The sequence below is a fragment of the Xanthobacter sp. genome, assembly GCF_041911315.1.
Lineage (GTDB): Bacteria > Pseudomonadota > Alphaproteobacteria > Rhizobiales > Xanthobacteraceae > Xanthobacter > Xanthobacter aminoxidans.
Map to the genome: position 1 here is coordinate 1 of NZ_JAYRPE010000053.1, position 53849 is coordinate 53849.

Here is a 53849-nt window from a genome sequence, read left to right on the forward strand (position 1 = left end):
CCCACCGATGAAATCGTTGCGCTCGGCGGTCTCGTCACGCTCCTCGAGCTCGATCGGCGGCGCATCGGGAATGTTGAAGCGCATGCCTGCGCCGCGACGGTCGGTGGCCGGGATCTGCAGCTTGATGAGCCGCTCGATGGACTTGAGATACGCCCTCTCCTCGTGATCGCAGAAGGAGATGGCGATGCCCTCGCGGCCGGCGCGCGCGGTGCGGCCGATGCGGTGCACGTAGCTCTCGGGCACGTTGGGCAGGTCGTAGTTGATGACGTGGCTGACGCCCGTCACGTCGATGCCGCGGGCGGCGATGTCGGTGGCGATCAGGGTGCGGATCTTGCCTTCGCGGAAGGCGAGGAGCACGCGGTCGCGCTGGTTCTGCGACTTGTTGCCGTGGATCGCCTCGGCGGCGATGCCGCACTTGGCGAGCACGCGCACCACCTTGTCCGCGCCATGCTTGGTGCGGGCGAAGACGAGGGCGCGGTCGATATCCTCGGTGGACAGCACCTCGGCGAGGAGCTGGCCCTTGTTGGGCTTGTCCACGTGGATGACGCGCTGCTCCACCCGGTCGGCGGTCTTGGCCACCGGGGTGACGGCGACGCGCACCGGATCATGCAGCATGCCGCCCGCCAGCTCGGCGATGGCCGGCGGCATGGTGGCGGAGAAGAACAGCGAGTGCCGCTTGTGCGGCAGCCGGCGCACGATGGCGCGGATGGCATGGACGAAGCCCATGTCCAGCATCTGGTCGGCCTCGTCGAGGACGAGCACCTCGACCTGATCCAGCTTCACCGCGTGGTTTTCCACGAGGTCCATGAGCCGGCCGGGGGTGGCCACGAGCACGTCAACGCCGCGGGCAAGGGCCCGGATCTGCCGGCCCATCGGCACGCCGCCGATGGCGAGCGTGACCGAGATGTTGGCGTGGCGGCCGAACTTCTCGAAATTGTCCACGATCTGGCCGGACAATTCGCGGGTCGGCGAGAGCACCAGCGCACGGACGGACTTGGGGTCCGGACGGCGGGGATGGCGCACGAGGCGGTCGAGGATGGGAAGGGCGAAGGCAGCGGTCTTGCCGGTGCCGGTCTGGGCGATGCCGATCAGGTCGCGGCCGTTGAGGACCTGCGGGATGGCTTCAGCCTGGATGGGGGTGGGAGTGACGTGATTCGCTTCGGTAAGGGCGCGAACGATGGGCTCGGCAAGGCCGAGGCTCGAAAAAGAGGTCAAGCTCTGACTTTCATATGCGAGCGGCACCGGCGCAGCCTTTTGGGCGCGGCGCGGCTCGCGGGATTTCGACATCCCGCGTGGCCAGGGGTGTCCAGGGCAAAAGATGATATCGGGCAAAGCCGCTTGCGATGCCTCACCGACGAAACGCCATGTCACGGCGTCGTCCAGATCGAAGCTCCAGCGGTCTCCGCTACGCGGCCCGAGCGCGCTAAGGGGAGGAAAGCAACTGCCTCCATCGGCGCGATGCACCGCATATGGACGAGACCCGTGACGATTTCAAGGCGAATGGTTGGGCAGGCGCAGCTTTGTCGGCTGCCGGATGCGCCCCGTGGCGCCATTTCGCCCGAATGTGCGTCCAGAAGGTAAGGAACCAGCAGGCGCCGCGGGAGTAGAATGCGGCGGGGCCGTAGGCCCGGGAGCCGCGACACCGATCCTTGCGGCAGGAGAAGACATGTTCGATCTGTCCGCCATTGTCGCCACCACCACCGCCTTCGTCGAGCAGCACCATTATCTCGCGCCGGCCGTGGTGTTCGGGCTCGCCTTCGGGGAATCGCTGGCGCTGATCTCCTTCTTCATTCCCGCCACCGTTCTGCTGCTCGCCATCGGCGCGCTGATCGAGGCGGCGGGGCTGCACTTCTTCCCCATCTGGCTCGCCGCCGCCGCAGGCGCGGCGCTGGGCGACGCGGTCTCCTACTGGTTCGGCTTCCACTACAAGGAGCGTGCGAAGGACTTCTGGCCGCTCTCGCGCCGGCCGGACCTCGTGGCCCGCGCCGAGGACTTCTTCCAGCGCTTCGGCATTTGGGGCGTCGCCATCGGCCGCTTCTTCGGCCCCCTGCGCGCCGTGGTGCCGCTGATCGCGGGCGTGCTGGCCATGCGCCAGACCCACTTCCAGGTGGCCAACGTCGCGAGCGCCGGCCTGTGGGCCTTCGCCATGCTCGCACCCGGCGCCGCCGCGCTGAAGCTGATGGGCTTCTGAGCGCGCCACGGCCTGTGCGCGGCTTCATGCCGCACTGCAGCAAAGACGATCCCACGCCAGCGCCTTGGCGGTATCCTGAACCGCTTTCGGCCCGTAGGTGCCCCTTCGGAAGGGGCGGGCCTATTGTCTCGCAGCGGCATCCTGTATATCGATGGACATATCACAGGCCCATTGCCGAGGTGCCATTGCCATGTCCGGATTTCCCGCCTCCTTTCTTGCCTCCCGCCGCCTGATCGTTGGTCTCGTCCTCTCGGCGTTTGCCGTCGCGCCACTGCCCGCGGCCGCGCAGGAGACCGTGACCGTGTTCGCCGCCGCGAGCCTCACCAACGCGATGCAGGACATCGCCAAGGCCTATGAGGCCAAGGGCAGCAAGGACGCCATCAAGTTCTCCTTCGCCGCCTCCTCGGCGCTGGCCAAGCAGATGGAGGCCGGCGCGCCCGCCAACATCTTCGCCTCCGCCGACCTGAAGTGGATGGACTATACCGACGGCAAGGGCCTGACCCTGCCCGCCACCCGCGTGAAGCTGCTCGGCAACGAGCTGGTGCTGGTCGCCCCCGCCGACAAGGCAAAGCCGGTGACCATCTCCAAGAGCCTCGATGTGGACGCCCTCCTCGGCCCCAACGGCCGGATCGCCACCGGCCTCACCGACAGCGTGCCGGTGGGCGTCTACACCAAGCAGGCATTCACCAATCTCGGCCTGTGGGACAAGATCGCCCCCCGCATCGTCGGTGCTGAGAGCGTGCGCGCGGCGCTGGCGCTGGTGGAGCGCGGCGAGGTGCCCTACGGCGTCGTCTATGCCACCGACGCCGCCATCGCCAAGAATGTGAAGGTGGTCGCGACCTTCCCGGCCGACAGCTATCCGCCCGTCGATTACCCCTTCGCCCTCGTGAAGGGCCAGGACACCCCCGCCGCCAAGGCCTTCTTCGCCTTCATCCAGAGCCCCGAGGCCAAGGCCATCTTCAAGAAGTACGGCTTCTCGGTGAACTGATCCGCCCGGCGCGGGGCAGCATGCAGCGGAACGGGAATTGCTTATTGGGGGCAAAAGACCGAGCCTGATCTGGAGCGAGGCGAGGCCTTTTCGCAGGCGGATTTGTTCGAGATGTTGCTCACTCCCGAAGAATGGACGGCCGTGCGGCTGAGCCTGGAGGTGGCCTTCTGGGCCACCCTCTGCAGCCTGCCGCCGGCCATTCTCATTGGCTGGGTGCTCGCCCGGTTCGAATTTCCCGGCAAGGGCATCTTCGACGGCATCGTCCATTTGCCCCTCGTGCTGCCCAAGGTGGTGGTGGGCTATCTGCTGCTCATCACCCTCGGCAATCGCGGCTATCTCGGCCAGTATCTCCACGAGTGGTTCGGCATCTCGCTGATCTTCTCCACGGCCGGCGCCACGGTGGCGGCGGCGGTGGTGAGCTTCCCGCTCACGGTCAACGCCATCCGCCTCGCCATCGGCGGCATCGACAAGGGCATCGAGACCGCGGCGCGGACCCTGGGCGCCAGCAGGCTCGATGCCTTCTTCACCGTGACCTTGCCGCTGATGATGCCCGGCGTGCTCTCCGGCTGCCTCATCTCGCTGGCCTCGGCGCTGGGCGAGTTCGGCGCCACCATCACCTTCGTCTCCAATGTGGAAGGCCAGACGCGGACCATCCCGCTCGCCATCTACAGCGCCACCCACATGCCCGACGGCGACGCCATGGCCCTGCGCCTCACGGTGGTCTCGGTGGTCCTCGCCCTCGGCTCCCTCATGCTGGCGGAGATGGCGGACAAGCGCATCCGCGTGGCGCTGGGCCAGATATGATCGAGATCGACGTTTCCCTCGCCCGCTCCACCGGCTTTCACCTGAAGGCGGATCTCCGGGCACCCGAGAGGGGCGTGACGGCCCTGTTCGGCCGCTCCGGCTGCGGCAAGACCACGATCATCCAGATGGTCGCCGGCTCGCTGACGCCGGACAGCGGGCACATCCGCGTCGGCGACACGGTGTTCTACGACAGGCAGGCAGGCATCAACCTGCCCATGGAGCAGCGCGCGGTCGGCTACGTGTTCCAGGACGCGCGGCTGTTCCCGCACATGACCATCGAGAACAACCTGCGCTACGGCGAGCGCCGCACCCGGCGGCCGCGCACCATCCAGTTCGATGCCGTGGTGGAGATGCTGGGCGTCGGCCACCTGCTGAAGCGCCGGCCGCACACCCTGTCCGGCGGCGAGAAGCAGCGCATCGCCATCGGCCGCGCGCTCCTGTCCCAGCCCCGCCTCCTGCTGATGGACGAGCCCCTCGCCTCGCTGGACGAGATGCGCAAGGGCGAGATCCTGCCTTATCTGGAGCGGCTTCGGGACGAGCTGAACCTGCCCATCCTCTATGTCAGCCACTCCATCGAGGAGGTGCTGCGCCTCGCGGACGCGGTGGCGGCGCTTTCGGACGGCAAGGTCATCGCCTGCGGCCCCCTCGCCGACGTGCTGTCGCGGCCCGAGCTGCTGCCGGTGATCGGCCGCTTCGACATCGGCACCATCCTCGACTGCACGGTGACGGCGCACGACCCGGACCTCGGCCTCTCCACCGTCTCGTTCGCCGATGGTGAATTGCGGGTGCCGCTGGTGGGCCGGCCGGTGGGGGCACCGGCGCGGGCGCGCATCCGCTCGCGCGACGTGTCCCTGTCCCTGTCGCGGCCCATGGACGTGTCGGTGACGAACCGGATTTCCGGCACCATTTCCGCCATCACCCGGGCGGAAGGCCCGTTCTCCGAAGTGGAACTGGCGCTGTCCGCCGGCCGCCTCAGCTCGCTGGTGACGCAGGAAAGCGTGCTGCGCCTGGGCCTTGAGCCCGGCATGCAGGTTTGGGCGATGATCAAGGCGGTGACAGTGGACAGCCGGCCAATGGGCTTCCACTCACCGGGCGCGGAGATCGTCAGCCCGCCTGCTTCACGGCCGGCCCGGCCAGCTGCGAATCCGCCTCAGGATCCCCCGGCTCTGCGTCTGATTTCGGGTGGTAATCCGCCGCAAGGGCGGACGTGAGCTCGTCCAGCGCCCCGCTGGTGGCCTTCGCCGCCTGCCGCTCCATGGCGCGATAGAGCGCGATCACCCGCTCGCCGAAGGCCGTGACCTCGGTGCCGGCGCCCCGCCGCCCGGGGAAGGTGACGATCACGCGCTGCTCGAACATGCGGTCCAGTTCGTCCACCAGCAGCCAGGCGCGGCGATAGCTCATGCCGATGGCCTTGGCGGCGGCCAGAATCGAGTGATGCTCGCGGATCGCCTCCAGCAGCTTGATCTTGCCCGGCCCGAGGCGCCGGCCGTCGGCGAAGTCCACGCGCAGGAACAGGCGGGTGCCGTCCCGGCCCTGTCCGGCCTTGGTGCGGCTGTCCTTGCTGCTCGTTCCGCCGCTCATGTGCTTCTCCTCGGATGCCGCCCGGCGTTCCGCCTGCGCCGCGTGTCCCGGAGCCCGGAACATCGCGCGTCAGCATACCGGAAGGCGGAGACCGCGGAAACGCCGGCGGGCACCGGAAAGCGCGTCGAGCACTCAGGCGCGGGAAACGTGGCCGCCGGCCGAGCGGCCGGCGCTCTGCCGGCGCGGAGCCGAAGCGAGGCGGCCGTTGACGATGGCCGACAGGCCGAGAATGACCGCCACCGTCGCCACATAGGCGATCACCTGCATGCCCGTGGGCTCGGCGCGGTAGCCGATGAGCGTGCGCAGCACACGGCCCAGCGCGCTGTCGTCCGCCAGCAGCCAGCTCGAATTCCACACCGGCTCCGCCAGCGACTGGATGAAGCCGGCATCCTGCAGGATGCCCACCACCTGCGCGGCAAGGCCGGCGGCGAGAAGCGTGATGAGGACGGACGTCACCTTGAACAGATGCTTGAGCGGGATCGCCACGAGGCCGCGATAGAGCAGCAGCGAGAGGGCAGCACCCGCCGCCAGACCGCCAAGACCGCCGAGCACGATCGCACCGGGCGAATCGGCGCCCGTGCTGGCGATGCCATAGAGGAAGAGCACGATCTCCACGCCCTCGCGCAGCACGGCCATGCCGACGACGATGGCCAGCGCGGCGAGCGGCTTGCGCCCCTCCTTCACGTCGCGGCCGACCTCCCGCATCTCCATGACCATGTGCTTGCCGTGGCTCGCCATCCAGACGACCGTCCACACCAGCATGACCACCGCGACGGAAAGGATGGCGGCATTCAGGATGTCCTGCCCGGAGCCGTCGAAGGTGGAGGCGATGGTATCGGCGAAGAGGGCGAGGACCGCAGAGCCGGCGATGCCGCCGAGAATGCCGAGGCTGATCCACAGGCCGCGATGGCGGATGCCCTCGGAGGCGGCGAGCACCACGCCGGTGACGATGCCGGCCTCGAGGACTTCACGAAAAACGATCAGAAGCGCGGCAATCATCGCGGCCTGTCCTTTTTGTCCCCGACGGCCGCTGCCGGCACGCACGAGCGGGCATAAACGCTGCCCTGATGGCCTTCGCCCTTCGGGAGAGATCGCCGTCGGAACGAAAACCAATTGAATATGACGAAACCTTATCACCCGCCGGCAGGCCCTGTCACCGCAGCGGCAGAGGTTTGGAATTGTTCAAATGAAAAGCTGCGCGCCTGCTCGGCGGCCATTGAGACTATAGTTCAAGGGCGCCGGCATCCGGCCCGCGAACCCGCCGTGTCCAGCGTTTGCAGCCGGGCGCGACGAAACGGCCCGACGAGGCACGGATACAGAGTGACGTAACGTCTTCTACTAAGGGGTGCGTCGCTTTGACTTGGGAGAGACAAGTCGAGGCCCCGCACTCTGGACATGGAACAATTCCATTATTGTCTCAAGCGCTTGCCCGCCATCGGCCCGGCTCATACTCTCCGCCGCGATGGGGCAATGGCCCCGGTTCCGGTTTTCGAATTTCAAGGAGAGAAGGTCGATGCGCGCGCATTTTCTCGGCGCCGTCATCGCGTCAGTCGCAGCCTTCGCGAGCCCCGTGCTCGCGGATGCGCCGAAGCCGCGTGATGTGATTGTCCACTACGCCGACCTCGCCGAGGTGATGTACGGCTCGTCCGCCGCCACGGCCAAGGACATGCAGAAGGCCATCGACGCCTTCCTCGCCGCCCCCAGCGCCGACAGCCTGGGCAAGGCACGCGATGCGTGGAAGGCGGCCCGCGTCTACTACCAGCAGACCGAGGCCTTCCGCTTCGGCAACAAGATCATCGACGAATGGGAAGGCAATGTGAACGCCTGGCCGCTCGACGAAGGCCTGATCGACTACGTGGACAAGAAGAGCTACGGCGAGAAGTCCGACGAGAACCCGCTCTACACCGCCAACGTGATCGCCTCGAAGTCCATCCGCATCGGCAAGAAGACGGTGGACGTCACCAAGATCACGCCCAAGCTGCTGCACGAGCTGAATTCGGCCGGCGGCGTCGAGGCGAACGTGGGCTCCGGCTGGCACGCCATCGAATTCCTGCTGTGGGGCCAGAACCTCCACAATGCGACGCCCAGCCAGGGCCAGCGCCCCTACACCGACTATGACCTGAAGAACTGCACCAACGGCAATTGCGACCGTCGCGGCGAGTATCTCAAGGTCGCCACCCAGACGCTGGTCGCCGATCTCGACGAGATGACCGGCCTGTGGGGCGCCAAGGGCAAGGCCCGCGCCGCGCTCATCAAGAAGAACGACAAGGCCGGCCTTGCCACCATCTTCACCGGCCTCGGCTCTCTCTCCTACGGCGAGCTTGCCGGCGAGCGCATGAAGCTCGGCCTCATCCTCCATGATCCGGAGGAGGCGCACGACTGCTTCTCCAACAACACCCAGAACGCGCACTATTACGACGAAGTGGGCATCCGCGACGTCTATTACGGCACCTTCGTGAAGCCGGACGGCTCCAAGGTCACCGGCCCCTCGGTCGCCGACCTCATCCGCGCCGCCGACCCGAAGATCGCCGACGAGATCGACGCCAAGTCCGACGCTGCCCTCGCGGCCCTCAAGGCCCTGAAGGACGTGGCGGATTCCGGCGAGATCACCTACGACAAGATGCTGGAAGAGGGGAATACCAAGGGCGCCAAGCTGATCCAGGACGGCGTGGACGCCCTCGTGGCCCAGGCCCACGCCATCGAGCGCGGCGTCTCGGCCCTCAAGCTCCAGATCAAGATGGAAGGCTCCAAGAGCCTGGACGACCCGAAGAACGTGAAGAAGAAGTGAGACCATGACGATGGGACGGACGCGATGATCTCGCGTCGGGCGCTGCTGGCCGGCGCAGCGGCTGCGGGGGCGGTGGGGTTCGCCCCCTCCGCCCTCGGCCGCGTGCCGGCCTCCGTGGACACCCTGCCTAAGAGCGCGCCGGTGCGCCGGCTCGCCCTCTCGGCGGCGGAAATGGAAATGCCGCTGCTCGGGCCGGGCAAGCCGGTGACGAAGGGCTTCTGCGCCTACAACGGCACGCCCTTCCTCACCCTGCGCGCGCCGGTGGGCACGCGGCTGATGGTGGATTTCGAGAACCGCCTGCCGGACCTTACCACCGTCCACTGGCACGGCGTGCGCGTGCCCTATCTCTCGGATGGCGTCTCGCCCATCACCCAGGCGCCGATCCCGGCGGGCAGCACCTTCACCTACAATGTGCCGCTGCCCGATCCGGGCTTCTATTTCTTCCATCCCCATTGCGACGAAACCGGCCAGGTGGGCCGTGGCCTCGTCGGCCTGCTCGTGGTGGACGATCCGGCCGAGGCGAAGCTCGGCTTCGATGCCGAGCACTTCATCGTGGTGAAGGACTGGCGGCTCGACGAAAAGGACGGCCGCTGGCTGGAGATGTTCACCGACGAGGGGGCCTCCACCGCCGGCACCTTCGGCACGGTGCGCGCCACCAACGGCTCCATCGTGCCGCCCCGCGTCGAGGCGCCGGCCTATGGCGACGTGCGGCTCAGGGTGATCGTCGCAGATTCCACCCGCACCATCGATTTCGGCTGCGAGACGGAAGACGCGGCCATCATCGCCATCGACGGTCAGGCGCTGACACCCCTCCCCTTCTCCAAGCTGCCGAACGAGATCTGGCGCATGGGCCCGGCCATGCGCATCGACGTGCATGTGCGCATGCCCGGCCCCGGCGAGGAGGTGAAGGTCTACGACTACCGCACCGCCGAACCCTATCTGCTCACCACGCTGGTCGGCGTGGACGCTCCCGGGAGCAAGCCGGGCCGCAAGAAGACCGCCTTCCGCCCCAAGGCGCTGCCCCCCGCCAAGGTGCCGCTGCCGGACGTGAAGCGCGCCAGCCGCATCGACTATCTCGTGCAGACCGCCGCCGGCCCCATCGTGAGCGGCGATCCCCTGCCGCCGGACGATCCGCTGGCCAAGGCGCTGATTGCCTCGGCCTGCGTCGGCAGCAAGACCTTCTGGGCCATCAACCGCAATTCCTGGGGCGCCGGCGCGGACCTGCGCCTGCCGCCGCCGCTGGCGACGCTGAAGGACGGGGCGAGCTACATCGTCTCCATCACCAACGTCACCAAGCACGTCCACCCCATGCATCTGCACGGGCATGTTTTCCGCGTGCTGTCCTCCTCCAAGAAGAAGGACATCCCGCCCTATCTCGCCGATACGGTCATGACCGAGCCCAACGAGACGGTGGAGATCGCCTTCCGCGCCACCAGCGGCGACTGGGTGTTCCACTGCCACATCCTGGAGCACATGGATTCCGGTCTCATGGGCTGGATCAGGGTGGTGTGAGGATGCGCGTGCGTCTTCTCCTCGCGTTGCTCGCTGCCCTCTCCGCGACGCCCGCTGCCGCCGAGACCTTGGACAAGCTGGACCTCGCGATTGGCAAGGCCCTGTTCAAGCGCCCCTGGGTGCCTGCCCCAGCCTCGACCCGGGGCGATGACGGACTCGGCCCCCTGTTCGACGCCCGCTCCTGTGCCACCTGCCATCCCGCCGACCGCCGCGCCCCCGCGCGTCTGGAGAACGGCACGGCGGAGCGCGGCTTCGTGCTGATGATCGGACGGCCGGATGGCAGCGGCGATCCCGTCTACGGCCGCCGGTTCCAGATCGATGCGGTGCCCGGCATTCCAAGCGAGGGGATGATCGGCGTCACCGACACCCCGCTGCCGGACGGCCGCATCGCCCGCAAACCGCACCCCGAGGCGCTGGGCTATGGCCCGCTCGATCCCGCGAGCGGCCTGTCTCTCCGCGTCGGGCCGGACCTCAAGGGCCGCGGGGCGCTCGCCGCCGTGCCTGATGCCGCCATCCTCGAGGTGGAGCGGGAGCAGGCGAAGGGCAAAGACGGCGTGAAGGGCATGGCGCGGCGTGTGACGCAGGCCGACGGCAGCACCGCCATTGGCCGCTTCGGCTGGAAGGCCTCGCAGCCGACCCTCGCCGGCCAGTCGGCGGAGGCCTTCTTCCTCGATCTCGGCCTCTCCAACCGCTTCCATCCCGAGCCTTGGGGCGATTGCACGCCCACCCAGACCGCCTGCCGGCAGGCCCTCCACGGCAATGCCAATGCCACCTCCGGGGATGCGGACGACGAACTGGAAATCGGCTCGGCGGTCCTCGACAGGGTGGTGGCCTATGTGGCGTCCCTGCCGCAGCCCGAGCCCGAAGACCTGCCCAAGGCCGAGGGCAAGCGCGGCGCGGCGCTGTTCGCCTCCACCGGCTGCGCCCAGTGCCATCGGCCGTCTTTGCCCACTGCCGACGGCGAAGCGCGCATGTACACCGATCTTCTGCTGCACGAGATGGGGCCGGACCTCGGCGACACCATGCCGGAGCCCGGTGTGGGCGCCTCGCAATGGCGCACTGCGCCCCTCGCCGGCCTCTCCGATGCGCTCGCCGCCAACACCGGCCTGCTGCACGATGGCCGCGCGCGCACGTTGGAGGAGGCGATTGCCTGGCACGGCGGCGAGGCGGCCACCGCACAGCGGCGCTTCGGCGCGCTTCCGCCCAAGGACAGGGCGGCGCTGGTGCGGTACGTTTCTTCCCTGTGATTTTTGCCGGCCGCAGCCGGTGTGGGCCTGATATTGCGGATCGACGTCATGATTGAAGCCACGCGCCGTTCTTCCTTCCGCCTTGCTGGCGCGGCCCTCGCCGCCATGCTCGCTTTTGGGACAGGCCCCGCCGTTGCGGCCGATCCGAAGCTCGATCCCGTGCCGCTCATCGAGGGCTGGCTCTTGCCGCGCTACGATGCGCTGGTTGCTGCCACCGCCGCGCAGGCGAAGGCCTGGGCCGCCTTCTGCCCCGCCCCCTCGGCGGCCGGCGTGGCGCCGCTCAAGGAGGCCTATGGCAAGGCGGCGGATGCGTGGAACGCGGTGGAGTTCGTCACCTTCGGCCCCATCACCCTGTCGCTCCGGGCCGACCGCATCTCCTTCTTCCCGGACCGGCGCAACGGCATCAGCCGCGGGCTGTCCGAGATCATCGCCGACAGCGATCCCGCCCGCCTCGCGCCCGAGCGCTTCATGCAGTCGAGCGCGGCGGTGCAGGGCCTGCCGGCGCTGGAGCGGCTGCTCTATGAGGAGGGCGCCGCCGAGGCGCTGGTCGCAGGCCCCGAGGCGGCACGGCGCTGCGCGCTCGGCACCGCCATCGCCAACAATCTCGCCACCATCACCGGCGAAATCCGCACCGCGTGGGGCGACAAATCCACCGGCGCGCTGGGCGCCATCGTCTCCGGCAAGGGCGACCCGGCCCTGTTCCCGGATGTGGGCGCCCTGCCCGGCATGATCCTCACCGACCTGTCCGGCGCCTACCAGCGCGTGACCGACACCAAGCTGCTGCCCGTGCTCGGCGCCGGCCCTGCCGATGCGAAGCCGACGGTCGCCGACAACTGGCGCTCCGGCCGCTCCGGCCGCGTCGCCGCGAACATGATCCACAGCGCCGATGCCCTCCTCGTCGCCGTGGGCACGCAGATGCCGAGCCGGCCGCAATTCGTGGTCAACAAAGCCGCCACCGCCGCTGATGCCGCCGCCGACAAGCTGCCTGCCGACATCGGCGCCGCAGCCGCCACCGCATCGGGTGCGCAGGGCATCCACGCGACCATCAAGACCTTCAAGGCGGCGCAGCTCGCCGTCTACAAACCCATCGCGTCCTATTTCGGCATCTCGCTGGGCTTCAACGCCCTCGATGGCGACTGAGGCCATGGCGACGGACATGCGCGGCCGCCTCGACCATCCCCCGCTCATTGGCCGGCGCGGCCTGCTGCTCGGCGGCGCCGCGCTCCTCGCAGCCTCCACCTTGCCGGGCGGCCTGCGCGCCGCCGAACTGGATGAAGGCTGGCTGGCGACGGCGGGCGTGGGCGAGGGGTTCGCCGCAGTCGGCCTCGACACCAGCTTCGCGGCCACACCGGAGGCCCCCTCCGACGCCCGGCTGCATGGCATCGAGGCGAGCCCCGTCGGGCCGCTCGCGGTGGCGGTGGGGCGGCGGCCGGGGCGCATCGCTTTGGTGTTCGACCGCCGCAAGGGTGGCGTGGTCGCGCGCTTCGGGCCGGGCGAAGGCCGCGTCTTTTCCGGCCATGGCCGCTTCACGGCGGACGGCCGGCTGCTCCTGACCAACGAGATCGAGCATCCCGCGGACGGCGTTCGCGCCATGGGCCGGGGCGTGGTGGCGGTGCGGGCGGTGGACGGCGGCTTTGCCATCCGCGACGAATGGCCGAGCGGCGGCGACGGCCCGCATGATCTCATGCGCTCGGGCGCTGCCCTGGTCATCGCCAATGGCGGCATCGAGCCCAACACGCCGGAGGCGCGCGACGCCGAGGTGACGGGCTCCGGCGTCACCCTCGTCGATCCCACAACCGGCGCCGTGCGCGGCGAAGGCAAGCTCTCCGCCGACCTCGCCAGCCTGTCGCTCCGCCACCTCGCCCGCGACGGCAATGGCAGCACCGTGGTGGCGGCGCAGGACCTCTTGAAGGACGGGGAGGCCCGCCCCCTCCTCTTCCGCATCGCCGCCGATGGCGCGCTCACCCCCTTCGACGCGCCGGACGAGGCGTGGCGGGCGCTGCGGGGATATGTGGGCTCGGTGGCCTATGACCCCTCCGGCCGCTTCGTCGCCTGCGCAACCCCGCGCGGCAATCAGGTCGCCGTCTGGCAGGCGGACGGCCGCTATATCGGCGCGGTGCCCCTCACCGATGGCTGCGGCCTCGCGGCCGGTGCGGAGGCAGGCACCTTCGTCGCCGCGTCCGGCTATGGGGAAGTGATCGCGGTGAAGGCCGCGCCCGAGGGCGTCGCCATCACCGCGCGGCGCACCGGCGGGCCGCGCTACGACAACCACATGGTGCGGATCGGCTGATTTTCACCGGTGGTTTTCACCTGGGCTCACGCAACCTTCCCGGTTTTGCGCCATTATCCCCGGCGAGCCCATGGCGGGCAGCGGGAGAATGGCGATGAACTGGGTCGTGCTTGTCGGCAGCGTTCGCAAGGGGTCCCTCAATGCCGCGCTCGCCCGCGCACTGGCCGGCATCGCGCCGGAGGGGACGACGCTCACGATTCTGCCCTCCGTCGCGGAATTCCCCATCTATGACGGGGACATCGAGGCGGAAGGCTTTCCCGCCCAGGTGACGGCCATGGGGGAGACGGTGGCGGCGGCGGATGCGCTGGTGATCGTCACGCCGGAATACAATTACTCGGTTCCGGGCGGCCTCAAGAATGCGATCGACTGGCTCTCGCGCCTGAAGCCGCAGCCGCTCGCCGGCAAGCCCACCCTCATCATGTCGGCCTCGCCCAGCACCATGGGGGGCGGGCGCGCGCAATATCACCTGCGGCAGGTGCTGGTGGCGCTCAACGCCCACGTCATGAACGTACCGGAGGTGATGGTCGCCCAGGCCCACACCAAGATCGCCGACGGCATCGTCACTGACCAGGGCACGCTGGACTTCGTGAAGAAGCAGCTTTCCGCCTTCGCGACCTTCGTGAAGAAGGCGCAGGCGGGGGATGCCGCGGGCTGAGGCCCGCTCAGCCCTCCGCGTATTCCGCGTAGGACATGGGCGTCTCGTAGACCCGCACGGACGCGAGCGTGGGCAGGAGCGGCTTCATCCGCGTCCAGATCCACGCCGCGATGATCTCGGCGGTGGGGTTCTCCAGTCCTTCGACGTCGTTGAGGCAATAATGGTCCAGCTGCTTCAGCAGCGGGCCGAAGGCGTTCTCCACGTCGAAGAAGTCCACCACGAAGCCGGTCACGGGGTCCACCGGCCCCTCCAGCGCGAGGTCCACGCGATAGGAATGGCCGTGCACGCGCCGGCAGCGGTGGGTTTCCGGCACGTTGGGCAGAAAGTGCGCGGCCTCGAAGGTGAAGCCCTGGGTGATCCGCACGCGGCCGGGCAGCGCCGCCGGGGTGTCAGGGGTGGTCATGGAATTCCGATCATCTTGTGGGTCTGGACGGACAGGCGCCAGCGCGGATTGGCGAGGCAATAGGCCACCGCCGCATCGGTGTTCGCGCGGCGATCCGGCCCGTCCATGGGCTGGAGGAAGAAATTGGCGAAGGGGAGGCCCGCAACCTCGGCGGGATCGAGCCCGGCCTGCGGGAAGACGAGCTTCAGCTCGTGCCCCGCGCGCTGCTTCAGCTCGGTGCCGGCCTTGGGGCTGACGCAGATCCAGTCGAGCCCCTCAGGCGCGGCAACCGTTCCGTTGGTCTCGACGGCGATCTCGAAGCCCCGCGCATGCACCGCCGCGATGGCGGCAGGATCGAGCTGAAGCAATGGCTCCCCACCGGTGAAGACGACGAAGCGGCGCTCGGCGCCGGCGTGGCCCCACACGGCAGCGATGGCGTCGGCCAGGGCTGCGGCATCGGCGAAGCGGCCCCCGCCCTCGCCATCCATGCCGACGAAATCCGTGTCGCAGAAACGGCATTGGGCTGAGGCGCGATCCTCCTCCCGCCCGGACCACAGGTTGCACCCCGCGAACCGGCAGAAGACGGCAGCACGCCCCGCCTGCGCCCCCTCCCCCTGCAGGGTGAGGAACATTTCCTTGACTGAATAGGCCATGAGGCGACGCCTTTAGACCGAACACGCCCGCGAGGGAAGCGCCGGCCCGGCATGGCACATCCGCGAAAGGCTCGCCGGCCTGGCCCTATTGCGCCGGGGCAGAGGCCGGCTGGGCGGTGGCCGGCAGCGCAGGGCCGGCCGACTGTGCTGCCCGCGCCGGATCGAGGCCGGTGATGCGCACGCCCTGCAATTGCACGGTATCGGCGGTCGCGGTGCCCTTGGCGCCGGCAATGGCGCTCTGCAACTGGGGCGCCATCGCCGCGAGTTGCGCGAACTTGCCGTGGTTGAAGCTGTCGAGGGCCTCCACGTTGGTCATGTCCACCACGACGGCGCCCAGACCAACGAGTTCGGTGTCGTTGGCGTATTCGCCGAGCCGCGGCTTCTTGCCGGCGAGGAAGTCGGAAAAGCCGAGCGCCTTGTCGTCGCGGGAGACGACGACGACGAACGGCTTCGGCGGCTTGCCGAAGCGCCGGAGCTGGGTCTTGAACACGTCCACGTCGATGTCGGGCGCGGCGAGGATGATGTCGCCGATCTTGTTGAGCGGCAGGGTCTTGCCGGAGATACGGATCTGGCGGAGGGCCTCCACCGTCAGCCAGTTGCCCATGGAATGGGCGAGGATGCTCACCTGTTCCGCGCCGCTGCCGAAGGCGAGGCGGATGGTTTCCTCCAGCTGGTCGCGGGCGGCGGTGGCGCTGTTGTTGTCATAGACATAGCCCTCGGTGGTCGCCCGCGAGGCCCACGTGAAGAGGACGGGAACGGCCGACGCATCGGAATCCGTCGCCATCTGCGCGAGGCGGTAGAGCGCCTCGGAGAACATGGTGTTGTAGCCATGCACGAAGATGAAGACCTTGCGCTTGCCGGCCGGCCGGCGGGCCAGCTCGCTCTTCAGGTCGCGCAGGAACTCGCTTTCGGTGTCGCGATAGACGGCCTCCCGCACCACCATGTCGGTGGTGGGATTGCCGAGGCCGTTCTTGGGCCACTCGATCTCACCCGGCTTGTGCGTGGGCGGAACCGAGAGGTCGATCTTCGCGAAATTGAGCTGGGCGGAGCGCTCGCCGTTGAAGAAGACGCCGGCGCGCGGATCGCGCTCGCGGGTGGAGGCGACGAGGATCACCTGCTCGCGCGCGCCTTCCGCCAGCGGAGCGGAGACCGGGACGAGCGCATCGATGCCGGGGCGGTCGGAGCAGCCGGCGACGAGCATCACCACGGCCGCGGCTGCCGTCAGGCGCACAAACAGATTGCGCTGCGTCATGCGCCACATCCCCCGAAATCTGCCGCTTGCAAGTGCATGCCCCCCGCATGGAAGGACTTTCTTGGCACAAACAATGAGGCGGATGAACGGCGATCGCGGGAAATGCTGAACACCGGTGAAATGGTGCCATCGCGGCCACGCTCCCGGTTACCACAAATTGCATGAGAGAGGCGACCGAGCCCTATTCCATCCAATCGACTTGCAAATTGGCAAGCCCAGATTGCGCCCGTGGTTCTCGTACCGGAGGGGCTGTCCGCCTATCTCTGGCGCCAGACAGATACGAGGCTCCGCACGCCGGAGGAGGACGCCATGCAGAACATCACCGAGACCACCGGGCCGCTCACCGGACTTCACCACGTCACGGCCATCACGGCCGACGCGCCCTACAACCATCGCTTCTACACCCAGACGCTCGGCATGCGCCTCGTGAAGAAGACGGTGAATCAGGACGACGTGTCTGCCTATCACCTCTTCTATGCCGATGGGGAAGCCAACCCCGGCACCGACCTCACCTTCTTCGACTGGCCGGTGCCGCGCGAGCACCGGGGCAGCCATGCCGCCGTGCGCACCTCGCTGCGGGTGCGGGACGAGGCGGCGCTGGAATACTGGGCCGCGCGCCTCACCGACGCCGGTGTCGCCCATGCCGGCATCGAGACCCGCGACGACCGTCACCAGCTTCCGTTCGAGGACCGCGAAGGCCAGCGCCTCGCCTTGATCGTGGATGACGGCAAGGGGCCGGGCGTGCCCTGGGCGAAGAGCCCGGTGCCGGAGGCGCACCAGATCCGTGGCCTCGGGCCGATTCTGATCTCGGTGCCGGACCTCGCGCCCACCGCCGCCGTGCTCATCCACGTGATGGGCATGAAGGAAGTGCGCACCTATGCCGCCGAGGATGGCCGCGCCATCCATGTGTTCGAGATGGGCGCGGGCGGCCCCGCCGCCGAGGTGCATGTGAAGGTGGAGCCGGGCCTCTCCCCCGCCGGTCAGGGCGCGGGCGCGGTGCACCATGTGGCTTTCCGCGTCACCACCTTCGACCAGTACGAGGAATGGGCGCGGCGGCTGAAGGAGCTGCGCATTCCCAATAGCGGCATGGTGGATCGCTTCTACTTCCGCTCGCTCTATTTCCGCGAGCCCAACGGCGTGCTGTTCGAACTGGCCACCGACGGTCCGGGATTTGCGGCCGACGAGGATGCCGCCCATCTGGGCGAACGCCTCGCCCTGCCGCCCTTCCTGGAAGGCCGCCGCAGCGCCATCGAGGCCGGCCTCAAGCCGCTCTGAGGGCAGCTCCAAACGCAAAAAAGGCCGGCCGGACGGGGAGATCCCGTCCGGCCGGCCTTTTGTTTGCGTCTCAGGCGGGCGTCAGGCCCGCTCTTCCAGCGGATGCGTGCGCAGCCGCATGGGATCGTAGAAGGGGGTGCGCACCACGTTGGCCTCGAAGCTCTCGTCCCCGTCCACCACGGTGAGCGCGGTGCCGAGCGCGGTGACGTCGGGCCGCAGCGAGACCAGCGCCAGCGACTTCATGAGGTGGCGGCTGTAGGTGGTGGAATTCACCACGCCCACCTCGGCGCCATCCTTGAAGATCTTCGCGCCGGGCGTGATCGCCTTCGCCGCCAGCACCTCGAGCCCGGCCTGATGGGTGCGCTCGGTGCCCTTCCGGGCAAGAAGAGCGGCCTTGCCGCGGAAGTCCGGCTTGGAGAGGTCCACCGACCAGTCCATCAGCACCTCGAAGGGCGTGGTGTCCTTGTGCGGCATGTCGAAGGGGAAGAACAGCAGGGAGCCTTCCACCCGCACGATGTCGAGGCAATCCCACGACACGGGCATGGCGCCGAACGGCTTTCCGACCTCGAGGATCTTGTCCCAGAGGAACACCGCATCCTTCGCCGCGCAGAACACTTCATAGCCGCGCTCGGCCGAGTAGCCGCCGCGCGCCAGCGACACCGGGATGCCGAACAGGGTGGTCTTGCCGTGCCCGAAATAGGGCAGGTCCTTCAGCACCATGGGGGTGTGGGGGGAGAGGATGTCGAGGGCGAGGGGGCCCTGCAGGGAGAGGATGTGGACGTCGTTGTCACGGGAGAAGGTGACATCGAAGCCCTGTGCCACCACCGGCAGCGCCTCTTCCAGCGCGCCGCCACCGTGGGAGAGGCGGAACTTGCCGTCGCCGTCCACATAGACGAGCACGTCGTCGATGAGCCCGCCTTCGTCGTCCACGATGGAGGAGATCATGGAGCGGCCGGCCGGGATCTTGGAGATATCGGCGGTGAGCAGCTTGTTGAGGAAGGCGAGGGAGTCCGGCCCCGAGAGGTCGATGATCTTCAGCGCGGACACATCGAACAGGCCGGCGCGGGTGCGCACCGTCTCCGTCTCCGCATAGGGATCGGTCGCGTAGTGCTGGGGGATCGCCATGTCGTTCCAGGATTCCTCGAGCTTGGAGCCGAGTTCCCGGTGACGGTCGTTGAGGATCGATTGGCGCAGAATGGTCGCGCTGGTCATGTGCCCTCTCTTGAAGGATGCCGGCCCGTAGCCGGGCCCGTCGTTAAGGCGGGCGGCTCAGGCGGCCTCAAGGCCAGCCATGCGCGCCGCGACGACCGCATCCTGATGGCGGGCCAACGCTCCTGTCAATTACTTTTCCTCAGAAGAAATTTCTTTGGTAGCATGGCGCGAAAGGCGGCAAAGGAAAGCGAGGTGGACCCATGCGTCGCCCAGATCGTGGTCATCCTGCGGGCCTCAAACGCCCAACTAATGGGCTTGCACCAAAATTGGCCCGTGGCACTCTCGTTTCTACCGCGTCAAAAAAGTTCACTGAGGGGAACAGGCGCGCCACAGCGTGATCGCAAATGGCAGGGACGGCCGCGGGGACTGCCCGCGCGCCGGCCCGGGCGGAGCTTGAGACATGTCCGAGACGAAGATGTGGGGCAAAGAAGAGTTCTGGGGGCTCGGCTTCGAGTGGGACCCCCAGTGGCTGCTGAGCGCCGAGCAGAAGGATCTGCAGGCAAAGCTCATCGCCTTGTGCGAGACCACGCTGCGCGCGAACGCCGTGGAGAGCGATGCCAACTACATCTACCCCCGCAAGAATTTCGAGGCGCTGGCCACCCTCGGCCTGCTCTCGCTGAACGTGCCGAAGGACCTGGGCGGCCTCGGCCAGAACCATGTCTGCGCCGCCATGGTGGTGGAGACCATCGCCCGCTACGGCTGCCCCTCCACCGCCATGTGCTACACCATGCACCTCGGCGCCGTGGCCGCCGCGCTGCTGCGGCACCACGACAATCCGCTGCTCACCGACATCCTGAAGCGGCTGGACACCGACGTGCTCATCGGCACGCTCTCCTATTCCGATCCCGAGACCGGCTCGCACTTCTGGTATCCCATCTCCTCCAAGGCCGAAGCCCATGGCGAGGGCTGGAAGGTCACCAAGAAGGCCTCCTGGACCACCTCCGGCGGCTTCGCCGACTGGTACATCGTCCAGACCACCAGCCCCGGCTTCTCCGGCGACTATTCCGACCTCTCCTGCTTCCTCGTCACCAAGGACGAGGTGAAGGCCAACCCCTCCGAGTGGGACGGCCTCGGCCTGCGCGGCAACCAGTCCGGCCCCATCGTGGTGGAGAATGCGGTGCTGCCGAAGGAGGCCCTCGTCGGCCCCATCGGCGACGGCGCCAAGTCCAACGACGAGGTGGTGGACCCCTTCTTCCTCACCTGCTCGTCGGCCTGCTGGAACGGCATCTCGCTGGCGGTCATCGACATCGCCAAGCGCCACACCACCCGCAAGACCCACAATGACGTGGGCATGCGCGTCGCCGACTACCCCACCATCCAAGACTATGTGGGCGAGGCGATCATGGACACCAATTCCTGCCGCGCCTTCGACTACCAGATGGCGCAGGCGCTGGATTCGGTGACCAACAATTGCGACTGGTCGATCCACAAGGACATCGATGCCCTGCCCCGCTCCTCCCTGCTCCACTGGCTGTGGCAGGTGAAGTTCGAGGCGGCCAAAAACGTCGCCCACGTGGTGGACAAGATGCTCCACGCCACCGGCGGCACCGGCTTCCGTCCCGCGCTCCAGATCGAGCGCTACCTGCGCGACGGCAAGGCCGGCTGGGTGATGGGCCCCACCAACGAGGTGCTGCGCCAGTTCGTGGGCAAGGCCGCGCTGCTGGGCTTCGGCTCGCTGGACTACTGGAACAAGTCGATCAACGAGCGCGTGCTCAACAACGAGATCAAGAAGATGGACGAGGCGGAGAAGCGCGCCTTCGCCGAAAAGCTGCTGGCCGAGCTTCAGCCGGCCAAGGTGGCGTGACGCGGGACGCCACCACGCGGAGCCTTCGTCCCTCTCCGTCGCTCAGGAGAGGGGCGAAGGCCCGCGCGCCCGCCATCGAAGGGGATTATCATGGACGGGCTGTCGCATTTCAGGAAGTACCTTGCCATGACGACCATTGATCTCGACGCCCGTTTTGATCCGCGCGAACTGCGCAACGCCCTCGGTCGCTTCGCCACCGGCATCGCCGTGGTGATGGCGCAGGACGAGGACGGCCCCATCGGCGTGACGGTGAATTCCTTCTCCTCCGTCTCGCTGGACCCGCCGCTGATTCTCTTCTCCATGGCCCGCTCGCTGCACTCGCTGGCGCGGCTGGAGAAGGCGAAGGCCTATTCGGTCAACATCCTCATGGAGAGCCAGCAGGACATCTCCAACCGCTTCGCCCGTGCCGGCGAGGACAAGTTCTCCGCCACGCCCTGGGAGGTCGGTCCCTCCGGTGCGCCGCGCCTCGTGCCCGCCCACGCCACCTTCGAATGCGTGCCCTATGCCCATTATGACGGCGGCGACCATGTGATCTTCGTCGGCCGCGTGGTGCATCTGCACGCCGAGGGCGAGGGCGATCCGCTGCTCTATTACCGCGGCAGCTACCGGCTGCTCGCCTCCATCGCTCAAGAGGGGTGAATGGACGCCTCCCTGCTTCCGCCCGGTCCTTCCCCAGCCACCGCCGCCCGAGAGCGGGTGGTGGTGCGCGGCGGCGGCATGGCCGCCGTCACGCTCGGCGCAGGAGACCGCATGACCGTGCTGGACCCGGAAGGGCTCCAGCCGGCGCTGGTCTTCGTCACCGATGGAGATGCGGTGGAGGATTGGGAGGGTGCCGGCGTGGAGACGCTGCCGGCGTTGATGGGCAAGGAGGGAGAGGGCAGCGCAGAGGTCGCCCGGCTGCTGGCGGAAAACAGTTGCGCGCCGGCATCGCTGGCGGGACGGGCATTGCTGTCGCGAGATGGCGGCGCGGGCGCGACGGCGGAGATCGTGGCGCAGGCCGATGTGCTCGTGGTGGTCGCCGCCCCCGGCGGCCCCATGTCGCCGGATGCGCAGGACGCACCCACCGACCTCATCGTGACTGTGACCCGCGCCCGGGGCCGCGGCCGTCCCCTCCCCGCCCCGCTCGCGCCGCCGAAGCTCGATGTGCGCGTGCCCGCGGCCGAGGCCCGCGCCTACCGGGTGAAGGCCGGCGACTACATCCAGATCATCGACGTGGACGGCCGCCAGTGCGCGGACTTCCTCGCCTTCGACGCCGCCGCGCTGGAGACGGGCGAGGAGTTCGGCCTCGACGCCACCACCACCCGCACCCTCATGGGTGCCGCCTATCCGGGGCCAGGGCTCCATTCCAGATATTACGACGAGCGCCAGCTCCCGCTGGTGGAGGTGATCCGCGACACGGTGGGCCGCCACGACACCTTCGCCCTCGCCTGCTCGGCGAAATATTACGAGGACATGGGCTATCCCGGCCACGCCAATTGCACGGACAATTTCAATGCCGTGCTGGCGCCGCTGGGCATCCGCGAGCGCGCCGGCTGGCCGGCCATCAATTTCTTCTACAATACGGCCGTGGACCACACCAACGCGATCACCATGGACGAGCCATGGTCGCGGCCCGGCGACTATGTGCTGCTGCGGGCCCTGACCGATCTCGTCTGCGCCACCTCCTCCTGCGCCGACGACATCGACCCCGCCAATGGCTGGGAGCCCACCGACATCCATGTGCGCGTCTATGACGGCGCTGAAAACTTCTCCAAGGGGATCGCGTTCCGCATGAGTGCCGACGCCGAGCCGCGCCTGACGCGCGAGAGCGCCTTCCACCAGAGCCTTGCCGCCCACACGCGCAACGTCGTGGAGTATCGCGGCTTCTGGCTGCCCACCTGCTTCACCGGCGAGGGGCCGATTGCCGAATACTGGGCCTGCCGCGAGAAGGCGGCGGTGATGGACCTGTCTCCCCTGCGCAAGTTCGAGGTGACCGGCCCGGATGCCGAGATCCTGCTCCAGCGCACGGTGACGCGCGACATGCGCAAGCTGGCGGTGGGCCAGGTGGTCTATACCGCGCTCTGCTACGACCACGGCGGCATGATCGACGATGCCACGGTCTTCCGCCTTTCCCCGACCAATTTCCGGGTGGTGTGCGGCGAGGAATTCACCGGCACCTGGCTGCGCTCCAAGGCGGCGGAATGGGGCCTCAACGTGCATGTGCGATCGTCCACGGACCAGTTGCACAACATCGCCGTGCAGGGGCCGCTGTCGCGGGAGATTCTCGCCGAGGTGATCTGGACCGGGGCAACCCAGCCCGCCATCACCGAGCTGAAGTGGTTCCGCTTCGCGGTCGCGCGCCTCGGGGGGCCGACCGGGCCGGCGCTGGTCGTCTCGCGCACGGGCTATACGGGCGAACTGGGTTTCGAGATCTGGTGCCATCCCAAGGATGGAAAGGCGCTGTTTGATGCGGTGTGGGCGGCGGGCGCGCCGAAGGGCATGAAGCCGCTCGGACTTTCCGCGCTGGACATGCTGCGCATCGAGGCCGGACTGGTCTTCGCCGGCTACGACTTCTGCGACCAGACCGATCCCTTCGAGGCCGGCATCGGCTTCGCCGTAGCGGACAAGGACGAGGATTTCGTGGGAAAGGCGGCGCTGGCGCGTCGCAAGGCGAACCCGGCGCGGAAGCTCGTGGGGCTCGTGGTCGACGGCAACGACGCGGTGGGCCACGGCGACCCGCTCTTCGTCGGCCGGGCGCAGGTGGGCGTCGTCACCAGCGCCACGCGCTCGCCCATCCTGAAAGCCCAGATCGCCCTTGCCCGCATCGATGTCGCCCATGCCGCGACCGGCACGGGCATCGAGATCGGCAAGCTGGACGGACACAGGAAGCGCATCGGCGCTCAGATCGTGCCCTTCCCCCATTTCGACCCGCAGAAGACGAGGGTGAGAGCCTGACCTGTCATCGCCCTGCGATGACGCCTTGGTCCTTGTAGAAACAGCCCGGCCCCGCGTGTTGCGCCGCGGGGCCGAAGGCGTTTCTTTCCCTAACGACAGAATGCTCATGCATTGGGCGGGGATGCGTGCAAATTGAGCCGCTTTTACCGTCCAGTCGGCCAATTTATACATTGACAAAAAAGTTTCTTCTCCGGAAACTCCCCTCATAATTCGAGGGGAAAAACAATGAGTATCGCAGCAACCAACGAGGCGGTCGCCGCGCCTGAGGCCGGCTCGCTTCAACGCAAGATCAGCTGGACCGGCGCGTTCTGGATCGCGAGCGGCGTGCCCGCCCTCGTGCTCTTCTCCATCGGCGCAATCGGCGCCACGGTGGGCGCGCCGGCCTGGTTCGTGTGGATCCTGTCCATCATCTTCGGTTTCATCCAGGCTTTTTCCTACGCCGAAATCGCCGGCCTGTTCCCGCACAAGTCGGGCGGCGCCTCGGTCTATGGCGCCATCGCCTGGGTGCGCTACGGCAAGCTGCTCGCGCCGTTCTCGGTGTGGTGCAACTGGCTGGCGTGGTCGCCGGTGCTGTCCATCGGCTCCGGCCTCGCGGCGGGCTACGTGCTCTCCATCCTGTTCGCGCCGGATGCCGCCATCAACACCTGGCAGCTCACGCTGGTGGATCTCGGCTGGCTGAAGGCGGGCCTCGCGCTGCGCATCAACGCCACCTTCGTCCTCGGCGCCGTGCTGCTGCTCATCGCCTTCGCCATCCAGCATCGCGGCATCAGCCAGACCGCAAAGGTGCAGGTCATCCTCGGTGTCGTGGCGCTGCTGCCGCTGATCCTCATCGGCCTCGTGCCGCTGTTCACCGGCGACGTGCTCGCCGCCCATCTCGGGCCGTTTGCCCCGCTCGCCAAGGACGAGGCCGGCCGGGTGATCGCCGGCGAATGGAACATGGCCGGGCTGACCCTGATGGCCGGCGGCCTGTTCATCGCCGCGTGGTCCACCTACGGCTTCGAGACCGCCGTCTGCTATACGCGCGAGTTCCGCGACCCGAAGAAGGATACCTTCAAGGCCATCCTCTACTCCGGGCTCCTGTGCATCTTCGTCTTCACCATCGTGCCCATCTCCTTCCAGGGCGTGCTCGGCCTCGGCCAGCTCGTGACCCCGGCGGTGGTGGATGCCTCCGGCACCGTGACCACGCCGGCGGTCTATGACGGCATCCTGTCCGCCGACATCTATTCCGGCATGGGCGTCGCCAGCGCCATGGCGGGTATGCTCAAGGGCGGCCCGCTGGTGCACAACATCATCGTGGTGATGCTGATCCTCGCGCTCATGCTCGCCATCATCACCTCCATGGCCGGCTCCTCGCGCACGCTCTACCAGGCGTCGGTGGACGGCTGGCTGCCCAAGTACCTCAGCCACGTGAACGAGAACGGCGCGCCCACCCGCGCCATGTGGACGGACCTTGGCTTCAACCTCATCCTGCTGATGATGTCGGACTATGTGTTCATCCTCGCAATCTCCAACGTCTGCTACATCCTGTTCAACTTCCTGAACCTCAATTCCGCCTGGATGCACCGCATCGACCGTCCGGCCTGGGATCGCCCCTTCAAGGCCCCCATCTGGCTCATCGGCATGGGTACGGTGCTGGCCTACGTGAACCTGTTCCTGCTCGGCATGGGTGCCGACATCTGGGGCGCGGGCACGCTGGTCACCGGGCTCATCGTATCGGCCGCCATCATCCCGGTGTTCCTGTTCCGCCATTATGTGACGGACAAGGGTCAGTTCCCGGCGGCGATGATGGAGGACATGCACCTCAAGGCCGAACCCGGTGCCGGCACGCGAGCGGGGATGCTGCCCTACCTCGCTCTCGTGCTTGGCGCCGTTGTCATCATCGTGGCCCGCAGCATTGCGGTCTATTGAACGGAGACGAAATGAGCGACCAGGGTATGAAGAGCCGCCCGACGTACGCCCCGCTGGCCCCGGACCCGTCCGGCCGGCACCACCTGCTGGTGGTCGAGGCGGCCGAGGTTCCGGCTGAAGCACTGGCGGAGGGGGTTGTCCCCTCCGCCTTCGAGGTCTGGACGGTGGCCCGGCGCAGCGCCGTGCCCTCCGCCCCGGCCATGGAGGAGGCGCCGGGCAGCGTCGCCACCTTCCGGTCCGTGACGCACCTCTTCTCCGCACTGGAGGAGCGGCTCGCCCGCGAGACCATGGGGCTGCGCCTCTATGCGGCGGGTGCCGAGCCGTTCCTGTGGGACGTGTGGGGCCGCGCCGAGAAGGCCGGCCTCAGCCGGCAGGAGACGGCGTTCGCCGAGGTCGGCCCGAAGGCGCGGCGCATTTATTGCGTCCACTGCCGGACGGTGACCGAGGGTGTCACCAGCTCCATCTTCACCTGCCCGGGCTGCGGCGCATCCTTGTTCGTGCGCGATCATTTCTCACGGCGGCTCGCCGCCTTCATGGGCGTCCAGGTGGATGCCGAGGTGCCGGGTGAGGTGCCTGAGGCCGAGGAGCTCTACGCATGACCGCCGCCCAGCCCTTCAATGTGCGCGTGCGCGAAATCGTCGAGCTCGCGCCGAGCCTCAAGCGCTTCTCCTTCGAGCCCGTCCATGGCGGCGTGTTCCCCACCCCGCCGGCGGGCGGACATGTCCTCCTCACCCTGCGCGACGGCGCCCGGGTGATGAAGAACGCTTATTCCCTGGTCTCCCCGCCCTCCGAGCGGAGCCGCTACGACATCATCGTGCGCCTCGTCGCCCAGTCGCGCGGCGGCTCTTCCCATCTCCACCGCAAGGTCGCCCCCGGCGACGTGCTGGAGATGGCCAATCCGGTGAGCCTGTTCCCGCTCATCTCCACCGCGAAGAAGCACCTGCTGATCGGCGGCGGCATCGGCATCACGCCGATGCTCTCCTTCCTGCCGGAGTTGAAGGCGCGCGGGGCCCGCTTCGAGCTGCACCAGCTCGCGACGCTGGAGGAAGTGCCGGTGTTCGAGCGTCTGCTCGCGCCTTATGCGGCGGGTGAGGAAATCCGCGTGCACGGCGGCGGCCGCGCCGCCTTCGATCTCGCCGGCCTGCTCGCGCGCCAGCCGCTCGGCACCCATGTCTATGTCTGCGGGCCGCACAGCCTGATGGAGGCGGTCGCCTCCACCGCCGCGGCCCTCGGCTGGCCCAAGACCAAGGTGCACAAGGAGAGCTTCGGCGGTGACATCACCGGCCTGCCCTTCCGCGCCGTGCTCCGCAAGTCCGGCATCGAGGTGGAAGTGAGCGAGAGCCAGAGCCTGCTCGAGGCCATCGAGGCGGCCGGCGTCGAGGCCCCGTGCCTGTGCCGTGGCGGAGCCTGCGGCCAGTGCGCCACCCCCCTCGTCGAGGGCGAGGCGGAACACCGCGACGACTTCCTCTCCGCGGAGGAGAAGGCAGCCGGCACCCTCATCATGACCTGCGTGTCGCGCGCCCGCGGCCCGCGCATCGTCATCGACCTGTGATCCCGGGAGGTCCCATGACCGTTCAGTTCAAGCCCGCAGAGACCTTCCGCGACACCTTCACCTACAAGAAGTCGCCCGAGGACCTCCTGCGCTTCCCCTTCCCGTTTCCCGAAGACAGCTACATGTATTCGGTGAACATCGAGCCGCACGTGCGCGGTGGCCCCACGGCCGCCTTCCAGGCGCAGTTCGACGTGGACGAGCACTATATCGCCGAATGCAAGGAGCGCGCCCGCATCCTCGCCGAGGACCCCAAGCGCTGTCAGGTGCTGCCGCACATGATGACGGCGGAGTGGGACAGCCTCGAGATGATCATGGAGAACCTCGCGGCCGATTATCCCGAGCACTTCACCCTGTCGAAGGACGGCGACGCCTGGACCTGGGTGAACCGGCCGCTCGGCATCCAGCAGAGCTTCATCTTCGGCAAGGCGGAGACGCTGCCCTGCGGGCCGTTCGAGTACATCACCCGGCAGGCGCAGGGCGATTTCACCCTTCAGGACCAGCGCGAGGACAACCTCTTCGTGGACGGTGGCATGGTGACGAGCCAGGCCGACTGGTCGCTGGAGTTCGACATCGGCATGAGCTTCCAGGAGTGGCACGGCCCGGTGCCGCTGGCGCACGAGAAGGGCGTGTTCGACCGCGCCCTGAAGTATCTCCTGCGCCTCCAGTACGGCCAGCCGGTGCGCCGCCTCAACTGGACCATGACGGTGAACCCGCGCCTCGACACCTCGCCGGAGAATTATCCCGTGTGGGGGCCGGACAAGGCGTCGGTGACGCCCGAGAACGTGGCGGAGAAGGTGCACCTGCGCGTGGAGCTGCAGACGCTCTATCGCCTGCCCCGCTCCAACGCCATCCTGTTCGGCATCCGCTGCTATCTCACCAGCGTCGCCGACATCGCCAAGGTGCCGAAGTGGCGCCGGCGGCTGCACCGGGTGCTGCGCGACCTGCATCCGGACATCGCCGCCTACAAGGGCATCCCGCGCTATCAGCAGATGGTGGTGGACTATCTGGCGCCGCTGGATGACGGCTCGGCCACCTCGCCCGGCATCGCCCCGGATATGGAGAAGATCGAGGCCTGATCCTCAGGCCTCGCGACAATCAACCTGCCGCCGCTCAGATCGGCGGCAGGTTGAGCCATTTCTGGAAGGCGTTGAGCACCAGATTGACCGAGAAGGCGGCGAGCAGGATGCCCATGATCCGCCGCAGCAGGCTCGCTCCGCCCTCCCCCAGCACCTTGGCGATGTAGTCGCCCAGCCAGAAGATGACGAACAGCACCAGCGACATCAGCACCAGCACGCTCACCGTGACGAGGTGCTGGAACAGCGGCGCGCCGCGGTTGTTGTCGGAGAACAGCACCATGGCGAGGATCGCGCCCGGCCCGGCCACGATGGGCGTCGCGATGGGATAGACCGCGATGTGGACCAGCCGCCGCTCGGGATCGGGCGTGACGGCATGCTGCGTCATCGCCCCGAAGATCATGGTCATCGAGAAATAGAACAGGATGATGCCGCCGGAGATCTGGAAGGCGAGGATGGAGATGCCCATCGCCTCCAGCAGCATCCGGCCGAGGAGCGTGAACACCACCAGGATGAGGAAAGCGAAGGCGGTGCCCATCGCCGCCACCTTGTGGCGCTCCTGCCGGTCGAGGTGGGAGGTGGTGGCGAGGAACATGCTGAGATGGCTCAGCGGCTCCAGCACGACCCAGAGCGTGACCAGCTGGCTCGCGAACAGGTTCAGATCATCGATCATGGGCGCTCCCTTGCGCCCCTTATTACCTCAAGGGAAAGGGCTGGCAACCGGCAGGCGGGAATGACGAGCCTTGACATGACGCAACGACAAGCTGAAGCCTTCGGGTACCTTGATCTTGTGTCAGGAGGAAACGCCAAATGGTGCAGAACATAAAAAGCGTGCTCATCGGCATGACGGAGGAGGGCATCGACGAGCCGTCCTCTGCGCTCGCCTACGGCCTGTCGCTGGCCCAGCAATCGGGTGCCCACGCGACCATCCAGGCGGCCTCGCTGAAGGTGGTGATGGGCAACACCTTCGTCAGCAATGTCGCGACCGGCCTCGTCGCCGCCCACAACCGGCGGCTGAAGCAGCTGGCGCAGGATGTGGCGGAGCGGGCGCGGGGCGATGCCGCCGCCGCCGGCGTCGCCGCCTCGGTGGAGACGCCGCAGCTCGGCTATGGCCAGCTGGTGGAGCTGTTCGTCGCCCAGGCGCGGGTGCACGACATCGCCGTGCTGGACGCCGAGGTCGCCACCGTCAATGCCGACCGGGGGCTCATCGAGGCGCTGCTGTTCGAGAGCGGCCGGCCGGTGATCGTGGTGCCGCCGGGGGTGGAGACCTTCAGGCACGACCGCGTTCTCATCGCCTGGGATGCGAGCGTACGGGCCACCCGCGCCGTCAACGACGCCATGGGCATCCTGAAGTCCGCCGCCTCGGTGGAAGTGCTCGCCATCGGCTCGGAGAAGGAGCTGGCGCATGAAATTCCCGGCGCCGAGCTGGCCCCGCACCTTGCCCGCCACGGCGTCCATGTGGAGGTGAAGAATTTGGTGGTGAGCCCGGACGGCGTCGCCGAGACCCTGCGCGAGCAGGCCGGGCTGATCGGCGCGGACCTCATCGTGATGGGTGCCTTCAACCACTCGCGCATTCGCGAATGGGTGCTGGGCGGCGTCACCGAGTCGCTGCTGGAGGACTGCAAGGTCCCCCTGCTGATGTCCTACTGAGGCCAGCCAGCGCGGCGCGCCTCAGGCCGCCTCGCGTCGCTTTTCCAAATCACCCCACGAAGCCAAGCGCCCGCTTTGCGCCCGCACCGCCTCAGGCGACGGGCCTTCCATGGGCGCTCAGCTCACCGGCTGCCAGCGGCCCTCCGCCGTGCGGCAGGCGGCGCCGCGGGCGATCTGGGGGCGATTGTCGATATAGATGGTGTGGGAATAATCGCGGCAGCTCTGGTAGCCGGCGCGGTTGTAAGGCGGGCCGGCGATGACCGTGCCGCGCGCGGTGCCGTCGCCCTTCCAGCCGATGGGATAGCCGGGGCCGCCCGTCTCCAGCGCGGAAATCTCGGCGTCGTAGGCGCGCTGGCGGTCGGCGTCGTCGAGCCCGTTGCCGATGCCACCGCTGATGAGGCCGCCGGAGACTGTGCCCGACATGACAGGCGCCGTGGGCAGGGCCGCGAGGGCCGCCGTCGCCTTGGTCCCGGTCGTGTCGGTCGCGCACCCGCCCAGCGCAAGGGCGAGGACCGCTGCGGATGCGGGAGAAACGCGGAACACGCGGACGGACATGAACAGGCCTCAGGCAAAACAGCGGGGCGACGCAGCGGCCATCTGCCTTTGCGGGCAAATCGCCGTGCACGTCATCAACGATCGGGCCACCACATCGGATCACCGAATGGGGCGACGGAGAGGCTGACGGCCTCTCTTAGGCGCCGCAAGCCTCAGTGTGAAGACGGTTTGCCGCAGGCTGTGGCGCCACGGTGTCACCCCCTGCCCCGCGTCATCCCGAAGCGTCAGGTGGTCGGGGGCGGCGCCGCGGCGGCGGGCAGCACCAGCTCGGTCCGGAGGCCGCCGATGGGGGCAGAGCTCAGCTCGAACCGCCCGCCATAGAGTAGGGCCAGCTCGTGGACGATGGAGAGGCCGAGGCCGGAGCCGGGCTTGGATTCGTCCAGCCGCCGCCCGCGCCGGCCCACATCCACCCGCCGGGCGGGATCAAGGCCCGGGCCGTCATCGTCGATGCTGACATGGAAATAGACCCGGTCTCCCGGCGTGCGCGGCCGCTCCACCAGCACCTCCACCTCCACGCGGGAGGAGGCCCATTTGCAGGCATTGTCGATGAGATTGCCGAACATCTCCTCGAGATCCTGCTGCTCGCCGCGGAAATGCACGTCTTCCGGGATGCGCACGTCGATGGCGAGGTCCTTGGTGCGGTGGATCTTCTCCATGGTGCGGGCGAGGGAGGTGATGACCGGCGTCACCTCGCATACGCTCGCCACCACCGAGATGCGGGCCGCCATGCGGGCGCGTTCCAGATGGTGGGCCACCTGGTCCCGCATCACGCCGGCCTGGTCGCGCACGCGCACGGCGAGCGGGTCGTCGCGGGTGCCGGCCTCGTTCATCAGTACGGAAAGGGGAGTTTTGAGGGCGTGGGCGAGGTTGCCCACGTGGGTGCGGGCGCGCTCGACGATCTCGTGGTTGGCGTCGATGAGGGCATTCACCTCGCGCACCAGCGGCACGATCTCGATGGGATAGGTGCCCTCCAGCCGCTCGGCCTTGCCGGAGCGCACGTCCGACAGCGCCTCCGAGATGCGCGTGAGCGGCTTCAGCCCGAACCGCACCTGCACGATGACCACCAGCAGGAAAGCGCAGGCCAGCACCACGAGCGTGGCCGCGAGCGAGAAGTTGAAGGCGGAGATCTCCGCCTCAAGGTCGGACGCCACCGCCGCCACCGAAACCACGTAACGGGCATCGGCCCCGAGGTCCACGTCGCGCTCGACGATGCGCAGGGCGACGCCGCCCGGCCCGGTCGCGTAGCCCTGCCGCATCAAACCGGGGCGACCGCGAATGCCCTGCTCCGCGAGCAGCGGGAGGCTTGCGCCCACCAGCGAGCGGGAGGTGCGCCGGTCCAGCTTGTCGCCTGATTTGAGGGCGATCTGCCAGTACCAGCCGGAATTGGGGAAGGCGAAGAGCGGATCGGCCAGCGCCTCCGGCTCGGGCAGGCGCTCGGACGCATTGGCGACGTCGGCGACGATGATCTTCAGATAGATGTCCAGCTGCCGGTCGAACGCGCGCTCGGCGGAGCTGCGGTAGAGGGAGGCGAGCACGAAGCCCACCACCAGCAGCACCACGACCGTGATGGCCATGGCCGAGAGCACGAGGCGGAAAGCGAGGGAGCCGGGCGTGTATTCCGGCGGGCGTCGCGCTGCGTCCATGGCCATGTCAGGCGGCCGGCATGTCAGGAGGTCGCCATCTCAGCGCGGCTCCTCGGGGGCGGCGAGCAGATAGCCGAGGCCGCGCACGGTCTGGATCACGTCGCAGTCGAGCTTCTTGCGCAGGCGCCCGACGAAAACCTCGATGGTGTTGGAATCGCGGTCGAAATCCTGATCGTAGAGGTGCTCCACCAGCTCCCCGCGCGACACCACCCGCCCCGCATGGTGCATGAGATAGGAGAGCAGGCGATATTCGTGCGACGTGAGCTTGACCGGATTGCCGTCCACCGTGACGCGGCCGGAGCGGGTGTCGAGCCGCACCGGGCCGCAGGACATCTCGCTGGACGCATGTCCGGTGGCCCGCCGCAGCAGGGCCCGCAGGCGGGCCAGCACCTCCTCCATATGGAAGGGCTTGGCGACATAATCGTCGGCGCCGGCGTCGAAGCCCTGCACCTTGTCGCTCCAGCGGTCGCGGGCGGTGAGGATGAGAACCGGGGTGGTCTTGCCCGCCCGCCGCCAGCTTTCCAGCACGGAGATGCCGTCGAGCTTGGGCAGGCCGATGTCGAGCACGATGGCGTCGTAAGGCTCGGTCTCGCCGAGGAACTGCCCCTCCACGCCGTCATAGGCGCGATCCACGGCATAGCCGGCATCGCCGAGCGCCTCGACGAGCTGTCGGTTCAGCTCGGGATCGTCCTCGATCACCAACAAGCGCACGGTGCCCCTCCGCCTTCGCCACAACCTCCTTAAGCGAGAGAGACAAAGAATGACAGAGCCTTGCGTGCCTGTCAGCGATGACGGGAGGCCGCACCGTGAGCTTTGCTGGTCCTTCGGGTCACCGCCAGCCGCACAGCCGCCGCCCGACGGCATTGGCGGCCTTAGCCTGGCGGATGGTCTCGTCGGTGTCGGAGAGGGACCAGCGGATGGGCGCGGCGGCGCCGCAATAGACCCTAGTCGCGCCGGAACCCGTCGTCGTCGCGCAGCCGGCGAGCATCGCCGTCGCGGCGAGCGGCAGAATCCCGCGCAGACCGCGCGGCAGAAAGGCTCTTCGAGACATCGCGTTCTCCTTCCTTCAGCGCGCGGTCATAGCCACGCTGGGCGGCGCGCCGGGTGACGAGCACGAGAGCGAGGACAGCGGCGGCAATCCCCGCCGCTCGCACACCGAACAGGCGCAGAAGCACCGCCACGGCGAGGGCGCCGGGAAGGCCCCAGGCCCACCACGGCACGGCATAGCCGAGGACACCGGCCACCGCGTCGACCGTGCCGCTCATGGCTTCGCCCCGGTTCCGAGGTCCAGCACCTCGGCCCGCTTCGCCCCGGCATGCGCGCTCCACCAGACCCAAGCGAGACCGGCGAGGGTGGCGGCAAGGCCGAGGAGGGTGAGGGCGGCGAACACACTCGCCAGCAAAGGCGAGCCGGCGGCATGGGGCTCGATCTGCCGTGCCGCCTCGGCCACGGTGGAGGCAACAAGGCCGCCGGCCACGGCACCCGCGCCCGCCTCGGGCCGTGGCGCCGGCCGGGCGCTGGCGAGCGCGCCCTTGGCCCCCTCCCCGTCCTTCGCAGGCACGGCGACGGAGGACGTCCGCCCCCCGGTCGCCCAGGATTTCCCGAGCTTGCGCACATCGGCGACGCGCCGGCCCCAGCCCTTGCCGAACACCGGCCAGGTGCGCAGCGCCTGCAACATGGCGAGGCGGCGGTCGCAGATGTCGTCCACGAGGCGGGCCGGCGCATGCTCGGCCGCGGCGCGGGCAGCGGCGAGCGTCACCTCCCCCACCTGCCCGTCGGCGGAGAGGCCAAGCGCGCGCTGGAGCCATTTGGCGGATTGGGCGGGGCCGGAATTCACCGCGCCGTCGAACACCACATAGTCGATGCCGGCGGGCAGCTCGTCGGCCCGCACGGCGTCCCAATACTGGCGGCGGTAGATCTCCTTCAGCTCGGCATCCTCGATCTCGCGGACCGGGCGCTCGGGCAGCCCCTTCGAGCGGCGCCAGGCGTCGTAGACGCGCTGGATGATGCCCTTCATGGTCGGGCCGCCGGGGTCGTCGGGATGGTTGGAATAGCCGCCCTCGTGGCGGAGCACGGCGGCGAGCGCCGGCGCGAAGCTTTCGGCAGCCATGGCAAGGCTCTCCTGAAAAAGGCTCTCGACAGAAACGGAAAAAGCGGGGGCGCCGGAGCGCCCCCGCCTCGTCGATGGCCTGCGTCAGGCGACCAGCGGCAGCATCTCGTTGGCGTAGGCCGAGGCCATGCGCCGGGCGAGATACATGGTGCCCTTGTCCACCGGGTGGACATTGTCGCCGCCGATGTACTCGCCGATGGTGCTGAACGCGGTGAAGTTGGTGTTGTTGTGCGAGCCGATGAAGACCGGCGGCACCGAGGTGACCAGCGACTTGTAGAAGATGTTGCTGTTCGGCCGCGCCGCGATGGCCATCGCGATGGCCGTGTCCACCGTCTGGATGCCGGAATAGCTGCCCGACAGCGGCGCCGGCCCGAACCAGAACACCGGGGCCGTGGTGGCGGCCCGGATGGCGTCGAGCAAGGCCAGCGCTTCGGTGTTCACCTGCGCCTGGGTGTAGCTCGCATCATTGGTGGAGCCCTGCACGAGGATCACGTTGGGGCTCTGCGCCAGCACCTGCGGCAGACGCTCGCGATAGGTATAGAAGGGTCCGGAGCCCGGATTGAGCAGACCCGTGCCGCCGGTTCCGAAGCGCCACATATTGTCGATGCCGATCAGCCGGCCGACATGGCCGGACAGCGTGTTGCCATCGAGGAACGGACCGTAGCCGGAGCCCTGCAGGTAGCTGTCGCCGATGAAGGCCCCCACGAGAGGGACCACCGACGGCGCGGGCCAGATCTGGGCGTTGGACGGGATGGCGATGTTGTAGATCGCCGCGGTGTCCTTGCCGAAGAAGACCTCCCACAGCCGCTCCTTGCGCTTGCCGAAGGCGATCGTGTGGTAATACCAGCCGCCCTGGTTGGGGCCGATGTTGGACATGGTGACGGGTCGTCCGTCCACATAGACCCGGATGCCCTGCACGGACGCGGGAACCTGGAACGAGATGCCCGTCGCATCACTCATGAAGGCAACGCCGCTGCCGCCGGCTACGGTGGTGCCGCTCTTGCTGTCGAAGGTGTAGAGAGCGATGCCGGTGCCCGAGCCCACATGCTGCGTGAGATAGGCACCGCGCACCGTCAAGAGCTGGCGGTTGGCCCACGGGTTGAAGCTGACATAGCCGGCCGGGACGCTGGTGCTGCCGGTGGCCGTCAGGGTCGGCGCCGCCGGATCGTCCACATTGTCCCAGTCGGCCGAGCTGCCGAGATGGGTCCACAGGACGCTGGTGTTGGCGGTGCCGTCCCAGACGGCCGAGCCGTTGGTCTGGGTCGGCTCGATGGCGCCGCAGACGCCGCCCTGCGCGGCGGCGATGTACCACTGCGCGGGCGTCGCGGAATTCTTGCGCACCTCGCCCACCTGGATGGTCTGGCCGGAGGTCCAGGCAGTGGGCGCGATCCACGGGCGGGCCCAGAGCGGGCGGCCGGCATCCACCGCCTGCTGAAGGCGGATCTTCAGGGCCGCAGTGCTCTGGTTCCAGTTTCGAGAAGACATGAAACAACTCCCTTGGCGAAAGCACAGGCACGCCCGCGCCGGGGTCTCCGGCGCGGGTGATCGGGGGATGGGGAAAGGGGTGAAGCGGCGGCTCAGATGCGCTCGATGAGGCGTGCGCCGTCCGCGTCGGTCAGCGGCGTGCCATCGGCATCGACGAGAAAGATGAAGCCGCGCGGGGGACGGCGGCCGCGCCGGCCGCGCAGGACCGCGCCGGCGAAGAGGGAGAGGGACAGCATCGCCGCCGCTCCGCTCAGCGGTCGATCAAGGCGTAGATATCGATGCCCGCGCTGGTGCCTGTCGCCCACACCCGGCGCACCTGGCACGGCGGCAAGGGCTGAAGGCCCGGCAAGGCGCGCACATCGATGCGGGTGGCATCGTCGGCACCGACAGGGGTGAGGCGCACGGTGGCGACGCCGCCGGACACCTCCTCGGGCACGAACACCCACAGGGCCTTGGCGTAGACGGGAAGCTCGTCGCTGTCGGACGGCGTGACGCGGCTCATCAGCCGCGTCGGCGAGGAGAGCGAGGCGGCGAGCCCGCGCAGCGGGTCTCGGCTGGAATCATAGGACATGGGAAGCTCCGAAAGGCTGGCGCGAGGCGCGGGTCACGCGCCGGGAATGGCGAGGAGGAGGAGGTGCAGGCCGACGCGCACCGTGCCGCCGCCGAAGCTGCCGCCGATGGCGGTGAGGCGGACCGGCGTCGGCGCGTAGAAGGCGGTGGGGCCGATGACCCCCATGTTCGTGGCGCCCGCCGCGACACCGAGGCTGCCGCCAAACTTCGCCTGCTCCCCGGCGATGCCGCAGTCGTAGGCGGAGGCGCCGCTCACGGCGGTGAGGGTGCGGGTGGAGACGCCGAGCACGATGGCGCGATCGGGAATAATGAGCGCGGTGTCCACGAAGGCGCCGGAGAGGAGCACATCCACCTCCCGCACCTCGCCCGAGATGGCGCCGCGGTGGGCGCTGGCCGCCAGAGGCGAGACCCAGGCCCCGCCGTCGAACACTGCGAGCCGCCCCTCGTCGCGGATGAAGGCAAGGAAGCCCGCCGCCACGGGGAGGAAGTCGAACGCGCCCGCCTCATAGGCCGCGATCATCCCGACCCGCCCCGCAAACTCACCGGTGGCGCCGGACGGCACGAACCAGCGCGCCCCCTCGGCGGGCGAGGTCGGCGGGGCGGGCGCGGTGGCGCTCTCCAGCACCAGCTGCACGAAGGCGTCGAGGCGGCGGATGGCCTCGTTGTGGGTGACATGCTTCTGCGCCTGGGCCGCCGCGATATACGGCAGCGCCAGGTTCGCCGATTGCTCGGACATGGCTGGACCTCGATGGAAGGAGAAGAGCCTTACGGCGCTACGGTCGCCGTCACCGCCGCGCCCGCGCCGACGCTGGCCGAGAGCTGCGCGACGCGGACGGTGAGTTCGCCCTGCGGCGCGCCGAAATCGGCGATCTCGTCGGCGGCGGCATAGAGAGTTTCAGGCGACGCGAGGGTGAAGCTGCGCCGCACGGTCTCGCCGTCGAGAATGTCGAGCCGATAGGCCTCGCTGGCCTCGCCCAGCGGCACCTCCACCGCCTCCCATCCGTCGCCCGCGATGCGGGTGCGGCGGATGAAGGAGAAGGCGACGCCCGCCTCGGTCCGCCGCCCCCGCACATGCACCGGCGAGAGCGGCGTGAGCGCCCGGCCGGAGATGGTGGCGGCGACTTCCGTCACCTCCTCCGCGCCCTGGTCGTCCCGCGCCGAGCCGACGCGATAGCGGAAGCTGCGCCCCAGCGCTGCGACGCCGCTGGCGACGCTCACCAGCGTGCCGTCGAGGCGCACGAGGCGGGTGCCCGCCGGCCATGTCTCCGCCCCCGTCGCTTCCGTGCCGGCGAGGCCGCGCAGCAGGCCGGTGAGGCGGTAGCTGCCGGCATCCACCAACTCGGCCTCGGTGAAGGCGACGATCTCCGGCGCGCGATCCTCGGCGAGGAGCACGAGGAGGTTGGCACCGGCCAGCACCTCCGCCTCGCTGGCCGAGACGAGGAGGGAGGTCTCAAGCGTCACCTCCATCGCGTTGTGCCGATCGAACCGCCAGAGCGGCCCCGGCGGCAGAGGCGCGGTGAGGGTGCCGAAGGTGGCGGAGGCGGTGATGGGCGCCAGCGTCTCGAAGCTGGCGCCATCGGTGGAGCGCCAGATCGCCAGCGTCCCCGGCCAGGGCGAGGCGGCGGCGGCAAGCCATTGCAGGGGAACGGGTTCCGCTTCCGACAAGGCCGGCAGGTCGAGCACCCGCACGGCGGGCGGTCCGGAGGCACCGGGCAGCGCAATGTGCCCCGCCCCTTCCTCCGCCAGCGCCACGTCGAACACCTCCGGCTCGATGGTGCGGGCGGTAATCGCCAGCGCCTCCGCCTCCTCCACGCGGACGATCTCCACGAGGCGGGTGCGGCCATCGAAGGCGAGCCGAACGAGGTCGCCGGGCGCCAGCGCGAGCAGCGAGGGTGGCAGCGAGAAGGTCAGCGTCTCCCGCCCGGCCCACAGATCCTGAAGCCAGACATCGGCGGCGCGCACCATCACCGCGTCCGACGCGACGACCGCAAGGTCCGCCTGCGTCACATGCCGGCTCCGGCCCGCGAGGCGGCGGGAGGAGACGGTGGCGCGGCGGTAGTCGTGCAGGGCATCGACGAAGCCCACCGTCACCTCCAGCGGCAGCTCGGTCTCCTGCGCGCGGGTGACGGCGAGGAGGGGCGCGCCCTCCACCTGCACCAGATCGGCGGTGGCGATCTCCGCCACCTCCCCCTGCCCCCGCGGGCGGAACACCAGGCGGCCCTCCTCTTCTCCCGCCTCGAAGGCGAAGGCGCGGGCGAGCGGCTCCAGCGCCGCGCGGGCGGTCATGGGCTGCTCCACCACATAGCCCTCGACGGCGCCGGAGAGGCGCGCGCTGTCCACATCGGCAATGCCGAAATCGGCGGCGAGGGTCGCCACCAGCGCATCCAGCGGCGCGGCGCCGAGGCGGCCGGTAAGCCAGTGGCCCGTGGCCCAGTTGGTGCCGTCTGCCCACACCTCGGTGGCGTAGGGGAATTGGGGATAGGGCCGCGCATCCCAGCTCCACAGGAAGAGCGCGTCGGGCTCCACCATGCGGCCGGGATAGAGGGTCGCGGCGGGGTTGTCGGCCGTGTCCGCATCCGCGCCGAAGGTGGCGAGGATGGCTTCCAGCGTGCGGCGCTGGATGAGGTCGTCCCGCGCGCCGGAGGAGAAGGGCGGCAGGCGGTTCTCGGCGGATTTCGCATCCGGAAACGCGCTCGGCCGGTTGGCGCCCTTGTCCACCGCCGGGCACCCTGCCTCCATCAGGCGGATGGGCTTGGCACCGGGCACATAAGCCGTGGGGCTTCCGCTGCGTACGCCCGCGATGCGCTCGTGATGGGCGTTCGCCCACCAGGACCAGAGATCCTTCTGCCGATACACCCACGGCTCGCCGAAGGCGCCGTCGGTGATGGCGCTGCGATCCTGCGCGGCGCGGGCGTCATCGTCCGGATAGAACCAGTCGAAGGCCTCACCGCGGCGCAGGTTGGCCTTCAGATAGGCGCGGTCGTGAATGGACTGCGCCAGCGCCGTATCGAGATGGGCCGAGCCGTCGCGCCAGTCGGCGAGCGGGGGGTAATAATCGATGCCGATGAAGTCCACCGCATCGGCGCCCCACACCACATCGAGGGGAAAGCGCACGTCGCCGGAGGCGAGCACCTGCACGCCATATTCGGTCCAGTCGGCCGCATAGGAGACGAGGGTGGACGGCCCCACAACCGCCTTCACATCGGCCGCCAGCGCGGCGAGCGCGGCGGCGGCGGGGAAGGCGCCGGTGTCGTCGGTGAGGCGGGTGAGCGCGGCCATTTCCGAGCCGATGAGGATCGCCTCCACCCCGCCCGCCGCGACGGCGAGATGGGCGTAATGCAGCACCATGCGCCGCAGGCTCCATTCATCCGGCCCGTGATAGATCACGCTCGTGCCGATGCGGGTGAAGTCCCCCGCCACGGCCGTGCCGAACAGCGCCGCCACCTGCGCGCGGCAGGCCGCCGTGCCATCCACCGTTCCCGCCCGCCCCGGCGCAGGGTCGCAGACGATGCGCCCGCGCCAGGGATGGGGCGGCTGGGACGCGGCGCCGGTCCACGGGTCGGGGCGGGTGTTGTCGGCGGGAATGTCCATCATGACGAAGGGATTGAGCGTCACTTTCAGCCCCGCCTCGCGCATGCGGGTGATGGCGCGCACCACGCTGTCGTCGGAGGGCGTGCCGCCATAGGCCGCGCGGCCCTCATATTGCGAGACGGCGGGGGTGGTGAGGCGCGTCTGCCCGCCCACGCTCCACAGCGCCGGGGCGGTCGCCTTGTTGAGGCGCTCGCACTTCGGCCGCACGGCGCATTGGCCGGCGCGCAGATCGTCGCCGAACCAGGACACCACCAGCGAGACGCGCTCAAGGTTCGGGCAGGCGCCGAGGAGCTGGTCCAGGGAGGCCTCGAAATCGCTGAAGAAGCTGGTGACGTGCCGGTTCTCCGGCCCGTAGCTCGCCTCGCCATAGACCTGGCGGATGTTGCGCGTCTCGTAGCCGAACTCGGTGGCGCCGGGGATCAGCGTCACCGCCTTCACCTGGCGTTCGAGCGCGCCGATGGAGCGCTCCACCTCCACCGTGATCTGCGGCAGGCGGTTGCCGTAGTCGGTCAGTTCCAGATTGCGGAAGGTGAGGTAGGCGACGCCGCGATAGGCCGGCGTGCCCGCCGCGTCCTGCTTCGCCTCGATCCACGAGTCCGGCGCCTCGTCCGCCGCGCCGAGATGGGTGGTGATGTGCAGGCGCCGTGTGTCGAGCAGCTTGCCGTCGGCCCAGATGCGGCCGATGCGCGAGACCGGACCTTCGCACAGGGCCACGGCGAAATTGGCGTAATAGGTGTAGGTCGTGGTGCTGGCCGAGAGGCTGCCGCCCTTGCCACCGACGGATTGCGTCTCCTCCTTCTTCACCTCCTTGAGCTTCAGCGCCCAGATCACCTGTCCGGCGAGGCGCGCGCGGCCGTAGATGCGGGGCAGCGGTGCACCGGCGGTGGATGCCATCACGTCGAGGTCGGTGAGGCGCGGGCCTTCCGCATGGCGCGAGCGGTTGCCGCCGAGAAGCGCCCCGTCGATGACCGAGCCGCCGAGCGCGCCAAGCGCCCGCCCCGCCACCGCGCCGATGGGTCCGAACAGCGCGCCGCCGATAAGGCCGCCGGCCGCGCCGAGAAGCAGCGTCGCCATGGGTGAGGCTCCGGGATGGAAAGGATGTGGGAAGAAGGTGGCCCCTCACCCCGACATTGCGCCGTCATCGCCCGGCGTATCCGGGCGATCCACGGTTGGGCGGGTTCGGGTGTCCGGGCAGCGCGAAAGCGGCCCGGTGGATGCCCCGGACAAGCCGGGGCATGACGGTGGGGAGGACGGTGCAAGCGCCCCGCTTCGCTCTCGCGCCTCGGCCGACTGGAACGGAGCGAAGCGCAGTGGAAGGAGAGCCGTGGCCCAGCGCAACACGTCGCCGAAGGCGGCTCTTTTCCGATGCTCTGCGGGCGGGTGCCGGCTTCGCCGACCTTTCCCCTGGACCCCGGATCGGCGCTCCACCTGTGGTGTCGCTTGTCCGGGGAACTGTTTCGATGAGCCCCCCTACCCCGCCCCCGGAAATGCGAAGGCATAGGCCAGCCGCCGGCGCCACCAGGGCGTCAGCGCGGTCTCGCACACGCTCGCGCCGTCATAGGCGTGGATCATGCGCCCGCTCTCGGAGAGCAGCGCCGCGTGCTTGGCCGGAAGGTGCTCCCGGAAGCGAAACAGCAGCACGTCGCCGGGCTGCGCCTCAGCGAGCGGAACGGTGACGAGATGGCGCCGCGCGGTGTCGGCCAGCGTCTCGCGCCGGCCCGCCTCGGCCCAGTCGGGGGCGTAGGCGGGAAGCGCCTCCGGCTCCGGCCCCACCACGACGCGCCAGATGCCGCGCACGAGGCCGAGGCAGTCCGCGCCGTGACCTTTCAGGGAGGCACGATGGAGATAGGGCGTGCCGATCCAGCCGCGGGCCTCGGCCAGGATGGCGGCGCGATCAGGAACCCCGCTCATTCCCTGAGGCTCCCGTCGTATCCGCCCTCGCCGGGGATGGCGACGGAGATGACCGCGTCGTTGCCCGGCATGTGCGGGAAGCCGCGAAAATTGAGTGCGTTTGAGAAGCGGTCGCGACAGGTCGCAAAGCGCTTGTCGCAGCCGGCGGTGAGGGTGATCTCGTCGCCCTCCGCCACATCGAACGGCGGGCGCTGCCACAGGCGCAGGACCACCCCTTCCGCATCCACCAGATGCGCCTTCACCTCGGTGGCGAAACCCGCGTTGACGCCGCTCGCGAACACCGCGCGGCCCCGCGCGAAGGCGCCGGTCGCGAAGCCGTCGAGGCCGGTGACGCGCAGGCGCAGCGCGCCCTCCACCGCGCTCACCGCCACGCTCGCGGAATGGGCCGGCGCCGCGAGGTCGATGCCGCAGCGGGCATCGCCAAGATCGGCATCGCAGGTGGGCGTGAAGAGGCGGCCGCGCGTCTGGTTGAAGGCATCCGCGAGGGCGCGGATCTCGGCGGTGAACACGCCATCCTCTGAGCGCACCTCGCCGATGGTTCCCCGCCGCAGCAGGAGGTGCTGCGCGGGGGCCTGCCAGTTGACCAGCAGCAGGTCCACGCCCGCCCCGTCATAGAGGCCGGCGGCGAGGTCGGCGGCATCGAGGGCATCGGCGCTGAGGGCGCCGGAGAGTTCCGCGCCGGTGACGGAAAGCCCTTGCGCCTGCGTGCTTTCCGAGCCCGCGATGCCGGAGGCGGCGAAGAAGGTCACGCCCTCCACGCGGAGGTCGCGATCATGGTCGGTGAAGCCCAGCACGGTGCCGTCGCGGCGGGTCACGCGCCAGGCGCGGCAGAGCGTGGTGACGCCGCTCGCGAGATGGTCGGCGAGGGCGGGATCGAGAGTGCGCATGGCGAGCCTCACACGCGGATTTCGATGATGGGGATGCGGGGGATCGCGCCGGCCGCGAAGGCGGAGAGATCCACCTCGAGAAAATCGGTGTCGAAGCGCACCGGAACGTCGAAGCGGAAGCCCGCCGTGACGACCGCGGAGGGAGCCGGGATGGCGCCTTCCGCGAAGGTGATTTCGCCGCGCGCGGTGTCGAGCGAGAAGTGTGCGCCTTCAACGTGTTCGATGCCGTTCACCGCAACCTTCACGCTGCCCGCGACAGGCTTGGTGATGGCCCGCAGATAGGGCGCGTGGAGCGCGCCGTAGCGCTTCGTCAGCGCGAAGGTCGCGCGCGCTCCGTCACCCGCGCCGATGACCTGGTCGAGGGCGCTCACATCGGCTTGCGGAGCGGCCGAGGAATGGTCGAGACGATCACGCCAGCGGAAGCCGTGGAGACGCCCGCGACGCTCCTCGAAGAAGGCGACGATTTCGGCCAGAGCGGCGAAGGTCTTCACCCCGTAACCGGCGTCCCATCGACGTCGCGAATCAGCCTGTCGCGTGTTGCGCTCCTCGCGTCCGGAGGCGGTCGTGACCACCTCGGTGACGCGCTCCGGACCGCCCGAAGCGCCGAGAGCGACCTCCAGAGGAAACAAAATCTCATGAAAGGCGGCCATATGATGCCCCCATCCCCTAATTCTTGGCCGAAAACAGTAGAGATGGCCTTGACATAGTTGAACGTGACGCCTTGACTTTCCTGTGCCCCGTTGAGCATGGAGCGAAAGCATGGCTACCAAGCCCGCGAAGAAGCCGGCCGCCGCCGCCGAGAAACCTGCCGAGAAGAAGGCCGCAGCCCCCAAGGCCGCAGCCAAGACCACAGCACCCAAGACCACCGCCCCCAAGGCTGCCGCGCCGAAGGCCGAAGCCAAGGCCGCTGCACCGAAGGCCGCTGCACCGAAGGCTCCTGCCAAGAAGGCCGCCGCCCCCAAGGCTGCTGCCCCGAAGGCCGAGGCCAAGGCCGCTGCACCGAAGGCTGCTGCCCCTAAGGCTCCCGCCAAGAAGGCCGCCGCGCCCAAGGCTGAAGCCAAGGCCGCCGCGCCGAAGGCTGCTGCCAAGAAGGCTGCTGCCCCCAAGGCCGCTTCCGCGAAGGCTGCCGCCAAGCCCGCCGAGGCTCCGGCCGCCGAGAAGAAGGCCGCCGCTCCCAAGGCCGCGAAGGCGCCTGCCAAGGCTGCGGCTCCCAAGGCCGCTGCCAAGCCCGCCGCTGCGCCCAAGGCTGCGGCTCCGAAGGCTGCTGCCAAGCCCGCCGCCGAGAAGAAGGCTGCCGCCCCCAAGAAAGCTGCTGCCCCCAAGGCCGCTGCGAAGCCTGCTGCTGCTCCCGCCCCCGCGCCGGAGACCAAGCCCGCCGCCCCCCAGGCTGCTGCCAAGCCCGCTGCCAAGAAGGCCGCTGCGCCCAAGGCTCCCAAGGCTCCCGCGAAGAAGTGATCTTCGCTCCCCGATGGCGGCGTGCGGCTCAGGGCCCGCGCCACCGCCATCGGAGCGCCGCCGGATGCGGCGCAAGCCATATGGCCGCCCACGGGCGGCGTATCAGGTCGCCAGGACCCTGCCGCCCACGGGCGGCAAGATGAGGCGAGGCCGCCTCACGGCGCGTCATCACGCAAGGCGCCTCAGGCGCAGCGGCGTTCTTGGCGGCGGGCTTGGGGATTGCCGCCATTGGTGGCAGGCAGGCTGGGCCGCAGGCACGATCGGCGCAAAGCCTTCATGTCCGGGCTCTTCATGTGTTGCACCCTGTGCGCCCAGGCACTGTGAGGCCTGGGCCTTTGTGTGTTCGAGCCTCCCGATGTCCGGGGGGCTGATCCGGGTGGACGTCGTATCCGTTCAGGCATCGGCCAGTGGGGCAAGGCTGGAATGCCGCGAGCGGAACGACGGCGCCATCGCACACGTCACGCCGGAGCTTCCCCGCGCCTTTTGGGCAGGACCTTGGCGCAGGACCTTGGAGCAGGACCTTGGCGAAAGATCCGGGCGAAGGATGACGCACCCGCCGCCCAGCTGAGGCCGGACTGCGCTCAAGCCTTCCTCGCCGGGCGCCCCTGTTGATCGACCGCGGGTCGGTCGCGATACGTCTCAGGCGCGACACGTCGCCATTACCGGCAAGCTGCCGGTCCGTCAGGGGATTTCCCGGTGGGCGCTGCCACGCTATGGTCCGATGGCTCGCACCGGGCGAGCTGCCGGACCGCCACTCCTCGTGCCATGACGATCAGCGCCCCCAGCCCCCTCTCCTCTGCACGACGCTCCGGCGCCGCCTTCGGCCTCGCGCGGCTCTGCGGCGCGGTGGTGCTCGGCGCCACGGTGGCCGCGGCCGCCGCAAGCCCGGCGCTGGCGCAGGCCAGCGGCAAGAGCAGTCCTTCCGGCAGCAAGAGCGACAGCTTCTGCGCCAGCTACGGCCCGGGCTTCCAGCGGGTGCCGGGCTCGGATTCCTGCGTGAAGACCGGCGCCGTCGTGCGCAGCGATGCCTATAGCGGCAGCTCGGTGAGCAACGCGCCCAACCAGTTCAACAACTCTTCGTCGTCCGCGCTGCCCTCCACGGCAGCGCCGGCGGCGGACCCGTGGAAAACCGCGCGCTGAAGGCTCAGCCGCCGCGCTGGCCCCGCGCCACCGCCCGCGCCACCAGGCCCGAGACATAGGCGTCCGAGCGGCGGAAACCGGAGAGGTCGGGCGTCGCGATATTCACCGTCACCGCCCCGCGCCCCGCCCCTTCGGCGCTGCGCACGCCGAGCCGCCCATCGGCCCCGCGCGCCAGCGGCAGGATCGCCTCCGCGCCCTTCTCCCCCATCAGGCCAAGGGAGGCGCCGAGGGGAAAATAGGTGGGCGCCGCCACCACGCCGCCGCGCGCGAACGGCTTCACCTGCCCCTCCCCGATCACCCCGCCCTTGGCGAAGCCAAGCCCCGCGCCGGCGCCGGAAAGAAGAGAGGTGAGTGAACTCTCCAGCGGCTTCAGGGCCGCCGTGAGCGCGAGGTTGGCGAGGCGGGTCGCGAGCTGCTCCAGCACCGTGCCGAGATCCTTGCCCTGCACGGCGAGGCCGGTGAAGGCGGAGGCGAGCGCGGAGGAAAAGCCACGCGCGGACACTTCCGCCGCGCCCAGCGCCGCCATGGCGCTGCGGGTGTCCACCTGGAGGGCGATATCGACGGTCTCGGTCATGGCATCATCCTCTCGTGCGATCGGGAAACCGCGCCATGAGCGCGGCAAGGCCGGCGCGGTCGATGGCATCGGGCGCGGCGGGCAGCAGCGCGGAGAGGGCGGCCGCGAGTTCCCGCGGCGTCATCCGCCAGAAGGCATCGGGGGCAAGCCGCAGCAGGCCGAAGCCGGCGCCCATGGCGAGCGCCCAGGGAAAGGCGCGCGCCGGGAGCGCCGCGCTCTCTCCCGCAAAGACGCGCGCCGCAGGCGTCGCGCTCATGCCGGCTGCGGCGCGGGAGGGGATTGGGACGCTTCCTCCCCGCCGAAGGTGGCGGCGAGCAGGTCCGAGACGATGCGCGCGAAGCCCGCCGCGCCACCATCCGCCCGCATCCGCTCCACGTCCTCCACGCTCACCTCGGCCCCCGCGCCATTCAGCCCGGCGGCGATGACGCGCGCGGCATCCCGCGCGGAGAGACGGCCCCGGCCGAAGCGCTCGGCCAGCGCCATGAGATCGTCCGCGCCGAACGCCGCTTCCAGCTCCGCCAGCGCGCCAAGGGTGAGGACGAGCACGCGCGGCGTGCCGTCGAGCACCGCCGAAATCTCGCCGCGCCGGCGGTTGGGCATGCCGCCGCCCATCACAGCGCCGCGAAGGCGATTTCGCCCGCGCTCTCCAACGTGAGGTCGAAGGTGATCTCCCGGTCGTGCTCGGCCGCGATCTCCAGCGCCGTCACCTGGAACGGGCCGGTGAGCGTGCCGAAATCCGGGATCAGCAACTGGCAGCTCGCCAGCGCGCCGGAGAAGAAGAGCTGGCGGACGAGGGCGTCCGACGCCGCGTCCTTGAACACGCCGGAGCCGGAGACGGACGCGCGCTTCACGCCCGCCCCGTCCAAAAGCTCGCGCCAGCGGCCGGCGCTTTCGGAATGGGTCACGTCCACGCTCTGCGCGTTGAAGGCGAGGGTGCGCGTGCGCAGCCCCGCCACGGTGAGGAAGGAGGTGCCGTCATGCACCTTCAGGAGCAGATCCTTGCCCTTCTGCGCGGCCATTTTCGTCTCCGGTCAAACGGGCTCGGTGACGGCGCGGAACCGTACCAGAGCGTGGAAGGTGCGCCCGTCGCTCTCGCGGCGGACCTCGGCGGTGGTGGCGCGCAGGTTGGCGAGGCGATGCCCGTCGAGGGCGAGGGCCGCATCGTGCAGCGCCGCCTGCAAGCGCGCGGCGATGGCGAAGGCCTCCGCCCGCCCGCCGGAGCGGGAGAAGACGTGCAGCGTCAGCGCCTGCTCGCTGCCCGCCTCGGTGGCGGTGGACCAGTCGGCCACCACCGCCTCGCCGAGGGTGACGAAGGGAAAATCCGCATCGCCTGGCGGCACGTCATGCACGCGCGGCGCGCCGAGCAGCGCCACCAGCGCGACATCGGCCACAAGGGCCGCATGGATGGCGGCGCGCAACGCCAGCGCGGGGCTGTCGGGGGGCACGCTCATGGGCGCCTCCGGGCGAAGAGAAGGCGGATGCGGTCGAGCACCGGATCGCCCGGCCGGTCGAAGGCGCCGCGCACGCGGTCGAGGAAGGCGGCGCCGGACACCTGCACCAGAGGCCGTGCGGGGGTGCCCGCCACGGATGCGACAGCGCCGGCCTCGGCGCCGATCTCGGCCGCGAGGTCATCGGCGGCACGGACGGCGGCGGCGGCTTCCGCGTCCGGGAAATGGCGCGCGGCGATGCGGCGGGCGAGGCCGTCGAGGCCGCGGGTGCGGACGCTGAATTCCGTCCTCATGTCTGTTCCTCGCTGCAGCGGATGCGATGGAACCGGCCGCGCCCGTCCGCATCGATGATGGACTCCACCGCCAGCACACGGCCGGCATGGATCAGCCGGTCGCCGGCGGCGATGGTGTTGGGCGCCCGCACGGTGACGCGCAGCACGCGCGCGGCGCGGGGCCGATCCTCGCCGAGGCCGTAGGCGGTGGAGACCTCCTCCACCGCGCCCCACAGCACATCCACCGAGATGAAGCTGCGCGCGACGCCGCCGGCACCGTCCGGCACCTCCAGCGGCGTCTGGTGGGTCAGGCGATGGCGCAGGGCGCCGATCCCGGTCACAGCCGCACCACGCGATAGGGCGCGATCAGCGCGCGGGCGGCGGCGGGGAGTTGGGTGGCGTCTCCCGGCCCGTCGCGATGCTCATAGAGATGGGCGAGCATGAGCCGCACCGCCTGCACGAGATCCGCCGGCACATCGGCCGCGTCTGCGCCGTAGCCGGCCGCGAGCGTGATGACGATGCCGCCATGGGAGACGAGCGGCGCCGAGACGCGCGCGGGCTCCACCCGGATCAGCGCGGGGGCGCGGTCGCCTACCAGGGTCAGCGCGCCCTCGGGCAGCGCCACCGGCGTGCCGTCCACCGCCGCCACGGTGGCCGAGAGGATGGTGCGCACCGGGACGACGGGCGCCGGGATCACCCCGCGCAGGGGCCAGCGATCCAGCGAGAAGCGCCAGGTCTGCTCCATCAGAATGCGCCCCGTCGCCGCCTCCACATGGCGGCGGGCGGCGGCGATGAGGGCATCGATGAGGGTGTCCTCGACGTCGGTCTCGACGCGCAGAAAGGCCTTCGCCTCCGCCCGCGTCAGCGGCTCGGCGGCGGGGTCGGAGAGAAGCTCTGCCATGATGGGCTCCGGGTGAAAGGGATGGGCGAAAGGCTGGGTGCGCGGCGGGCGCCTGTGGGGTGGAGAGGCCCGCCCACCCAAACCGGCGGAAGCTCCCTCTCCCCTTGCGGGAGAGGGGTGGGGTGAGGGGTGTGGCAACGAAAGGACCGGCGCCGGGGTTTGGCGGAGAGGTCTCTCCCCCTCACCCCCGGCCCCTCTCCCTCGAGGGAGAGGGGAGGAAGAAATTGCGCAGTCATCGTCCGGACACGCCGGGCGATGACTGGTTAAGCGAGGTCTCTGCCCTTCGGAGCAATTGCCCCGCTGCGCGGAAGTCGTGCGCTCGCCCCGCATCGGCGCTCCACCTTCGGTGTCGCTTGTCCGGGGAACCATTGACGCTTCCGGCCACGGGCGGCAGAAACGGGGGATGAAGCCTTTACGCCTCGTCGCCCCCGCGCCGTTTCTGGCGCTCGCCCTCGCGCTCATCGGCCCGAACGCGGCCCACGCCATCGTTGGCGGAGGGCCGGCGACGGCGGATGTGGCGGCGCAGACGGTGCTCATCGTCTCCACCCGCGGCGCCTCCTGCACCGGCACGGTGCTGGCGCGCGACCTGGTGTTGACGGCGGCGCACTGCGTGGGGCCGAAGGCGGACTATGCGGTGGCCATCATCGGCGATGGCGAGCCCAGGTTGGTGCCGGCGGCGCGCGTGATGGTGCATCCGCGCTTCGACGCCGACCAGTTCCAGACCCGCCGGCCGACGCCGGACCTCGCTTTGGTGAAGCTCGCCGAGCCGTTGCCCGCGCGGTTCCGCGTCGCCCGCCTCGGCGCGGCCACGGGGCTGCCGGAGAAGGGCGTCACCTTTCTGCTCGCCGGCTATGGCGTCACCGCCGACGGCGCCATGAAGAGCGCGGGCACGCTGCGCAGCGTCGCCCTGCCCTCCATCGGCACCACCGGGGGCATCATGGTGCGGCTCTCCGCGCCGGAGGGTGCGGCCGGGGCCTGCACCGGGGATTCCGGCGGGCCGGCCTTCCTCGATGGCGCGGTGGCCGGCGTGGTCGGATGGGCCACCGCCGCGGGCGGCGCGCGCGGCTGCGGCGGCGTCACCGGCGTCACTTTGGTGTCTCTGCATCGCGACTGGATCATGGCCACGGCGAAGGCCCTGGGGAGCCCCCTCCCCGCCACCGGGCTCTGACATGCGCTCCGCCGCCCTGCATCACGCATGGTGCGGCGGCGTCGTCCTGCTCGCGCTCGCGGCGCCCGCCAATACACAGGCCCTTGCCCAATCGCCCGGCGGCGAAACCGTGGATCACGCCATCTGCCGCCTCATCGATGGGGCGGCGGCGAAGGAGGGGCTGCCCGCCGCCTTCCTCACCCGCCTCATCTGGCAGGAAAGCTCGTTCCGCTCCGATGTGGTGAGCCGCGCCGGCGCGCAGGGCATCGCCCAGTTCATGCCGGGCACGGCGAAGGAGCGCGGGCTCCTCGATCCGTTCGATCCGGAAGCGGCGATCCCGGCCTCCGCCGCGCTGATTGCCGATCTCAACCGGCGGTTCGGCAATCTCGGCCTCGCGGCGGCGGCCTACAATGCCGGGCCGGGGCGGGTGAACGGGTTTCTGGCCGGCGGCGGCCTGCCCAACGAGACGCGCGCCTATGTGCGCATCATCACCGGCCGCACGGCGGAGGATTGGGCCGGGCTGAAGAAGCAGGGCACGGCCGCCTTCGGCCCGGCGGATTTCCCGCCCGACCCCTGCCTCGCCACCGTCGCCTCATTGCGCAAGGGCGCGCCGGCCCCCGCCGCCGGCCAGCCGGCGAATGCGCTGTTCGCGCCCTGGGGCGTGCAGATCTCCGGCAATTATTCGCGCGACATCGCCCTCGCCTCCTTCCGGCGCGAGGCGGCGCGGGCGCCGCAGGTGTTCGCGGATCTCACGCCGGTCATCATCTCCACCCGCGTGGGCGGGCGCGGCCCGCGTACCTTCTATCGCGTGCGCCTGCCGGCCCAGTCCAAGGCCGAGGGCATGAAGATGTGCGACCGCCTCCGCAAGGCCGGCGGCGCCTGCCTGGTGCTGCCCAACTGAGGGCGAAGAACAGCAGGATCGGTCGAGCGCGCGCCGCCGCGACGCGGTTCACTGGCGGAGCCATCAGGGAAGGAGCCAATGACCAACGCCGCACGCGAGCGCTACCGGGCGAGGATGCAGCGGGTGCTGGACCACATCGACCGGCATCTCGATCAGGATCTCGGCCTTGAGGCGCTCAGCGCCGTCGCGGCCTTCTCGCAGGCTCACTTTCACCGGCAGTTCACCGCCACGTTCGGTGTCACCGTGCACCGCTATGTCCAGCTCGCCCGCCTGAGGCGAGCCTCGTATCAGCTCGCCTTCCGGACGGGGGCCAGCGTGACCGAGGTCGCCCTGGACGCCGGCTACGATGCGCCCGACGCCTTCGCCCGCGCCTTCCGGCAGCGGTTCGACCAGTCGCCTTCGGCGTTCCGGACATCGCCCGCGTGGGAACCGTGGCTTGCGGCCTGCGCGCCGCTCACCAACGCAAGGACCCTGCGCATGACCACCTGGACCACCACAGACGTCGAAGTTCGCGACTTTCCCGCCACCCCGGTCGCGGTCATGACCCACCGGGGCGATCCGGCCGCGGTCTACGACACCGTCCGACGCTTCATCGAATGGCGGCGTGCGGCGGGGCTCGGGCGCGGCGTCGCCGCGACCTTCACGGTGTTCCACAGCGACCCGCGCACGACGCCCCCGGAAGACTTCCGCCTCGACCTGTGCGCCGCCAGCGACCGGCCCATCCCGGACACGGCGCAAGGCGTCACCGCCGGCCTCATCCCCGCCGGCCGCTGCGCGGTGCTCCGCGTCATCGGCCACAGCGAGGATCTGGAGCCCGCGGCGCTGTTTCTCTATCGCGACTGGCTGCCGGACAGCGGCGAGGAGGCGGGAGACTTCCCGCTGTTCTGCCAGAGGCTGAGCTTCTTCCCCGACGTGCCGGAGCACGAGACCGTCACCGACCTGTTCCTGCCCCTCAGGTCGCCCCCGGCCGGCTGAGGCGTGGGACACCGCAGGTGGAGCGCTGGGCCGCGGCCCGGCGCAAGAGATGACCGAAGGCGCTTCCGTATAGAGCGCCCTCGGCATTGTCCGCTGCGCGGGGGATTTGCGCTGGTCCCCGGATCGGCGCTCCGGCTCACGCCGTCGCTGGTCCGGGGAACAGGCTCAGCTCGCGGCGAACTTCAGCAGCTTGGCGGCCTCGAAGTTCTGCACGCCGCCGCCCACGCGCTTCGTCGTGTAGAACAGCACGTAGGGCTTGGCGGAATAGGGATCGCGCAGCACCCGCACCCCGGCGCGGTCCACCACCAGGTAGAAGCGGCGGAAGTCGCCGAAGGCGATGGCGAAGGCGTCGGCCGCCATGTCGGGCATGGCCTCGCTCTCGGCCACCGGGAAGCCGAGGAGGCTCGCCGGCTGGCCCACCCCCGCGGGGGGCGACCAGAGGTAGTTGCCGTTCTCATCCTTCAGCTTGCGCACGGACCCTTGGGTCTTCCGGTTCATCACGAAGGTGGCGTTCTGGCGGTATCCGCCCTTCAGCGCATAGACGAGATCGAGGAGTGGATCGGCCGGCGTCGCGGAGGGGAAGGCGCCGGCGGCGCCGGTCGCCACATAGCCCACCTTGTCCCACGCCCAGGCGCTTTCGGCGACCTTGGTGTAGGCGAGGAAGCCCTTGGGCTTGGCGACGCCATCGCCGGTGACGAAGGCGGTGCCCTCCTGCTCGGCGAAGGCCGCGTCCACCTCCTGCGCCAGCCACTCCTCGATGTTCACCTGCGCATCGTCCAGCAGCGCCTGCGTCGCCGCCGGCATGGCGTAAAGCTCCATGGCGGGGAAGGCGAGCTCGGCGAGGACCGGGCTGTCGGTCTGCGGGCGGGCGGCGGTCTCGGCCGCCCAGCCGGAGGCCGGACCGGAGGTCATGAAGGGCTTGCGATAGGTGCCCGCGCCGATCACCCGCACCGAGGCGAGCGCGCGGATGGGCGAGAGGGCGGCAAGGCGCCGGCCGATCTCCTGCTCCGCCTCATAGGGCACGAGATAGCCGCCGTCCGCACCGGAGCCGGCGGAGAGCGCCTTCGCCTCCAGCGCCTTCAGGCCACCGGCCTCGCCATGGCGGGCATAGGTGTCGAAGGCCGCGCCATGCTGGGAGGCATCGGCCGTGCGCTCGGGCGCGGCGCCCAGCGCCGGGCGGCGGGCCTTGGTGGCGAGGGCATCGAGCCGCGCCTGGTGGGCGTCGAGGGCCGCATCGATGCGGGCGAGCTGCTCGGTGGTGAGCACGTCGGCGCCGCGCCGCTCCATCTGGGCAAGGCGCGCGTCGTTGGTCTCCTTGTAGACCTCGAAGGCGGACAGGAAATCGGCGACCGCGATGCGCTGCTCGGCGCCGGCCACCTTGGTCTCGGGCGCGCCCGAATGGGCGTCAATGTTGAGCGACATGGGAAGAACCTTCTGTTGAGCGGAGATCAGGCGCCGGCGGCGGCGCGCAGGCGGGCAGCAGCGGCGGTGAGCAAAGCGGCCGGGGACGGGGCCGGACGCCGGATCCGGGCGTCTGGCTGCATGGGGAAGGTGACGACCGACACCTCCCACAGATCGATGCGGGCGATGCGGCGCAGCCGCGTGCGCGGATCGGTCCGCGCCGTCACCGCCTTGAAGCCGATGGAGAGGCCGTCGAGCGCGCCGTCGCGGATCAGCGCCGCCACCTCCCGCGCGCGGGCGACAAAGGGCGAGAGCCGGCCGCGCACGTAGAGGCCGCGCCCGTCCTCGATCAGGTCGGTCCACACGCCGATGGGCTCGGCCGGATCGTGCTGGTAGAGCATGCGCACGCCGCCCGCGCCCTGGCGGGCCAGGCTCGCCGCGAAGGCGCCGCGCTCGACGAGATCGCGGCCGAGGTCCGGCACGTCGAACAGGCAGGCATAGCCCTCGATGGCGTAGCCGTCGGTTTGGGGGTCGGACACGGCCATCGCTCAGGCGCCCCCCGCGGGCGGTGCGGGCTTCTTGCGGCGGCGGCTCTTCTCGATGCGCTCCAGCGTCGCCACGAACTCGCGGAAGACCGTGCCGGCAGCGGCCGGAGCGGCCGGCGGCGTGGCGCGGGCCTTGGTTTTGGGTCCGCCGGTGAGCGCGCGGATGCGCGGCGCGGACGCCTTCTGGAATGGCGATCGCATGGGTGTCTCCGAGGATGTGTTGGGGGGTCAGGAGAGGTCGTCGAACCGCGCGTTGAAGCGGGCCAGCTCGCGCACCAGCGCGTCCATCCGCGCATTGGCGCGGGCCAGCTCGGTGAGCGTCCGCCACAGCCCGGCGGTGGCCGCCAGCGCCCACAGCAGCAGCGCCAGATGCGCGAGATCGCCCCGCTCGGCGAAGGTGCGGATGAGGGTGTCCATGGGGGGCTCTTTTGGCCGGAAAGGCGAAGGACGGATGTCGGGGGCGACGCACCTCCCCTCTCCCCTTGCGGGAGAGGGGCCGGGGGTGAGGGGGGAGGCGGCGCCGGCCAACCTGATGCCCGAGCAAACGGCAAGAAAACCCCTCACCCCAACCCTCTCCCGCAAGGGGA

General features: G+C 69.6%; 57 protein-coding genes. 24 read left to right on the top strand and 33 right to left on the bottom strand.

What is annotated here, in order from left to right:
* Positions 1–1215: DEAD/DEAH box helicase (locus ACE3QW_RS15000; RefSeq protein ID WP_374252214.1), on the bottom strand; the 1215-nt coding region annotated here is incomplete at its 3' end.
* Between the two features lie 451 nt (positions 1216–1666).
* On the opposite strand from ACE3QW_RS15000, the gene ACE3QW_RS15005 reads away from it, so the two are divergent.
* From ACE3QW_RS15005 to modC, 4 genes are all read left to right on the top strand, one after another.
* Positions 1667–2191: a DedA family protein gene (locus ACE3QW_RS15005; RefSeq protein ID WP_029555087.1), complete on the top strand. Its 525-nt coding sequence runs from the start codon at positions 1667–1669 to the stop codon at positions 2189–2191.
* Positions 2192–2381: 190 nt separating this feature from the next.
* A complete protein-coding gene (modA, locus tag ACE3QW_RS15010) occupies positions 2382–3179 on the top strand; it encodes a molybdate ABC transporter substrate-binding protein (protein WP_374252216.1) in 798 nt (265 codons plus the stop codon).
* A gap of 111 nt (positions 3180–3290) precedes the next feature.
* Positions 3291–3983 carry a molybdate ABC transporter permease subunit gene (gene modB, locus ACE3QW_RS15015; protein WP_374252218.1) on the top strand — a complete coding sequence of 231 codons (693 nt, stop codon included), beginning with the start codon at positions 3291–3293 and terminating at the stop codon, positions 3981–3983.
* The gene (gene modC / locus ACE3QW_RS15020; RefSeq protein WP_081837403.1) at positions 3980–5194 is read left to right on the top strand and encodes a molybdenum ABC transporter ATP-binding protein; all 1215 of its coding nucleotides are present in this window, start codon (positions 3980–3982) and stop codon (positions 5192–5194) included. The genes modB and modC overlap by 4 nt, the downstream gene beginning before the upstream one ends.
* Here the strand turns inward: modC and ACE3QW_RS15025 are convergent.
* Both ACE3QW_RS15025 and ACE3QW_RS15030 read right to left on the bottom strand, forming a co-directional pair.
* Positions 5088–5564 (bottom strand): winged helix-turn-helix domain-containing protein, encoded by a 477-nt coding sequence (locus tag ACE3QW_RS15025; RefSeq protein ID WP_374252221.1) that lies wholly within the window; start codon positions 5562–5564, stop codon positions 5088–5090. The genes modC and ACE3QW_RS15025 overlap by 107 nt on opposite strands.
* 132 nt (positions 5565–5696) lie before the next feature.
* Positions 5697–6563, bottom strand: a complete 867-nt coding sequence (locus ACE3QW_RS15030; RefSeq protein ID WP_250168207.1) for an FTR1 family protein — start codon at positions 6561–6563, stop codon at positions 5697–5699.
* A 514-nt stretch (positions 6564–7077) separates the two neighbouring features.
* Here ACE3QW_RS15030 and ACE3QW_RS15035 point away from each other — a divergent pair.
* From ACE3QW_RS15035 to ACE3QW_RS15060, 6 genes are all read left to right on the top strand, one after another.
* The gene (locus ACE3QW_RS15035) at positions 7078–8352 is read left to right on the top strand and encodes an imelysin family protein (RefSeq protein WP_250168208.1); all 1275 of its coding nucleotides are present in this window, start codon (positions 7078–7080) and stop codon (positions 8350–8352) included.
* Positions 8353–8376: 24 nt separating this feature from the next.
* Positions 8377–9864, top strand: coding sequence for a multicopper oxidase family protein (locus ACE3QW_RS15040; protein ID WP_374252222.1), 1488 nt, complete (start codon positions 8377–8379; stop codon positions 9862–9864).
* Positions 9865–9866: 2 nt separating this feature from the next.
* Positions 9867–11111 carry a di-heme oxidoredictase family protein gene (locus tag ACE3QW_RS15045; RefSeq protein WP_374252223.1) on the top strand — a complete coding sequence of 415 codons (1245 nt, stop codon included), beginning with the start codon at positions 9867–9869 and terminating at the stop codon, positions 11109–11111.
* Between the two features lie 48 nt (positions 11112–11159).
* The gene (locus tag ACE3QW_RS15050) at positions 11160–12251 is read left to right on the top strand and encodes an imelysin family protein (RefSeq protein ID WP_374252224.1); all 1092 of its coding nucleotides are present in this window, start codon (positions 11160–11162) and stop codon (positions 12249–12251) included.
* 4 nt (positions 12252–12255) lie between these two features.
* The gene (locus ACE3QW_RS15055) at positions 12256–13401 is read left to right on the top strand and encodes a DUF1513 domain-containing protein (RefSeq protein ID WP_374252225.1); all 1146 of its coding nucleotides are present in this window, start codon (positions 12256–12258) and stop codon (positions 13399–13401) included.
* 94 nt (positions 13402–13495) lie between these two features.
* Positions 13496–14056: an NADPH-dependent FMN reductase gene (locus ACE3QW_RS15060; protein ID WP_374252226.1), complete on the top strand. Its 561-nt coding sequence runs from the start codon at positions 13496–13498 to the stop codon at positions 14054–14056.
* A 7-nt stretch (positions 14057–14063) separates the two neighbouring features.
* On the opposite strand, the gene queD is transcribed toward ACE3QW_RS15060, so the two are convergent.
* The 3 genes from queD to ACE3QW_RS15075 form a co-directional block, all read right to left on the bottom strand.
* A complete protein-coding gene (gene queD / locus ACE3QW_RS15065) occupies positions 14064–14420 on the bottom strand; it encodes a 6-carboxytetrahydropterin synthase QueD (protein ID WP_024277905.1) in 357 nt (118 codons plus the stop codon).
* A 35-nt stretch (positions 14421–14455) separates the two neighbouring features.
* Positions 14456–15091: a 7-carboxy-7-deazaguanine synthase gene (gene queE / locus ACE3QW_RS15070; RefSeq protein ID WP_374252228.1), complete on the bottom strand. Its 636-nt coding sequence runs from the start codon at positions 15089–15091 to the stop codon at positions 14456–14458.
* 85 nt (positions 15092–15176) lie between these two features.
* A complete protein-coding gene (locus ACE3QW_RS15075) occupies positions 15177–16343 on the bottom strand; it encodes an alpha/beta hydrolase (RefSeq protein WP_374252229.1) in 1167 nt (388 codons plus the stop codon).
* A gap of 309 nt (positions 16344–16652) precedes the next feature.
* Between ACE3QW_RS15075 and ACE3QW_RS15080 the strand changes: the two genes are divergently transcribed.
* The gene (locus ACE3QW_RS15080; protein WP_374252372.1) at positions 16653–17618 is read left to right on the top strand and encodes a ring-cleaving dioxygenase; all 966 of its coding nucleotides are present in this window, start codon (positions 16653–16655) and stop codon (positions 17616–17618) included.
* A gap of 81 nt (positions 17619–17699) precedes the next feature.
* Here the strand turns inward: ACE3QW_RS15080 and ACE3QW_RS15085 are convergent, their stop codons facing one another.
* A complete protein-coding gene (locus ACE3QW_RS15085) occupies positions 17700–18830 on the bottom strand; it encodes an aminomethyltransferase family protein (RefSeq protein ID WP_374252230.1) in 1131 nt (376 codons plus the stop codon).
* A gap of 400 nt (positions 18831–19230) precedes the next feature.
* Between ACE3QW_RS15085 and ACE3QW_RS15090 the strand changes: the two genes are divergently transcribed.
* From ACE3QW_RS15090 to ACE3QW_RS15120, 7 genes are all read left to right on the top strand, one after another.
* Positions 19231–20634: an acyl-CoA dehydrogenase family protein gene (locus tag ACE3QW_RS15090; protein WP_374252231.1), complete on the top strand. Its 1404-nt coding sequence runs from the start codon at positions 19231–19233 to the stop codon at positions 20632–20634.
* Positions 20635–20760: 126 nt separating this feature from the next.
* A complete protein-coding gene (locus ACE3QW_RS15095) occupies positions 20761–21273 on the top strand; it encodes a flavin reductase family protein (RefSeq protein ID WP_029555105.1) in 513 nt (170 codons plus the stop codon).
* Positions 21274–23568 (top strand): DUF1989 domain-containing protein, encoded by a 2295-nt coding sequence (locus ACE3QW_RS15100; RefSeq protein ID WP_374252232.1) that lies wholly within the window; start codon positions 21274–21276, stop codon positions 23566–23568.
* Positions 23569–23793: 225 nt separating this feature from the next.
* The gene (locus ACE3QW_RS15105) at positions 23794–25476 is read left to right on the top strand and encodes an APC family permease (protein ID WP_250168220.1); all 1683 of its coding nucleotides are present in this window, start codon (positions 23794–23796) and stop codon (positions 25474–25476) included.
* 11 nt (positions 25477–25487) lie between these two features.
* Positions 25488–26075, top strand: coding sequence for a dimethylamine monooxygenase subunit DmmA family protein (locus ACE3QW_RS15110; RefSeq protein ID WP_374252233.1), 588 nt, complete (start codon positions 25488–25490; stop codon positions 26073–26075).
* Complete coding sequence (locus tag ACE3QW_RS15115; protein ID WP_374252234.1) at positions 26072–27028, top strand: 2Fe-2S iron-sulfur cluster-binding protein; 957 nt, start codon at positions 26072–26074, stop codon at positions 27026–27028. Before ACE3QW_RS15110 ends, ACE3QW_RS15115 begins: the two co-directional genes overlap by 4 nt.
* 14 nt (positions 27029–27042) lie before the next feature.
* Positions 27043–28104 (top strand): DUF3445 domain-containing protein, encoded by a 1062-nt coding sequence (locus ACE3QW_RS15120; RefSeq protein ID WP_029555109.1) that lies wholly within the window; start codon positions 27043–27045, stop codon positions 28102–28104.
* A gap of 34 nt (positions 28105–28138) precedes the next feature.
* On the opposite strand, the gene ACE3QW_RS15125 is transcribed toward ACE3QW_RS15120, so the two are convergent.
* Entirely contained in the window at positions 28139–28774 is a 636-nt protein-coding gene (locus tag ACE3QW_RS15125) for a MarC family protein (RefSeq protein WP_374252236.1), read from the bottom strand.
* A gap of 137 nt (positions 28775–28911) precedes the next feature.
* On the opposite strand from ACE3QW_RS15125, the gene ACE3QW_RS15130 reads away from it, so the two are divergent.
* Positions 28912–29751 carry a universal stress protein gene (locus tag ACE3QW_RS15130; RefSeq protein WP_374252238.1) on the top strand — a complete coding sequence of 280 codons (840 nt, stop codon included), beginning with the start codon at positions 28912–28914 and terminating at the stop codon, positions 29749–29751.
* A gap of 117 nt (positions 29752–29868) precedes the next feature.
* Here the strand turns inward: ACE3QW_RS15130 and ACE3QW_RS15135 are convergent, their stop codons facing one another.
* From ACE3QW_RS15135 to ACE3QW_RS15195, 13 genes are all read right to left on the bottom strand, one after another.
* On the bottom strand, positions 29869–30306 hold the full coding sequence (locus ACE3QW_RS15135; protein ID WP_024277891.1) for a hypothetical protein: 438 nt from the start codon (positions 30304–30306) through the stop codon (positions 29869–29871).
* 224 nt (positions 30307–30530) lie between these two features.
* Complete coding sequence (locus ACE3QW_RS15140) at positions 30531–31949, bottom strand: sensor histidine kinase (RefSeq protein ID WP_374252373.1); 1419 nt, start codon at positions 31947–31949, stop codon at positions 30531–30533.
* Positions 31950–31988: 39 nt separating this feature from the next.
* Positions 31989–32660 carry a response regulator transcription factor gene (locus ACE3QW_RS15145; protein WP_024277889.1) on the bottom strand — a complete coding sequence of 224 codons (672 nt, stop codon included), beginning with the start codon at positions 32658–32660 and terminating at the stop codon, positions 31989–31991.
* 233 nt (positions 32661–32893) lie between these two features.
* Positions 32894–33214 carry a hypothetical protein gene (locus ACE3QW_RS15150; protein WP_374252241.1) on the bottom strand — a complete coding sequence of 107 codons (321 nt, stop codon included), beginning with the start codon at positions 33212–33214 and terminating at the stop codon, positions 32894–32896.
* Positions 33211–34059, bottom strand: a complete 849-nt coding sequence (locus ACE3QW_RS15155; RefSeq protein ID WP_374252243.1) for a glycoside hydrolase family 108 protein — start codon at positions 34057–34059, stop codon at positions 33211–33213. Before ACE3QW_RS15155 ends, ACE3QW_RS15150 begins: the two co-directional genes overlap by 4 nt.
* Positions 34060–34143: 84 nt before the next feature.
* A complete protein-coding gene (locus ACE3QW_RS15160; RefSeq protein WP_374252245.1) occupies positions 34144–35544 on the bottom strand; it encodes a GDSL-type esterase/lipase family protein in 1401 nt (466 codons plus the stop codon).
* A 92-nt stretch (positions 35545–35636) separates the two neighbouring features.
* Positions 35637–35780 carry a hypothetical protein gene (locus ACE3QW_RS15165; RefSeq protein WP_156026214.1) on the bottom strand — a complete coding sequence of 48 codons (144 nt, stop codon included), beginning with the start codon at positions 35778–35780 and terminating at the stop codon, positions 35637–35639.
* A gap of 14 nt (positions 35781–35794) precedes the next feature.
* Complete coding sequence (locus tag ACE3QW_RS15170; protein WP_374252247.1) at positions 35795–36115, bottom strand: hypothetical protein; 321 nt, start codon at positions 36113–36115, stop codon at positions 35795–35797.
* A 33-nt stretch (positions 36116–36148) separates the two neighbouring features.
* Entirely contained in the window at positions 36149–36850 is a 702-nt protein-coding gene (locus ACE3QW_RS15175) for a DUF2793 domain-containing protein (protein WP_374252249.1), read from the bottom strand.
* 29 nt (positions 36851–36879) lie between these two features.
* On the bottom strand, positions 36880–40779 hold the full coding sequence (locus ACE3QW_RS15180) for a glycoside hydrolase/phage tail family protein (protein WP_374252251.1): 3900 nt from the start codon (positions 40777–40779) through the stop codon (positions 36880–36882).
* Positions 40780–41175: 396 nt separating this feature from the next.
* Positions 41176–41616, bottom strand: coding sequence for an NlpC/P60 family protein (locus ACE3QW_RS15185; RefSeq protein ID WP_374252253.1), 441 nt, complete (start codon positions 41614–41616; stop codon positions 41176–41178).
* Positions 41613–42503: a DUF2163 domain-containing protein gene (locus tag ACE3QW_RS15190; protein WP_374252254.1), complete on the bottom strand. Its 891-nt coding sequence runs from the start codon at positions 42501–42503 to the stop codon at positions 41613–41615. The genes ACE3QW_RS15185 and ACE3QW_RS15190 overlap by 4 nt, the downstream gene beginning before the upstream one ends.
* A gap of 8 nt (positions 42504–42511) precedes the next feature.
* A complete protein-coding gene (locus ACE3QW_RS15195; RefSeq protein WP_374252256.1) occupies positions 42512–43153 on the bottom strand; it encodes a TIGR02217 family protein in 642 nt (213 codons plus the stop codon).
* 109 nt (positions 43154–43262) lie between these two features.
* Here ACE3QW_RS15195 and ACE3QW_RS15200 point away from each other — a divergent pair, with 109 nt between their 5' ends.
* Both ACE3QW_RS15200 and ACE3QW_RS15205 read left to right on the top strand, forming a co-directional pair.
* Complete coding sequence (locus ACE3QW_RS15200) at positions 43263–43958, top strand: hypothetical protein (RefSeq protein WP_374252257.1); 696 nt, start codon at positions 43263–43265, stop codon at positions 43956–43958.
* Between the two features lie 765 nt (positions 43959–44723).
* Positions 44724–45098, top strand: coding sequence for a hypothetical protein (locus tag ACE3QW_RS15205; protein ID WP_374252259.1), 375 nt, complete (start codon positions 44724–44726; stop codon positions 45096–45098).
* Positions 45099–45102: 4 nt separating this feature from the next.
* Here the strand turns inward: ACE3QW_RS15205 and ACE3QW_RS15210 are convergent, their stop codons facing one another.
* The 8 genes from ACE3QW_RS15210 to ACE3QW_RS15245 are packed head-to-tail and all read right to left on the bottom strand — an operon-like array spanning position 45103 to position 48293.
* A complete protein-coding gene (locus ACE3QW_RS15210; RefSeq protein ID WP_250168233.1) occupies positions 45103–45672 on the bottom strand; it encodes a phage tail tape measure protein in 570 nt (189 codons plus the stop codon).
* Positions 45673–45676: 4 nt separating this feature from the next.
* The gene (locus ACE3QW_RS15215) at positions 45677–45928 is read right to left on the bottom strand and encodes a rcc01693 family protein (protein WP_374252261.1); all 252 of its coding nucleotides are present in this window, start codon (positions 45926–45928) and stop codon (positions 45677–45679) included.
* On the bottom strand, positions 45925–46272 hold the full coding sequence (locus ACE3QW_RS15220) for a gene transfer agent family protein (RefSeq protein WP_374252263.1): 348 nt from the start codon (positions 46270–46272) through the stop codon (positions 45925–45927). Before ACE3QW_RS15220 ends, ACE3QW_RS15215 begins: the two co-directional genes overlap by 4 nt.
* An 11-nt stretch (positions 46273–46283) precedes the next feature.
* On the bottom strand, positions 46284–46691 hold the full coding sequence (locus ACE3QW_RS15225) for a phage major tail protein, TP901-1 family (protein ID WP_374252265.1): 408 nt from the start codon (positions 46689–46691) through the stop codon (positions 46284–46286).
* 12 nt (positions 46692–46703) lie between these two features.
* Positions 46704–47123 carry a DUF3168 domain-containing protein gene (locus ACE3QW_RS15230; protein WP_374252267.1) on the bottom strand — a complete coding sequence of 140 codons (420 nt, stop codon included), beginning with the start codon at positions 47121–47123 and terminating at the stop codon, positions 46704–46706.
* Positions 47120–47413, bottom strand: a complete 294-nt coding sequence (locus tag ACE3QW_RS15235; protein ID WP_374252269.1) for a hypothetical protein — start codon at positions 47411–47413, stop codon at positions 47120–47122. The genes ACE3QW_RS15230 and ACE3QW_RS15235 overlap by 4 nt, the downstream gene beginning before the upstream one ends.
* A complete protein-coding gene (locus tag ACE3QW_RS15240; protein ID WP_374252271.1) occupies positions 47410–47733 on the bottom strand; it encodes a head-tail adaptor protein in 324 nt (107 codons plus the stop codon). The genes ACE3QW_RS15235 and ACE3QW_RS15240 overlap by 4 nt, the downstream gene beginning before the upstream one ends.
* Complete coding sequence (locus ACE3QW_RS15245) at positions 47730–48293, bottom strand: head-tail connector protein (RefSeq protein ID WP_374252273.1); 564 nt, start codon at positions 48291–48293, stop codon at positions 47730–47732. The genes ACE3QW_RS15240 and ACE3QW_RS15245 overlap by 4 nt, the downstream gene beginning before the upstream one ends.
* Positions 48294–48696: 403 nt before the next feature.
* Here ACE3QW_RS15245 and ACE3QW_RS15250 point away from each other — a divergent pair, with 403 nt between their 5' ends.
* From ACE3QW_RS15250 to ACE3QW_RS15260, 3 genes are all read left to right on the top strand, one after another.
* Entirely contained in the window at positions 48697–49461 is a 765-nt protein-coding gene (locus ACE3QW_RS15250) for a trypsin-like serine protease (RefSeq protein ID WP_374252275.1), read from the top strand.
* Between the two features lies 1 nt (position 49462).
* On the top strand, positions 49463–50341 hold the full coding sequence (locus ACE3QW_RS15255; protein ID WP_374252277.1) for a lytic transglycosylase domain-containing protein: 879 nt from the start codon (positions 49463–49465) through the stop codon (positions 50339–50341).
* Positions 50342–50419: 78 nt separating this feature from the next.
* The gene (locus ACE3QW_RS15260) at positions 50420–51316 is read left to right on the top strand and encodes a GyrI-like domain-containing protein (RefSeq protein WP_374252279.1); all 897 of its coding nucleotides are present in this window, start codon (positions 50420–50422) and stop codon (positions 51314–51316) included.
* A 165-nt stretch (positions 51317–51481) separates the two neighbouring features.
* Here ACE3QW_RS15260 and ACE3QW_RS15265 read toward each other — a convergent pair whose 3' ends face one another.
* The 4 genes from ACE3QW_RS15265 to ACE3QW_RS15280 are packed head-to-tail and all read right to left on the bottom strand — an operon-like array spanning position 51482 to position 53679.
* Entirely contained in the window at positions 51482–52738 is a 1257-nt protein-coding gene (locus ACE3QW_RS15265; protein WP_374252281.1) for a phage major capsid protein, read from the bottom strand.
* 26 nt (positions 52739–52764) lie between these two features.
* A complete protein-coding gene (locus ACE3QW_RS15270; RefSeq protein WP_374252282.1) occupies positions 52765–53262 on the bottom strand; it encodes an HK97 family phage prohead protease in 498 nt (165 codons plus the stop codon).
* A gap of 3 nt (positions 53263–53265) precedes the next feature.
* Positions 53266–53463 (bottom strand): hypothetical protein, encoded by a 198-nt coding sequence (locus ACE3QW_RS15275; RefSeq protein WP_374252283.1) that lies wholly within the window; start codon positions 53461–53463, stop codon positions 53266–53268.
* A 27-nt stretch (positions 53464–53490) separates the two neighbouring features.
* Complete coding sequence (locus ACE3QW_RS15280; RefSeq protein WP_029555135.1) at positions 53491–53679, bottom strand: hypothetical protein; 189 nt, start codon at positions 53677–53679, stop codon at positions 53491–53493.
* Positions 53680–53849 lie beyond the last annotated feature (170 nt).

What these genes read in the sequence shown, in the direction of transcription:
- ACE3QW_RS15130 (WP_374252238.1), top strand. Translation starts at nt 28,912, where the DNA reads ATGGTGCAGAACATAAAAAGCGTGCTCATCGGCATGACGGAGGAGGGC.
- ACE3QW_RS15230 (WP_374252267.1), bottom strand. Translation starts at nt 47,123, where the DNA reads ATGAGCGTGCCCCCCGACAGCCCCGCGCTGGCGTTGCGCGCCGCCATC.
- ACE3QW_RS15180 (WP_374252251.1), bottom strand. Translation starts at nt 40,779, where the DNA reads ATGGCGACGCTGCTTCTCGGCGCGGCCGGCGGCCTTATCGGCGGCGCG.
- ACE3QW_RS15025 (WP_374252221.1), bottom strand. Translation starts at nt 5,564, where the DNA reads ATGAGCGGCGGAACGAGCAGCAAGGACAGCCGCACCAAGGCCGGACAG.
- ACE3QW_RS15115 (WP_374252234.1), top strand. Translation starts at nt 26,072, where the DNA reads ATGACCGCCGCCCAGCCCTTCAATGTGCGCGTGCGCGAAATCGTCGAG.
- ACE3QW_RS15095 (WP_029555105.1), top strand. Translation starts at nt 20,761, where the DNA reads ATGACGACCATTGATCTCGACGCCCGTTTTGATCCGCGCGAACTGCGC.
- ACE3QW_RS15055 (WP_374252225.1), top strand. Translation starts at nt 12,256, where the DNA reads ATGGCGACGGACATGCGCGGCCGCCTCGACCATCCCCCGCTCATTGGC.
- ACE3QW_RS15110 (WP_374252233.1), top strand. Translation starts at nt 25,488, where the DNA reads ATGAGCGACCAGGGTATGAAGAGCCGCCCGACGTACGCCCCGCTGGCC.
- ACE3QW_RS15100 (WP_374252232.1), top strand. Translation starts at nt 21,274, where the DNA reads ATGGACGCCTCCCTGCTTCCGCCCGGTCCTTCCCCAGCCACCGCCGCC.
- ACE3QW_RS15210 (WP_250168233.1), bottom strand. Translation starts at nt 45,672, where the DNA reads ATGACCGAGACCGTCGATATCGCCCTCCAGGTGGACACCCGCAGCGCC.
- modA (WP_374252216.1), top strand. Translation starts at nt 2,382, where the DNA reads ATGTCCGGATTTCCCGCCTCCTTTCTTGCCTCCCGCCGCCTGATCGTT.
- ACE3QW_RS15205 (WP_374252259.1), top strand. Translation starts at nt 44,724, where the DNA reads ATGACGATCAGCGCCCCCAGCCCCCTCTCCTCTGCACGACGCTCCGGC.
- ACE3QW_RS15245 (WP_374252273.1), bottom strand. Translation starts at nt 48,293, where the DNA reads ATGGCAGAGCTTCTCTCCGACCCCGCCGCCGAGCCGCTGACGCGGGCG.
- ACE3QW_RS15260 (WP_374252279.1), top strand. Translation starts at nt 50,420, where the DNA reads ATGACCAACGCCGCACGCGAGCGCTACCGGGCGAGGATGCAGCGGGTG.
- ACE3QW_RS15185 (WP_374252253.1), bottom strand. Translation starts at nt 41,616, where the DNA reads ATGAGCGGGGTTCCTGATCGCGCCGCCATCCTGGCCGAGGCCCGCGGC.
- ACE3QW_RS15125 (WP_374252236.1), bottom strand. Translation starts at nt 28,774, where the DNA reads ATGATCGATGATCTGAACCTGTTCGCGAGCCAGCTGGTCACGCTCTGG.
- ACE3QW_RS15160 (WP_374252245.1), bottom strand. Translation starts at nt 35,544, where the DNA reads ATGTCTTCTCGAAACTGGAACCAGAGCACTGCGGCCCTGAAGATCCGC.
- ACE3QW_RS15215 (WP_374252261.1), bottom strand. Translation starts at nt 45,928, where the DNA reads ATGAGCGCGACGCCTGCGGCGCGCGTCTTTGCGGGAGAGAGCGCGGCG.
- ACE3QW_RS15175 (WP_374252249.1), bottom strand. Translation starts at nt 36,850, where the DNA reads ATGTCCGAGCAATCGGCGAACCTGGCGCTGCCGTATATCGCGGCGGCC.
- ACE3QW_RS15235 (WP_374252269.1), bottom strand. Translation starts at nt 47,413, where the DNA reads ATGAGGACGGAATTCAGCGTCCGCACCCGCGGCCTCGACGGCCTCGCC.
- ACE3QW_RS15270 (WP_374252282.1), bottom strand. Translation starts at nt 53,262, where the DNA reads ATGGCCGTGTCCGACCCCCAAACCGACGGCTACGCCATCGAGGGCTAT.
- ACE3QW_RS15135 (WP_024277891.1), bottom strand. Translation starts at nt 30,306, where the DNA reads ATGTCCGTCCGCGTGTTCCGCGTTTCTCCCGCATCCGCAGCGGTCCTC.
- ACE3QW_RS15280 (WP_029555135.1), bottom strand. Translation starts at nt 53,679, where the DNA reads ATGGACACCCTCATCCGCACCTTCGCCGAGCGGGGCGATCTCGCGCAT.
- ACE3QW_RS15090 (WP_374252231.1), top strand. Translation starts at nt 19,231, where the DNA reads ATGTCCGAGACGAAGATGTGGGGCAAAGAAGAGTTCTGGGGGCTCGGC.
- ACE3QW_RS15040 (WP_374252222.1), top strand. Translation starts at nt 8,377, where the DNA reads ATGATCTCGCGTCGGGCGCTGCTGGCCGGCGCAGCGGCTGCGGGGGCG.
- ACE3QW_RS15035 (WP_250168208.1), top strand. Translation starts at nt 7,078, where the DNA reads ATGCGCGCGCATTTTCTCGGCGCCGTCATCGCGTCAGTCGCAGCCTTC.
- ACE3QW_RS15170 (WP_374252247.1), bottom strand. Translation starts at nt 36,115, where the DNA reads ATGTCCTATGATTCCAGCCGAGACCCGCTGCGCGGGCTCGCCGCCTCG.
- ACE3QW_RS15060 (WP_374252226.1), top strand. Translation starts at nt 13,496, where the DNA reads ATGAACTGGGTCGTGCTTGTCGGCAGCGTTCGCAAGGGGTCCCTCAAT.
- ACE3QW_RS15200 (WP_374252257.1), top strand. Translation starts at nt 43,263, where the DNA reads ATGGCTACCAAGCCCGCGAAGAAGCCGGCCGCCGCCGCCGAGAAACCT.
- ACE3QW_RS15050 (WP_374252224.1), top strand. Translation starts at nt 11,160, where the DNA reads ATGATTGAAGCCACGCGCCGTTCTTCCTTCCGCCTTGCTGGCGCGGCC.
- ACE3QW_RS15190 (WP_374252254.1), bottom strand. Translation starts at nt 42,503, where the DNA reads ATGCGCACTCTCGATCCCGCCCTCGCCGACCATCTCGCGAGCGGCGTC.
- queE (WP_374252228.1), bottom strand. Translation starts at nt 15,091, where the DNA reads ATGGCCTATTCAGTCAAGGAAATGTTCCTCACCCTGCAGGGGGAGGGG.
- ACE3QW_RS15220 (WP_374252263.1), bottom strand. Translation starts at nt 46,272, where the DNA reads ATGCCCAACCGCCGGCGCGGCGAGATTTCGGCGGTGCTCGACGGCACG.
- ACE3QW_RS15250 (WP_374252275.1), top strand. Translation starts at nt 48,697, where the DNA reads ATGAAGCCTTTACGCCTCGTCGCCCCCGCGCCGTTTCTGGCGCTCGCC.
- ACE3QW_RS15265 (WP_374252281.1), bottom strand. Translation starts at nt 52,738, where the DNA reads ATGTCGCTCAACATTGACGCCCATTCGGGCGCGCCCGAGACCAAGGTG.
- ACE3QW_RS15165 (WP_156026214.1), bottom strand. Translation starts at nt 35,780, where the DNA reads ATGCTGTCCCTCTCCCTCTTCGCCGGCGCGGTCCTGCGCGGCCGGCGC.
- ACE3QW_RS15150 (WP_374252241.1), bottom strand. Translation starts at nt 33,214, where the DNA reads ATGAGCGGCACGGTCGACGCGGTGGCCGGTGTCCTCGGCTATGCCGTG.
- ACE3QW_RS15155 (WP_374252243.1), bottom strand. Translation starts at nt 34,059, where the DNA reads ATGGCTGCCGAAAGCTTCGCGCCGGCGCTCGCCGCCGTGCTCCGCCAC.
- ACE3QW_RS15255 (WP_374252277.1), top strand. Translation starts at nt 49,463, where the DNA reads ATGCGCTCCGCCGCCCTGCATCACGCATGGTGCGGCGGCGTCGTCCTG.
- ACE3QW_RS15195 (WP_374252256.1), bottom strand. Translation starts at nt 43,153, where the DNA reads ATGGCCGCCTTTCATGAGATTTTGTTTCCTCTGGAGGTCGCTCTCGGC.
- ACE3QW_RS15085 (WP_374252230.1), bottom strand. Translation starts at nt 18,830, where the DNA reads ATGACCAGCGCGACCATTCTGCGCCAATCGATCCTCAACGACCGTCAC.
- ACE3QW_RS15140 (WP_374252373.1), bottom strand. Translation starts at nt 31,949, where the DNA reads ATGGACGCAGCGCGACGCCCGCCGGAATACACGCCCGGCTCCCTCGCT.
- ACE3QW_RS15275 (WP_374252283.1), bottom strand. Translation starts at nt 53,463, where the DNA reads ATGCGATCGCCATTCCAGAAGGCGTCCGCGCCGCGCATCCGCGCGCTC.
- ACE3QW_RS15225 (WP_374252265.1), bottom strand. Translation starts at nt 46,691, where the DNA reads ATGGCCGCGCAGAAGGGCAAGGATCTGCTCCTGAAGGTGCATGACGGC.
- modC (WP_081837403.1), top strand. Translation starts at nt 3,980, where the DNA reads ATGATCGAGATCGACGTTTCCCTCGCCCGCTCCACCGGCTTTCACCTG.
- ACE3QW_RS15045 (WP_374252223.1), top strand. Translation starts at nt 9,867, where the DNA reads ATGCGCGTGCGTCTTCTCCTCGCGTTGCTCGCTGCCCTCTCCGCGACG.
- ACE3QW_RS15120 (WP_029555109.1), top strand. Translation starts at nt 27,043, where the DNA reads ATGACCGTTCAGTTCAAGCCCGCAGAGACCTTCCGCGACACCTTCACC.
- ACE3QW_RS15080 (WP_374252372.1), top strand. Translation starts at nt 16,653, where the DNA reads ATGCAGAACATCACCGAGACCACCGGGCCGCTCACCGGACTTCACCAC.
- ACE3QW_RS15105 (WP_250168220.1), top strand. Translation starts at nt 23,794, where the DNA reads ATGAGTATCGCAGCAACCAACGAGGCGGTCGCCGCGCCTGAGGCCGGC.
- modB (WP_374252218.1), top strand. Translation starts at nt 3,291, where the DNA reads ATGTTGCTCACTCCCGAAGAATGGACGGCCGTGCGGCTGAGCCTGGAG.
- ACE3QW_RS15005 (WP_029555087.1), top strand. Translation starts at nt 1,667, where the DNA reads ATGTTCGATCTGTCCGCCATTGTCGCCACCACCACCGCCTTCGTCGAG.
- ACE3QW_RS15075 (WP_374252229.1), bottom strand. Translation starts at nt 16,343, where the DNA reads ATGACGCAGCGCAATCTGTTTGTGCGCCTGACGGCAGCCGCGGCCGTG.
- ACE3QW_RS15030 (WP_250168207.1), bottom strand. Translation starts at nt 6,563, where the DNA reads ATGATTGCCGCGCTTCTGATCGTTTTTCGTGAAGTCCTCGAGGCCGGC.